We start from the raw sequence: 57,487 nt of genomic DNA on the forward strand, positions 1-57,487 counted from the left end.
ATGTTATCAATGATCACCGGGTACGCCCACTTGCCGTGATCCCATGACTTTATCGTTTGTGTCTTAGCGTTATACCTTGTCATCAGGGATTTTGCAGAAGTGATAAGGACAGGTATGTAAGATGAATCCTTTAATATTCTCAAGCCATTGCCGAAACTGCAATACATCATAAAGCCGAGATCATGGGTTCCTTTATTATCCTTTTCTTTTTCCAGGATTTTCAGCTTTCTTAATGCTTCCTGTTTGAGTGAATCATGACGGGTAAATTCAAACATCAACAGTAATGAGCCCGGATAAAATCCACTGCACCACCAGTCACTCTTACTGGTGACTGCCCGGTCAAGATCCGGAGCATAACTTCTTGGAAACAGGTTGTCCGGCGTTTTGGTTCTTAATAGCATGTACTGATCGGTGCCGGTCCTGAACTGGTATTCTATAAACTGGCGGGGGAGGCCGGGTTTACGCTGGGCTTGAACATGAATCACTATAAAGCTGAGCAAGGAGAACAAAAGCAAACGTATCATAAGTATGAATTTATCAGGTCCGGCCAGTGATGTAAGAATACCGGACCAGGATCCGCTAATGGCGCAAGCCATCTGCGACCCGGAAAATATGAAAAATATATGGGAACAATGCGTTCATTGTTTCTTCAACACCCTTGGGTGAGCCAGGCAAGGTTATCACAAGCGTATTATTGATAAAGCCGGCAACCCCGCGGCTTAGCATGGAATAAGGTGTTCGTTGCTGTCCATAATTCCGGGCAGTTTCCATGATCCCGGGAATCGACACAGTCAGTAAAGGAAGAATTGCATCAGGTGTGTTATCACGTGGGGATAAACCTGTTCCACCTGTGAAAATAACGAGATTATAATGTTCCTCCACCAGCTTTCTTGCCATTGCCTGGATACCGTCAAAATCATCGCTGATTACCTCGTACCTGGAAACATCGACTTCAAATGTTTTAAGCTTGTCGACTATTTTATGGCCACTAAGGTCTTCACTTTTGCCTGCTGACACACTATCTGAACATACGATTACGGCGCATCGCAGATCGGGGGCCATATCTCCCTTGAATGTAGTTTTCCCACCATGTTTGGAGGCAAGTTTTATTGTACCTATCTCCACTGACTTGTCAATGGGTTTAAGCATATCATACATGGTCAACGCCGTGATGGCGGCCCCGTGCATAGCTTCTACTTCAACACCTGTTTTATAAATAGTATGAACTTCTACCTCAACTTCAATTTCAAGGCCTTTTATGTTGTGCCTGATGGCGGTAAACTCAACTGGCAAGGGATGACAATCAGGAATCACATCGCTGGTTTTTTTTACAGCAAGTAATCCTGCAGCCCTGGAAAATTCAAAGAGATCACCTTTTGGAATTGTTTTTCCTATTATGCGATCGATGGTAGCCTGGGAGGATACCTTCACAACTGCCAATGCTACTGCCTTACGAAGACTCGAAACCTTTTGCGTGATATCAACCATTCTTAGTTATTTATTTTCCACTGATGCGTTTCATCTTCAAAAAGTTCCTTACCCCAGACAGGTAGTTCGGCCTTGATCAATTCAACCGTTTCCGAACATGCATCGATGGCTGATTTCCGGTGTTTTGACGAAGTAAACACAAACAGGCAAATTTCACCGGCTTCAACAGTACCGAGGCTGTGATAAACATGCATACATGTTAACGAATACTTGCCAAATACCTGCTCGCGGATCTCCTGCATCTTCGCCAGGGCCATGTCCTCATAGGTACTGTATTCAATTGCTCTCACCCTGTTTCCCCCGATTTCATCGGCCCTCACCTGGCCGAGGAAAATACTATGTGCCCCGATATCAGTTTTGGACTGATGTTTTGTAATAGAGGAAGCAATAAAATCCCCGGTGATCTTCCCTTTAACAAAAATGTTTTTTAGTTTTTCGGCCATCTCTTCCTTTTGATACAATTTTTAAAAATGAGGCACCTGCTGTCAGCCACCCGCTTAATGCCGGTTTAACCACCCGAAAACGGGGGCAAAAAAGCGACCGAACTCCCCGGCTTCAAAGCAACATCGCCGTCGATAATTACAGTGTCCACCGCGATATTGAACACAATGTCAGCAAGTCTCGGAAAGCGCTCCAACAGCATCGCTTTCAGCTCTTTTGTGCTGGTATCTCCGGGTCCGGGAAATTGTCCGTTCAGGCCACCCGTTTCCCCTACAGTCAACTCGCCGCCTCCCGCAATTTCCGCCAGTTGTCCAAAAAATAAAACAGTTATAGCCATTATCAATGTTGTATCTGCAAATGTAAATCCTTTAGGGTGGTTTTTATTTTATTCAACAGAAGCTGTATATTTGCAACATTGTAACAAAAGATGCCGGTTAAGGGATACACATATAAGTTAAGAGCGATCCTGGTTTTGGTAGTGTTCGGGCTGAGCCTCCTGCCACGGCAGGTACTTCATAATTTTGTTACCAATCACAAGCACGTCAAATGGACAAGTAACCAGGGTGAGGCACAAGTCTCAGCCGAAACATTTAGTTGTAGTGCTGACAATCTTTTTTTACAACAGACTTATAATAACAATCCCCAGCTTTTTACTGCACACTGTCCGCTACTCATCGCCCCGGATCACGGGACATATGTTTGTCTCCGGGATTCTGATGAAATGGATCTTAGTTTTCTTCGTGGTCCCCCTGCAATCGTCTGATGAAGTCACTTCCCTGATTTGGTCTCTGCATGACGCGGAAACCTGTTTCTAATTTTACATTTTACACGTGTGCGTTACTTACTAATAGTTTTTCTGCTTTGCGGCAGCTGGTCACGTATCAGTGCACAGGATTGTAATATTACCCTGAAGGGCCATGTCGAAGATTCTGATACAAAAGATCAACTTGGCGGGGCTACGGTGAACATCATGCCCCTTAACCTTGAAGTCACGACTGACGAAAACGGTGATTTCGCTTTTACGAAATTATGTCCGGGTACGTATGAACTTTATGTTACGCATGTCGGTTGCGAACCTGTCACACAAAAAGTAACAGTCGCAAAAAATACCCATGTGGACCTTTTGTTGCCGCATCTTAAGAATAACCTGCAGGAAGTAATTGTTTCCGGTACAAAACAGCTGGCTAATACAGGATTCAAACAGGAACTTTCCGGCGCGCGTCTTGACCAGGCGAGTGGATTGTCCCTGGCCGAGGCACTGGCGAAACTCAACGGGGTCACCATGCTTCAGACAGGCTCAACAATTGCGAAACCAATAATCCATGGGTTACACAGTAACCGGATTCTGACAATAAACAATGGGGTGAGACAGGAAGGGCAGCAGTGGGGTAATGAACATGCGCCGGAGATAGATCCGTTTATCGCAGACAAACTCATTGTGATCAAGGGTGTCGATGAATTGAAATACGGATCTGATGCGATAGGCGGGGTGATACTTGTCGATCCAAAATCCCGCCGGTATCTTCCCGGCCACCATGGGGAGATCAACACCGTCTATTTCACCAACAACAATGAGTATGTAGTCTCTGGTGTTTATGAACAGCAACTGAAAAAAGTGCCTGCTTTCAGTTACCGCCTGCAGGGTACTTTTAAACGGGGCGCAAATGTCCGGACACCTGATTACCGGCTAAACAATACCGCTATCCAGGAAGAGAACTTTTCAGTAACGGCCGGCTGGAAAAAAGAACACTATAACCTCGAAGCTTTTTATAGCCAGTTCCATACCAGGGTCGGGATATTCACCGGCTCTCATATTGGTAACCTGACAGATCTTATAGAAGCCATCGAGGCCCCAAAGCCCGATGATATATACCTGAATGAAAAGGGTTACTCGATCGAAAGGCCAAACCAGGAAGTTACCCATCGTTTGTTTAAACTCAAATCCAACCTGTATAAAGGAGCAAACAAGTTTCAACTTACCGTAGCTGCCCAATACAATGAAAGAAAGGAGTATGACATTGTGAGAAGCAGTACTAATGTGAGGCCCCAGCTTAATCTCGACATTCTTACGCTAACGGAAGATTTATCCTGGGAACACCCTTCTGTTTTTAATCTTAAAGGAACGGCGGGAGTTTCTTTCATGCAGCAGGATAATTCTTATACAGGGCGTTACTTTATTCCGTACTACACTTCAGCAACCTATGGTGGTTACTGGATTGAAAAATGGAAAAAAGACAACTGGGATATACAGGCAGGCATAAGATATGACTATAAGGCATTTTCTACACAGCGCCGAAGGAACAGTGTATTGACATCATACGATTTTGATTTTTCAACCCTGGGGGCATCACTCAACACGGCATATACCATAAGACCAGATATGCATGTCAATGTTAATCTTTCTCATGCGAGCCGTGCCCCTCATGTGAATGAACTGCTGAGTGACGGTATTCACCATGGTACCGCCACCTATGAAGTGGGTGATATCAACCTTTCTCCCGAGAAGTCGTATAATGTAGCAATCGGGTTTGATTATGCAAATCCTGCGCGGACATTTACTGCAGAGCTTTCATTATATAATAACTATATCAGGGATTTTATTTACCAGCAACCAAAACCGGATGACCCGGTTCTTACGATTGCAGGAGCTTTCCCTAAGATTGTGTATGAACAGACAGATGCCTTGTTAAGAGGACTTGATGCGGCACTCAGCTATCGCTTTTTAAGCAGGTTCGCGCTCAATTCTAAAACCTCAATATTGAGAGCATACAACAAACGGATCGATGACTGGCTGATATTGATGCCGGCTGACAGAATTTCGAACGAACTGGTCTACACATTCAAGGGCAACACACACATCAGTGAACCTTATATCGGCGTTGAATTTGCAAATGTTTTCAAGCAGAGCCGCGTGCCTGATGACAAAAACGGCAGGCAGGATTATAAGGAACCGCCGCCGGCATATAACCTTGTAAATCTTAATGGGGCTGTTACTATGCGGTTTGGTAAATACCCTTTTACGATTGGCGCCGGCGTTCACAATTTATTGAACACAAAATATCGCGACTATCTGAACAGTTTCCGTTATTATGTTGACGAAGCGGGAATAAACGTACAGATCAGGCTGAAGTTTACTTTCTGATTTCAGTATCCTGATCTACATTAATTAATATTCGTTTCAGGATTTAAAATTTAAAACTCAAGGCATGAAAAAGTATTTTAAGAATGTTTTTACAGCAGTCGGATTCATGTTAGTCCTAAGTGCTTGCAGCAAAGAAGTTGCTGAGGAAGAAAATGACAATGAAGTGGTGACCACCCTTGAACTTCATATTATGGATCGGGTGACCCTGAATCATATCATTTATAAATTTGATGACCCGGATGGGTTCGGCGCCGGTTCAGCTGCACCAGTGATTGATGTGATCAGGTTATTGCCAAATAAAGTGTATGATGTCGAACTGAAGTTATTAAACAAAACCGCGAATCCCATACAAGATGTGACTGCCGAAGTAGAAGAAGAGGGAACGGATCACCGTTTTTATTATCTGCCTGCTGCGGGTTCTAACATCACGGTCAACAATTTTAGTAATGATTCAAACGGAGTTCCGGTGGGAATCATGAGTACCTGGACCACAGGAGCCAAAGCTAATGGCAAGATCCGTATTTTGCTCAGACATTATCCTAATGGTTCAAAAGCTACCGAGGATCCATTTGACAGTCCAAAGTCAAGTACAGATGTCGATACAGAATTTAATACAGTGGTTGAATAAAGGAATGCCAGGAAGCAGGTTCAACAATAAAGTCCGATACATAAATGTGAGGGACCTGGTTCAATGGTTATAAATAAAAACAGCCATCCGTTCGCACGGATGGCTGTTTTACTATTCGGAGGATGTTTTAAGTTTTCCCGGATGAACGTTTATTTTACCCAATAGTCCACCACCGTTACTTTGTCGATATGCGGTCCGGCAATTTTGGTGAACTCAACATGTTTTGGATGAATGAGATAAGCGTCACGATCCTTTTCGCTCGCAAATGTAGCGAGGAAACAGTGGGTAAGCCCCTGGTTCAGATTTTCGGGGCTGTTATTCATACCCCACTCAAATGACTTGATCAAAGGAATAGTTTTGGAAAGGCCTGCGAAAGCGGTCTCAACCTTTGCAATATCTGCAGCAGATGAAGTTTCCTTGAATTTAAACATTACTACATGTCGTAATGCTTTGCCCGTGGTTGACGATGGTGTTGTTTGTGCAGCCACCTCTCCTGCATTCGTAATTGCCATAATTGTTATTGCGATTAATACTGGGAACACTTTTTTCATTTGAGAATTCTTTTAATAAATATAGGAAATATATGCCCGGCTTCAGTTAATCTTGTTCCGGATCGAATCAAATTGTTCAGGAGTATCAATATCGATTTCACCTCCCGGCAGGGGCAAGCTTGCAACCTGCTGTTCGTGCGTGATGATAATATCTTTTGCGCCTTTATCTGTTTCGAGATTGAGGAGGTCTTCGAAAAACATTTCATCAAAAAGGGCAGGGATACCTATTGCATCCTTATACGCGGATGCTACTATTGGCTTGTGGGATTCGGCTTTGTGCGTTATCATCGCATGCAGGTGCCCGCTGTTTACAAACGGTTGATCAGCTGCCATGATAATGACTGCCTTCGTGTTCGGATACAGGTCAAGGATAGACTGCAATCCTACAGCAATTGAAGTACCCATGCCTCTTTTCCAATTCTCGTTGAACACAGATATACCCGCAACATTTGGCACCTGTTCCTTTATTATATTAGCGTTTGCTCCCAGCACAACACAAAGCTTGTCGCCTGCTACGGCTGAAGCTGTCTGCACTGCGCGTTCCAGTAGTGTTGCGTTTTCATAGACCAGGAGTTGCTTCGGCTCACCCATGCGGCTCGATTGGCCGGCGGCCAGTATGATAATTGCAAAATCAGGAATGCTGTTCATCATTATCGAAGGGAATTAGTGGTACCGTGAATTGGCTCAGTTTTGTTCCGGAGTTTTGTACCATATTTATCGTTCATGACCGCGTTGATCTCAGCACAAATCGAAAGCGCGATCTCTTCCGCATTTTCAGCCCCGGTGTCCAGACCCGTTGGTCCATGTATTTTGTCAAGCTGCTCACTGGTCAGTTGCTTGTTTCCTTCTTCCTGTAACTCTTCCAGCATTTTGATCGTTTTTTTTCTTGGTCCCAATATGCCAATATATTTGGTCGGAGTTTCAAGTAATCGTTTCAACAGATCAAGATCATAGTTATAGTTATGCGTCATTAACAGGAAAACTGTCCTGTTATCGGTTACTATCTCCTCAAGAACCTTTGATGGTTTTGTGACAAGAACCCTGGTGGCAGTGGGAAAACGGGCAACAGTGGCGTAGTTGGTTCTTCCATCTGCGATGGTGGTATCCCAACCCATGGTGTTGGTTATAGAAGCCAGCGGCAAAACATCATTGCCTGCACCAATTATTACAACCGACAAAGCAGGCAAAGCAAGGAAAAACAGGCAGTCGAATTTCATTGCCAAAAACTTAGGGACGATAATAGATTCTCCTTTAGCAAGTACCTCTTGAGATCTGTCGCGTAATAATTCAAGTTCTGAATTGTCCGCCACGGAAGATAGCTCGTTGCCACTATGCTGCAGTAAATATCTTGTCCCTGCAGATTTTGATTTACGATCTTCCAGCGAAAAAAGCGTTACGATTACCGCCGGTTCTCTCGCGGTAAATATTTGTTCAATAAGCTTTATCGGGTTGAAGGGGTCACTTTCTATTATCGGTTCGATCATTATCTGGATGATGCCATTACAGCCAAGACCGATTCCTATCTTCATATCGTCTTCATCACTTGTATCGTAAGTAACTACAACCGGGTTAGCATTCGCGATAACCAGCAGGGCCTTCCGCAAGGCATCTCCCTCGAGACAACCCCCACTGATCGCGCCTGTCAGCATGCCATCCTCAGTGATCAGCATACGGGCCCCTGGCTGGCGGTATGAAGAACCGTCGATGTGAACAACTGTCGCCAGGGCGGTGCGCTTGTTGTCCTTTACCGCTTGTTTATGTGCCTTCACTATTTCTCTCAGCTCTTTCATAGTTGTTATGTGTTATCTGGTTAATCACTTCTTGATCTGTACCAACGCTAATCTTTCATCAGGTGTTTGTTGAAACCGGTCTTTATCAGTGACTCGCATGCTGCCCATACTTCGTCAGGTATTTCCTGATAGATCTGAAAACCCCTGGCAGGATACAACTTGATTCTTTGCAAATCACCAACCATTATATTGATCACTTTCTCGATTGGAATTTCTTCGTTTGGATAATCTTCAAAAGGGATCTGGGGAGAAGTAACCAGTAATTGTTTTTCGGGCCAGTTTTTTTTAAACGTGGCATAACTTCTTCTTTCCATGTAGGGTTTCTGGACCAGTAAGAAAGTCTCAGGATTCAGACCTTGTTGCTGAAGAAGCTTTTGTGTGAATTGGATATTTTCACCTGTGTTTGTGGATTTATTCTCCCGTAAAATTACATTTTCCGGTACGCCCATTTCAATGGCCCTTTCCGCGAACAGATCCGCTTCCGAGCTGGTCCAGGTTTCCTTTGTAAAATTTCCGAGACCCCCGGAAAAAATCAGCAGGGGGGCATAACCCTGCAGGTACAATTCAGCGCCGCGTTCAGCCACACGTAGATCATGACTACCAAGCACAAGTATGCAATCGGACTTTTGGGGTTGATGATTCATAAGATGATAGTCCCAGAGTAACCGGGCCTTTTCAAGAATACTGGCTGTCAGGATAGATGTGAGCATTTATTAGTTTTCTGTTTCGTGATAGAGTTAGTCCCACCCGGACTTGCATTACTCTGTTTGAATATATTTGTACACCGTTTTCTTATAAGCGGAAAGGTCCGGCAGGGTAGTAAAATGCTCAAATGGAATGAGTTTTCCCATGCTATTTTTCCGGGCAAGGTGAACAGTGACCCCGTTCACCAATGTACTTTTGGCTTTTTGAAAGATGATATCGAGCTCCTGTTTATCGTTAATCATCTGGAGCTCTTCAACCCGGCCCACATCAATGGTAAAATCCTCCATGAACGCAATTTAACTATTTTAAAAAAGAAAAGATCTGCTTTTCCTTCTGCATCTTTGTGTCTAAACCAGTGCTTTCTGTTGCAGATATGTTCAGAAATTTTTGAAATGATTTACTTTTAACAGTGCAAGGGCGCATGTCTTAAAAACTCACTAAAACCAACATAATGATAAATCAAATCGGAATTGAGGATTCGAAAGCAAAAGAACTGGCAGCGAAACTTAACCTCCTGTTATCGGACCTGCAATTATTTTATATCAACGCAAGAGGCTTTCACTGGAATATCAAAGGAGATAAATTTTTTGAATTGCATTTGAAATTTGAAGAGTTATATACAGATGCATTAACCAAAATCGATGAGGTTGCTGAACGGATACTCACCCTTGGCTATAAGCCGCTGCATTCCTTTTCTGACTATTTAAGCAATGCCAATCTCAAAGAGATCACGGATGTTTCCGATGGAAATAAGGCGGTCCAGGCTGTATTGGATGGTTTCCGTATACTGCTGGATGACGAGCGCGAATTACTTCATCTTTCATCTGAAGCAAATGACGAAGGCACTAACGCACTGATGAGTGACTATATCAGGGAACAGGAAAAGTCAGTATGGATGTATTCCGCCTACCTGAAATAGACAGACACACGTTATGCATTAGCTATATATAGACCATGTTATGCATTAGCGATATAGACCAATGCAAAATCCTGCGGGCCCTGTGGTACATTGGCAGCTATTACTTCGATTTTCCATTGACCCGTCGCCGGCTTATTGATCAACAGTGACTCTACATTGTTGTTGGCATCGAACATGACATTGCCATCTAACCCTGTATTCCCGGTAGATTTTTTCCCGTTAGGGGCAGTAACAACCAGGTTCAGATTATTCACCAGGGCACTGCCCGGATAATCGGTATATGCCAGAACAATTTTGAAGGGCACTTTCGCTGAAATTATCTTCACATTTATTGCAAATGATTCGCCGGTATTTAATGATTTTTTGGAGTCAAGAAAATAGGCTTTCGCCGGGCTCGCCGGGGCGATAATATTATCCAGGTTAATACAACCATAACCCTGGTGATTATCTGCCGGTGCTGTCGCTGCGCTGATGCCGGGCAACTTTACAGCTCCTGCTATCACAGCTGCCTTTAATAAAGCAGCTGTGGGGCTTGCGATCTTCTGAACAGTCCGGAGGTACTCACGGATAAGGGCAACCGCACCTGCAACCAAAGGGGTGGCCATGCTCGTACCTCCCATATGAAAGTATTGTTTGCTGGGCGGGAACGGTGCCCATGCCGTATTGTTAGCGGCGATCATCGAAGACCGCGTAGATAAGATGAATGTACCCGGGGCGACAACATCCGGCTTGATCCTTTTGTCGCGGGTAGGGCCCCGGCTGCTAAACGCGGCAACCTGTGTTGGCTTATCGGCCATCGGATCATTACTGATAGGAGGAACCGGGTAATCACCTGGCCACCAGGTACCATATTTTTCCGTGTTGAAGTTGATACGTTTATTCTCGCTCGCGCCAACGGTAATACAATTTTTTGCGGTGCCGGGGGAAGTAACACTCATGAGATTGATCTTTCCGTCACCATCACTATCTGTTCCATCATTGCCTGCAGCAACCAACACACAAAAATCTTTTTTGTTCCAGGTAAAAAGATCAAGCTGGCGCGATTGCTCATCATACTCACCCGGGTTCCCGCCTCCCCACGAGTTGGAATGTATTCTTGCTCCTTTCTGATACGCATAAGCGAAAAGCGTTTCGAGATTGGCAGGAATTCCCGCAAGAATATACCTGCCATATTCGGAGATATAAGAAGGATCCTTCCATTTCAACTCCTGCTCCACAGCCTGGAACACAAGTTTTGCTTTGTAAGCCAGCCCTCTCACAGGACCAACAATGCCGGTGAGCCCGGCTGAGTTTGTGCCATCGCCCAGCACTGAGCCGGCAACATGGGTGCCGTGACCGCTATCAAGATCCGCGGCGCCATCATCACCGCCGGGATTGGTGATATAATCACTGAAGTCAGCAGTTATCGGGTAGCTTTTGATAAAGGCAACCCGTTTTGCAAAGTCCTTATTTATCTTCACCGGATCTCCCGTATCAAGCCCTGTATCACAGATGGCGATCGTTTCGCCTTTTCCACTCAGGCCCAGGCTTTTTGCTCCGTTTGTTGCCATACTCAGCGCGGTTCCCATGATACCTGCTGCTACATCGTTGCTTGGTCGGTTTATGGCGCGCTCCCTGATTTTGCGTACTCCGTGTATTTTAGACAGGTCTTTTACCTGGCTCTTTTGCCCGGCGCTGCTTTCTTTCGATTCTACGATAAGCAGTTTGGATTTTGCTTCGTTTGCCAGGATTTTAAAGCCAAGTTTTTTAACTTCCTTTACAGCTTTTGCCGCATCATCTTCTCCAAAAAATTCTACCGTATATACTCCTTCGAGCAAACGGGTCCTGGGCAGCGGCTTCATACCAGGCGGGTTCATATTTTTGGTTTTTGCCTGCAATATGGTTTCTATCCGGGCCTCATAGGGAAGATGACCCGTCCATAGTACGAATGGAAGGTTAGCAATCCCCGCAATGGTTTCTTCCGTCGCCCTTACCACATAGGTAAAATCTGAATAGGGCGCCCTGGGCTCAGCGCCTGATTTTTTTAGTGTGTTAAGCCATTGTTTTTTTATCGGGCCAATAAACTGGACGAGAAAATGATGTTTTCCCGGCCCGAGGTTTTTTTCATCGGCTGCCCCATACGCAGGATGAGGTTCAGTAATACCCCGTTCAGTAATCCGTGGCCTGGAAGTATCAATATCTTTTAAACCTATGTCTATGTTGTACTGATTGCTCACGTCTTCGACAAGGTAGTCAGACTGAAGTGCTTTCAGTTGAGCAGGAGTGACCTCGGCGAGCAGGAAGCTATCATAATTTTCGAGTACCCTGTAATTCTTCCGGATCGTATTCTGGTCATCGCCGGAAACGAAGACTTTTACTTTAGTGGCCATATTCAGGTTATTTAAAGGAACAATTAAGCGATCGATTTGAAAGCGATCGGCATTCAACCAACAAACCACTCTTCACCGGTTCTCTAAATTTACGCTAACTACCGTTGAATCTGAAACAGTAATTCAAATCAACTGAAACAGTAATTGACATAGAGTGAAACAGTAATTCGAACCAACTTAATTATCAGCGCCCTCGTTCAATTGTTAATTCTGAAAAATACCGGGGGAAAAGACGTTATTTTTAGTAATTGTACTAAATTATTTAGTATTTTTATACTAAATATTTAGGTGGATGCAGGAAAGGACTCTGGAAAAATTAAATATTCTCGCAGATGCAGCAAAGTATGACGTTTCATGTTCCTCGAGTGGGAGTAAACGCTCAAATCATAACAAGGGAATCGGCGATGCGAAAGGCATGGGGATCTGCCATGCTTATACTGAAGATGGCCGCTGTGTATCATTGCTTAAAATCTTACTGACAAATTTCTGCATCTACGATTGCGCTTATTGTGTAAGCAGAAAAAGTAATGATATTAAACGTGCGGCATTTACAGTTGAAGAGGTAGTTGATCTTACCATAAATTTTTACAGGCGCAATTATATTGAAGGATTATTCCTTAGTTCAGGAATTTTCTCCAATGCAGATTATACCATGGAGAGATTGGTGAGAGTCGCTAAGAAGTTAAGGACCGAACACAAGTTCAACGGTTATATTCATCTTAAAACAATTCCGGGGGCTAGTCCGGAACTGTTGACTGAAGCTGGTTTGTATGCTGACCGGTTGAGTATAAATGTTGAGATGCCCACAGTGGAAAGTCTTAAACTAATGGCACCGGACAAAGACAGGAACGATATGATCCGGCCAATGGAATTTCTCAAAGAAGCAATCATTGAAAATAAGGAACATCAAAAAACACTAAAGAAGGCGCCGATGTTTGCGCCTGCAGGACAAAGTACCCAAATGGTTATAGGTGCCACTCCGGAAACGGATTGGCAGATCCTCATGATGTCAAAATACTTTTATCAGAAGATGCAGCTCAAGCGGGTTTATTATTCCGGTTATGTTCCCATCAGTAATGATAATCGTCTTCCTGCAATCGGCACCCCGGTACCCATGATGAGGGAAAACCGGCTTTACCAGGCCGACTGGCTCATGAGATTTTACGACTTTAAGGTGGAGGAAATTGTGACTGCGCAGGACCCCTTATTAGATGCTGAAATTGATCCTAAGCTGGCATGGGCGCTGAGAAATTTGCACCTGTTTCCGCTTGATATCAACAAAGCCGATTACAAATTACTTATGCGTGTGCCGGGGATTGGTGTCGGCTCTGCTATGAAAATCTACCAGGCAAGAAAACATAATAGTTCTCTGGATGAATTTCAACTAAAAAAGATTGGTGTTTCGTTTAACCGGGCAAAATATTTTATTTCGGGCAAATCAAACCCGCATCGGAAAGATTATACAGCAAATGAAATCAGGCAAAAGATTTTAAGCACTGCACAATCAAAATATCAAATCAATTTTTCACCCCAAATGAAATTGTTTTGATGACAAGTCTTGTTTACGACGGGAGCTTTAAAGGATGGTTAACTGCTGTATTCGAGGTATATGAATACAAGTTTTTAGATGCAGGTATTCAACCTGCACATTTATACCAGGGTGAGCTGATGTGTCAAAAGCATTGCGTCGTTACCGATGAGTCCAAATCAGCACGGGTGTGGAAAACACTTTCGGGCAAAATGACCCGCCAGACGCTGCGACGATTATATCATACATTTTTATCGGAGGAAAAACAGATTGAAAATGTTATGCTGGAATTTGTAAGGTATGTGCTTAAGACCAGGGTCAGCGTTGAAAATGATTTTGGTCATCCGGCAGTACTTAAGGTCCAGCAGATGGCTCGAAAGGTTTATCGCGAAAAACACCGCATGGAAGCGTTTGTACGTTTTCAGCTTACCAGTGATCAGACGTTTTATGCGATTGTACAGCCGGATTATAATGTGCTTCCGATAATTCAAACCCACTTTAAAGACCGGTATGCAGATCAACGGTGGTTAATTTATGACTCCTATCGCAGGTATGGCATTTATTATGATCTTAACCAGGTCACTGAGGTTAAAATTGATTTTTCTGATGATATGGCAGCCAGGCCGGATGCTGTTTACGATGAAAAAGAATCTATGTACCAGCAACTATGGCAACAATATTTTGCAAGCGTAAATATCAAAGCCAGAAAAAATACAAGGCTCCATATTCAACATATGCCAAAAAGGTACTGGAAATATCTCACAGAAAAAGCTATCTAGCCGGTTCGTAAATATTCCTGGTTCGGGTTCCCTCATGGTCCGGGAATTGCCTGAAACCTTATATTTATGAACTAAAATCACCGAACGTGAAGAAATTCATCTTGCCATGGGCCTGGTATGTTTTGGTATTTGGGTTTGTTTCTTGTCATTCACCCAAAAGATCACCATCAACAAGATTTGTGAAGGTCGACCTTACCCAGAAGGAGCGGTGGTTGACAGGTAAACTTCTTCCGTCGTTTGAGATGATGAACAATAATTCAGGTGCAGATGCTTCATTCACTAACCCTGCCCAACATCATGCTATCGTTGCAGCGATCAGTGAACGATATGATGCTGCTATTCGTGACTGCCAGGATGGCGAATGCATGGCAAAAGCATTTTCAATCACCAGTGATGAGATGAAACCGCTAAAGGAATCTGCAAAAAGATCCGGGAATGATAAAAAGATTTACAGGCAGGGAATGCAGGATGGTATCGCTGCCGTAAATTATATATTTGACGTATACCTTGCGGGTAAGAAACCACGCTATCCGAAGATTGACGCCGCTCGTTTTGCAAGTAACGATGCAGAATACCTGAACGCGGTGAAACGCGCGGTAAGTGAACTAAAGGGTAGAAGAGGTGCCAGCAATGCCTTTTATGGTCTGCCCTGGCTGACTGCCTTGAAAATTCTTGAGCTTAATGGCAGAGATGAAGCTGTCAGGTATGAGCCCCTCCCGGATCTGAACAAGGGTGCGTATAAAAAGGCCGGATCAACAGTTTGGGATAAATACGAGTACAGTGCAATACTGGTTCCGGGCCTGGGACCGCAAACATTAGATGTGCCGCTGGATCCGGGGGGAGCTAAACGCTGCGAGCTGGCGGCTTCACTATTCCGGAAGGGTAAGGCACCTTTTATCATAGTTTCAGGCGGTCATGTTCATCCTGATAGAACACCTTACAGCGAAGCGATAGAAATGAGAAAATACCTTATTGCAGAATTGAAGATACCACCTGAAGCAATTATAGCTGAACCATATGCCCGGCACACCACAACCAATATCCGGAATGCCTCCAGGCTTATATATGCATTAAATATGCCTGCCGGAAAGCCGGTGCTCGTGGCCAGTGATTTTTTTCAGACTATGTATATCCCTATGATGAAAAAACGATTCATGGATGAGCTAGGTTACCTGCCGTATAAAGACCTTTCGAAGGCCGGCGCGGGTAATATCTCGTTTGTTCCTGATATCAGTGCCCTTGAAATAAATCCCCTGGACCCACTGGATCCTTAGGCTTTCAACTGTGATAAGAAAGTTCACGAATCAGACCACACCGGTTGGCACGCAAGATCAGGCACGTCGCTTATAAACCTTTTCGACAACAGATTTCACCCGGGTTCGTTTTTCTCCCGCAATGTTCCTGGTTCTGCCAGATACAGAAGTTTTGGAACCCCTCTTTGTTGCCACTGAGCCCTTTGCACCTGAGCCTTTTGCGGCGGAAGCTTTTGCACCTGACCCTTTTGCGACGGAAAGTTTTTCGCCCGATGGTTTCCGGGCTGATGATTTGGCTGACTCTGCTCCCGGTATTTTTGATGAGCTTGATTTCCTGGTGGAAGATCTCTTTCTTGCTGCTTTTTCCCTCGCAGTCTTCTTTTTGGCTTCTCTTTCCTTGCTTGTTGCTTCTTTGGTGGCGAGGTTTCTGTTATATCGTATCACCTGCCAGTATTCAGGGCCATACGGAACCAGGAGTTCACTGCCGGCCTCGATATTTCTTTTTGCATGAATATAAACCCTTGTGCCTTCTTCAACATACTCACAGTTGTTGGTGATTCCTTTTACCCGGGTCAAACCCCTGGCGTCATTGGCATAACGCGCAATGGACTTTTTATCAGCCTTGGCATCGATGACATGACTACGTTTTACATAGTAGATATAACCATTGTCCCCATCTTCATGGTTAGCATCTTTCCACGCGGAGACCTTCCCGGTATATTCCGCGATTCGTGTGCCAGCCGGTATAAATTTTTTTGTAAAAAGTCCTTTGCCTGAACCAGGGATCGTAGAGGTTTTTACTACGAGGTAGTTTGGAGATATAGCCATGAATGATTCAATCTGATTTATGTTCCTGTCTAAAACACGAATATAAAACAAACTAATTCAGTCCCAAGATTTACCTTATTTTTTAATTCGATCATCAGGGTAGTCTTGATCTTATGGCAACACTATAAGTTTGCCGCTGCTATTCAAGGTAGAATTTATGACCGGGGTGCCCCGGTAAAAGACATCTCCTTTGTACAGAATCTTCGCTGTCAGCATTTTTGTAACATAGATAGTTGAGTTACGAATACTGCGGTAATCCATACCGATCTCTTCCGATTCAAAGTGTTCCAGGTCAACAGAACCGTAATCAGCGCAGTAAATGCTGGTGTACCGGCTCTTTCCCTTCAGCCTGATGTTTGCGTTTGCCATCCTGACAATCAGTTCTGTATTTCCCGATTCAAGCGATAAATCGATCGTTCCGATTCCGGTCCACGAATCAATAGTAAACTTCTCTGCTTTCCACGTGTTCGTTGATCTTACATCCCCCGCACCGTAGTAGGAGAGACGACTGAGACGAGACGAACGAACATACACATTGATTACATAGTCAAGATCACGTGACCACTTCAACTTGTTGTTATCGTTTATGATCAGTTTATTATCCAGGACAGCGAGCTTTATTTCTTCCATCAGATTTTCACCAGCCTCCAGGGAGACCTGTTCAACCGAATCATAGGTAAGGATCAGGTTGACTTTATCATTCAGTACAATCTCATTAAAGCTACCGACATTCACTTTTACCTTGCTCAGGTTCCCGGCGCCGTGGAACAAGCCGTTCTTTTTGCAGCCAGGCAGGATCACTGTACTAATTACTATCATCAACAGGAGAGGATAGTCGCTGATATTAGATAGCTTACTGATACTAATACCGTGTCTTTTATGGAAATTAAATGCTTTCATTTTTCTATTCCTGGTATACTTCTTTTTTCCTGGTGTACTTCTTTTTGATCCGGGTGTACTTCTTTTTATTCCTGGTGTATTTCTTTTTTATTCGTGGTGTACTTCCCGCATTTTTTTCAGGCCTTATCTTAGGGTTGTGTTCAAAAATCTTAGTCTTTTTTTCTAAAATATTTTATAGCCGACTCCATATTGAATGTAGTCCGCTTTGCCAAAATGTGCTTTTAATTGAAGGGAGGTCATCCATCGTTGCGAAAACCGGTACCTCAGTCCGATCACCTGGTAAAGCTGGTTGATCGGATAGTTGTTGTAAAAGTACAATCCGAGTTGCACGGGTATAGAGAGCCTGCCTACAAGATGCTCATACCCCGCATAAATACTGCCCTGCAATTGAAACGCAGATTTGTCGAATGTATAGGTGGGCGCTCCGTAAATTTCTTTACTCAATGAAGGATCATAACTAAAGTTTAAGCCGCCGGCCAACCGGCTTACCGGGCTAAGACTCCGTGTTAATTCGACATTCAATATCCGGACGAGCTGGACCTGGCTTTCCAGTGGATAGGTTTGTTTGAAAGCAAACGCTCCATGCAGATAAAGATTTGTGCTGCGTTTAAAATTTTTCCTACCGTATTGTGTTTCCGCTCCACTGAGTTCATCTGAGCTCAAAGCTGATCCGGATGCTTTTTCATATCGTATGCCGGCTGTTATGGCGGGTATGTTCAGACCCAGGTTAGGTAAACGCACGCTGCCATTTGAAAGATGAGTAAAGGCAAGGCCTGCATTTAAATACATATTTCGCATGATCTCCCATTCTGTTTGCAGCCTCAGGCTGATTGCAGCATTGAGATGAGTGCTTATCATCAGGTTTTTATAATTGGTCTCCTTATCATATGGTTTTTCGACCCATCCAAGACCGGCGCCAAGCCGGAAACTGGTAACTGATCGTTTTGCACGTAACAATGGAAAGTGGATAAACGGATAGAGGGCCGTGAGTTTCCCAAGATACTCCTTGCTCCCAAGATCGCCATACATCAAACCAATCCCGAGCCTCGGAAGATTACTTTCCCTTTCCCATTGGCGTCGTCCTGTTGTTTGTCTTGATATACTTAATTCCAACATCCTGGAATGATCATTCCTCAGGTATAGAGATTTTGGCTGGTTAGCAATAAAGAATCCATAAAATGCATTGAGACCCAGCGATGGGTTCGTCTTTATGGAATCATAACGGCCCTGGGATAGTAGCGCTGAGCTGTAAACAATCAGTATAAAAGAGAGACCAACAGAAACTTTCAACTTCAGCATATAACCGGTAATACTTGTCTGTTTATGAACGTTGATGTTGAATTAACGTCAAAAGAATTATTTATTGTTTTAACTATTGAATGTTTCAATCAACGATCTGATTGTGCGCTCCGACAGGGTTGATGAGATCAGCTGCATTTCATCAACCCGAAAAGCCGGATCAGTTTGCCTTCTGAAAGACAATAGCGAGAATACGGGGAATTTCATTTCTATCCGGAGTGTCAAAATATTCATTCATATCCAGGATTTTAAGCCCGGCCTTGCCCGCTGCCCGTGTAAAATCACTGATATGATGATTGAAGCAATCCACGATTTGCAGGCCGGCGCCGGTATCAAACCTCGCCTTTGTGCCTGTATATTGTTTAAAGGGATGAAGTTCTCCGAGATACAAATACCCACCTGGCTTAAGCACTTTCGAAGCTTTTTGAAATACAGGCTCAAGCAGCTCAATATGTTCAAGGACAAGGCTGAAACTAATAAGATCATACTGTGTTGATGCAAATGTCCAGTCTTTTGTTATGTCAGCACTTACGAAAGTGACTTTCGATGAGGTTATTTTTTCCCTGGCTTTGGCGAGCATTTCTATTGAAAGATCGACACCGGTGAGCGAATAGGACCTGTCCGCGAGCCACTGTGTATTTTTCCCGGTGCCACAACCTATTTCCAGGCAGGATTCAAAGCTGATATCATCAAGCATATTACGTAAAGCAATAGCCTCCAGGTCCCTGGTGTTATTTTTGTTGGAGTCGTACAGAGAGGCCCAAAAATCATAAGCTTGTTTGGCGTCCATGGTCGCTAGTTTTAGATTACCGCACAAATATACGCATTCGCGCAAATTCGGCGGGAATCCCGGCTGCGCCTGACATCAAAGCAGACTGCACCTACGTCAAAGCCGGCTGCTTTGATGATCCCCCAGCGCCTGACATCAAAGCCGGCTGCTATGATGATCCCACAGTGCTGCATACATGCCGTCTGCAGATAAAAGTTCCTCGTGTTTACCGCATTCAGCCAGTCTTCCATTTTTCAGGACCATGATCTGCCCGCAGTGTTTGATGGTGCTAAGCCGGTGAGCGATGATGATCAATGTTTTTCCCTTTGATGAAAACCAGGACAATGCTTCCTTCACCTGCTTTTCTGCAAGGGGATCAAGGCTTGAAGTAGCTTCATCAAGAATCAGTATCTCGGGATCGCGGTACAATGCCCTCGCTAAAGCAATCCTCTGTCGTTGCCCACCTGAAAAGTTCACCCCTTGCTCATTGATCATCGTGTAGTATTGGCGGGGAAGTGATTCGATAAACCCTTTCATGCCAAGTAATTCGCAGATGAAAACCAGGTGGTACATGTCGGGCTCAGCGTCCCCGATCGCAATATTTTCAATTATCGTTCCTGCGAAAAGATCTATATCCTGTGGTACCACTCCAACCAGTTTCCGGAGACTGGCGTTACTAACATGCCGCAGATCAATGCCGCCAATCGTAATTGATCCGTCTTGTAACGGATAAAGATTCTGAAGCAGGGCCATCAAGGTAGATTTCCCGCTACCGCTCTCACCGACAATCGCAGTACTTTCTCCAGCATGGATTACCAGGCTTAAACCATCAAATACAATTCCTCTTGTTCCATATCTGAAACGGATCCTGTCAAAAATGATATTTCCATTGTTTTCCTTTGTGAGTTCAATTTTTGGATCGGAGTTAGTTTCAGTTTCAAGATCAATGATCTCATACAGGCGATCAGCCGCTATCAGCGCATCCTGTATTTTTCTGTTAGCTCCTATAAGTGAGGTAGCGGGTGTTGTGAGATATCCGATCAGCGCATAAAATGATAATAATTCCCCCGGTGAGAGTTCGTTTTGTAAAACAAAATAACTGCCCGACCACAAAATTATTATCGTGAAAACCCTGGTGATGAGTTCGGAAAAATTACCGATTGCCAGCGCACTTGTTCCGGCGCTATAAATTGTTCTCAATAACCTGAGGAAGCTTGTTTGTGTTTTATTATTTGCTGAGTTTTCCAAACCGAACATTTTTATCGTTCCGGCGGAATTTAGGCTTTCCACCAGTTGAGATTCAAGTTCAGCGCTGTTTTCCATCAGCATTCGTTGTTGCTGCTTACTGAGTTTTTTACTGATGATGAATAAGATGATATAAAAGGGAATGATCGTCAACATCACCAGGGCAAGCTTCCAGTAATAAAGAAACATCAATCCCAGTGAGAAAAAGATGATCAGGATATTTACGACAATATCAAGGGCCACCTCGTTAACGAATGTCCTGATCTTAACCGCATCGTTGATCCTGCTCATAATTTCGCCCACCCGCATAGTATCAAAGAAACGCTGCGGTAAAGCGAGAATATGTTTGTAATAACCAAGTATCAGCCTTGAGTCTATATGCTGACCCGTTTGTAGCGCAAAAACAGACTTCAGGGTACCAATCGTAATCTGGAACAATAGCAGAACGATCATCACCACACTCAAAAGGTTTAACAATCTCAGGTTGCCTTCAACCAATACATGATCTATGATCTTCTGGACATAAATTGATGATGCCAGGCCAAGCACTGTAAAAACCAACGCACCAACCAGGGCCTGAAGCATCATCATTTTATGCGGCCGGATCAACTGCCAGAACCGGCTTAGATTTGAAACGCTGTGTTTACCGGTTGTAAATGTTTCAGCTGGCATCAACACCACCAGCACCCGGGTCCATTCCTGCATGAAGTGAAGCCTCGGGCGTTTCACTATCCTGCCTTCTGCAGGGTCCATGTAATACACATAGCGTCTGTTTACTTTGTACAAGACTACAAAATGCTGAAGCTGGTCCTTGATCAACAGGTGCATAATGGAAGGCAATGGAATCTTTAAAAGGCTGTCTTCATTACCTCTTGCACCCGTTGCCTGTAGCCCTATTTTTTCTGCAGCTTCAATCAGACCCAGAACATTCGTTCCCCTTTTATCGGTACCTGCCAGTTGCCTTACCCTGCTAACAGGTAACTCCAACTTGTAATGAGCGGCAACTGAACAAAGGCAGGCTGCTCCGCAATCCGTAAGGTCGCGTTGCTTTATCAGGATCTTCCTGTTCATGATTATTCTTGTATAAAAGGAAATAGTCTACCGACAATGACCTGCTGGCAATTACACGTCAAGGCGTCAATTCAGCAACACTATTGTGGATTCTAATTGGCCAGGTCATCTGGCAGGTTTGCCATTTCAGAAAGCTACCGGGTTCAGCTGATCCTCAACTTTGCCAATTTGCCCTTTCAGAAAGCTACAGGGTTCAGCCAACCTCAGGTTTGTCAAATTTGTCACTTCAGAAAGCTACAGGGTTCAGCCAATCCTCAACTTTGTCAAATAGCAACTGGGCTATGGTTCTCCGGGCAATGATAAACCTTGCCTGAAGCCTGAGACCTTTCTTCAGATGGCCACTATAACCATTTTTAAGCTTCATTGATTGTTGATTGAGTTTGCATCGCACCCTGAACACCGGGATGTTTTCAAGTATCGTATAGTCATTATCGATACTTATCACCTGGCCCCGGATGATGCCAAAATAATTATGATCAAAAGCCTCCACCTGGAAATGTACGGGCTGGTTAGGTCTTAAAAAACCGGCGTCTTTTGTGGGCACCATGCATTCAGCTATTAGTTTGGTTTCGGGCGACAATTCACACAACGATTCGCCTGCCACTACATCGCCGCCCACATACTTTGAGGCGAGGCCCATGATGATGCCTGAAACCGGGGCACGGATCTCAAAACATTCCTTTTCCCCGAGTGCCTGTTTTTTCCTCGCCCGGAGCTGAGAGACTTCCGATTTGAATTGTGAAAGTTGTTGTTGCCAGATACCGATTTGTTCATCCCTGAATGCTTCAAATGCAGCCAGCATTTTTTGGGATTCAATATCTTTATTAAAGTATTCGTTTTTGGAAATTACTTTGTCGGCCAGCAACAAACTATCAGATCGCAATTCCTTTTTAACTTTATTAATCGATGCTGCCTGGTCCTTTATTTGAAAAACGTAACGGCCCAACTGTGTTTGGTATAAGGGTGTGGAAAGGCTGAGCATGCTTATCCTTTCTGTTTTTCCGAAACCCGTAAGCAATTCGAGGTCTTCTATGAATTTGGTTTTTTGCCCCAGTTCGTATTCAATACTCTGTAGCTTAGTTTGCGTAATGTTGTCTTTCAGTGTCAGGATCACGCTGTCTTTTTCGACAAACTGACCTTCAGTTCGGTATAACCTTTCGATGATCCCGGGTATCCTTGAGCGAATAAATGTTCTTTCAGATTCGGGACGAATAATGCCGGGAGCCTTCACTGAAACGTCTACACTTATAATTGGCAACAGCAGTATGACAAGAGCTACCATGATGATAATGGCCCAATATATAGCGTTCGCATTTTTGTACGATAAATGATTTATTAAATCGACCTGGGGTAATGAAGATGAAGGCATGCAGGTTTGTTATAGTTGTTACCTCGATGCTGGGTTGTTGTCCGACCGGATTGTATCATTTCCATTTTTGCCTGTTCAGGGAGAAGAGGTCAGGATAAAATTGTTTACTAACATGGCAACAAGATTGAAGCCACCGTGGAATAATGACAGGTAAATAAAGGGCGACATTTCCTTTCGCCTGAATACAAAATACAATGTTCCTAAGGTGAGTCCTGATATAAAACCCGCTGCCATAAAGGTTATATTGGTGCTGTGCCATAATCCAAACAGGATGGCGGAAAATAAGACTGCAAGTATCTCGATCACAGTTAATTTTTTAAGAATTACACGAATAAGAAACAATTGAAAAATAAGCGTCTCAATGATGGGCCCGGCTATGATCGTAATCAATAGTTGTTTCCAAACGGGATCTCCCGCTGCGGCATGTTCAGTGTCCGTAGGCAAAAAATATAAAATAGATAACTGGCCCGTTATATTCACCGCAAGAAAAAATATAAACAACATCACCGGTCTTTGCAGGGATAATCTTTTTACCAGGTGCATGAAGCGGATATTAACTCCTTGTAACTTTCGCACCATGATCAATGCTGGTTTGGACTTAAGCTGTTCAATACAAATGCACATAGATTATACATGGAATGTGTTAATGTAACCCACCAGAAGGCCTCCACATTCTTTTCCACGAAAACCAGGTATAGAGTTGCATAGAGAAAGCCGATAAAAAATGTGACTACTATATAAGGTAGAGAGTAAATGTGCGTCAGCGCGAATCCGGTAGCGGATAATAAAACCGCGATCAACCTGTCTGATCTGATTGTACGCAATGTCAGGTTAATAATTCCGTGCTGAAAAATATAAGTTTCAATAACGGGGGCCACAATCACAACTGTGACAAAATGTTCCGCAACCGACCTGTATTCAAAACCACCCGGATGATCCCGAACAATGAAAACCGAAATAATAAACATGATAGCAAGCTGGAAGATCAGGGCAAACAGGAGGATAATGATCAACCGGTATGTTGCCAGCTTATTTATAAGAAAACTGAAGTGTTGGCTAACCCTTATCATAAAACAACCTTTCTTCAATGTAGCCAGTTATAAATAGGCTGAGCTGTGTATTACACCTTGGTGATTACAGGGATTTTAAGTATAGGCTGCCGGAGCAGCCTATATATTACTACTTCTTCAGGTTTGCAGGTAACGAAGCCTGGTACTCGGCTGCAGTCCTCGTAACTTCCTCAAAACACCTTACGGTTTGCCCGGCGACCCATCCCGCCCATTCCCAGAATGTGGCACCACCATTGATTTCCTCCATTTCTGAAACCTCCAGGGGCATGAGCCCTTCACTTAATCCACGATGATGTTTGTTCATAAAAACAGATTTAAAGATTTTCGTTATTGTATCCTTTTTTAAAACCACTGATTATTTCATCAGCATGCCTGATAGCTTCTGTGAAGATAATTTTCCAGATACTACCTCCATCCACCTGCTCGCACTCATCGTATCCGAGCTCCATCAATCCCATTTTTTGCAGTTCAACATGTTGCATGTTTTCAGATTTAATAAATTTCCAAATTACTCGTCTTGAGTATGAAGCGCAAACTTCACACAGGGCATACAGTATTCATCCCTCCTGGCTCTACCGATCCTTTGCCCGTTTGCAGTTGGTTGCTGCTGGCCTGGCAAGCCATTGCGGTTACCAGCCGCAGTATTTTTACACGCTTCGCTTCGATCAGCTAAACTTAAACAGCTATGCTATTCGATCGCCCAATAAAATTACTTTGGGAGTCAGCTTATCCAACCGTGTTTAGAGGAGATCTGAGGTGTATTTTCACTACCATAAGGCAATGAAAAACCCGGATCATGATCTGATCCGGGTCAAGCAATTAGCGCCGGCCTTTAAGCAACGCTTAAAAGCACAAGCCGTTATTATTATATTTAAAGATTGACTTTCTTCTTAAGATTTTCGTCGATCGCTTCGAGGAACTCTTCTGTGTAGAGGAAGTGTTCTCCGTGTTTCACCTTATTTCCATGAATACATACGGCCAGATCCTTTGTCATCTTTCCGCTCTCAACAGTTTCAATACAAACTGCCTCAAGTGCGTTACAAAAGTCGATCAACTCCTGGTTGCCATCCAGTTTACCGCGGAAGGCAAGACCACGGGTCCATGCGAAAATTGACGCGATCGGATTTGTAGAAGTTGGTTTTCCAGCCTGGTGATCCCTGAAGTGCCTGGTGACAGTACCATGCGCAGCTTCTGCCTCCATTGTTTTACCATCGGGTGTAACCAGTACAGAGGTCATAAGTCCTAAAGATCCGAAACCCTGGGCCACTGTATCGCTCTGAACGTCGCCGTCATAATTTTTACATGCCCAGACAAAGTTGCCATTCCATTTGAGGGCACTCGCCACCATGTCATCAATCAGACGATGCTCGTATACGATCCCTGCTTCATCAAATCTGGTCTTAAATTCCGACTGGAATATATCTTCAAAAATATCTTTGAATCTTCCATCATATTTCTTGAGGATGGTATTTTTTGTCGAGAGATACAAGGGCCATTTTTTTGCAAGCGCAATATTAAAGCAACTGCGTGCAAATCCGATGATGCTTTCATCCGTATTATACATACTCATCGCCACTCCATCTCCCTTGAAATTATAAACTTCAAAAGTCTGTGGTTCGCCCCCGCCTTCAGGGGTGAATGTCATTGTGAGTTTACCCTTGCCTTTAATTACGGTATCTGTTGCCCTGTACTGATCGCCGAAGGCATGACGTCCGACAATGATCGGTGCCGTCCAGTTGGTAACCAGCCTTGGAATATTGTTAATGACGATAGGCTCACGAAATACTGTGCCGTCAAGAATATTCCGGATAGTACCGTTGGGTGATTTCCACATTTGCTTAAGGCTGAATTCTTCCACCCGGGCCTCATCCGGGGTGATGGTGGCACATTTGATACCAACACCATACTGCCTGATTGCATTCGCGGAGTCAATGGTAACCTGGTCATTGGTCTGATCCCGGTATTCAATACCCAGGTCGTAGTATTTGATATCTACCTCGATGTAAGGCAAAATCAGCTTGTCCTTGATAAATTTCCAGATTATTCTTGTCATTTCATCGCCATCCAGTTCCACTACCGGATTTGCTACTGTAATTTTTTTTGGCATCGGTCTTCGATTTTTAATAAAAATAAAGTCTGCAAACCTACGTTAATTTTACTTTTTGCCAGCTGTTTTTCAATGGCCTGGGACATCCGGCATCCAAAGGTTAGGTATATTGCAGGATACACCGTAATATCACCTCCCGGATAGATTACAAAAATTTGCCATGGAGTCGGGGAACTGGATAAGAGTTTACCCCGATATTGTTTTTATGAATACTTTTATATTAGTTTGTTGAAAACATGGATACAATCGAATAATTAAATATATTCATGGGTGATTTAAAATATTCCTAATCGGTGCCCCGACGAATCCTTTGCGTAAAAACCCCAGTAAAAATCCGATTATCTGCAAGAAACGATAAATTGCAAACATGGTTTCAAGGATCAAGGAATATATTGGGAGGTTTTTGACCTTAACGCCTGAAGAATGGAATGCTTTGGCGGAGACCTTTGAGGTAAGGACCTGTGATAAAAAAGTAAAGCTGCTCGAAATCGGTGAGGTCGAAAACTACATACACTTCGTGGTAAAAGGCCTTGCGCGAAAGTATTTTTATAAAGAAGGCGAAGAAATCATTACTCAACTGGCCAAAGAGGGCGAACTGATCAATTCTTCCGTATCCTTCCTGTCTCAGCAAGAATCCATCTATGTAGTGGAAACTATTGAACCAACCACATTTATATCCATATCAAAGGCACAGATAGAAGCATTTTATAAACTGGACCAGCGATGGGAGAAGCTTGGACGGTTAATTATCACTGAACTATTTCTTGACAAGGAAAGATGGGAACTTGAACGGATCTGCTTTTCAACCCGCGAGCGATTTGTAAGATTTGTATCGGGCAATTATGATCTTTTCCAGCGTGTGCCTCAAAAATACCTTGCTTCTTACCTGAATATCAAACCAGAAACCTTCAGCAGATTAAAACATCTGCTCCAAAAGAAAACATCCAGCAACATTGCCTAAAATACTCTTTATGCGGGGCCCGGAAAATGAGCAGAAATACCTGGAATTTATATTCCAATATATTCATACCCGTATAGGCTCGCTCTCCAGGGAAGAATTTGATCTTTTCAGACCATATTTTAAGTTCCGGAGATTTGCAAAAAAAGAACTCATCCTCGACGAGGGCGAAGTTGAAGATCATCTTAATGTAGTAGTAGAAGGCCTGGTAAGAAAGTTCGTGTTATCTGGTAAAAATGATGTCACCTTGCAACTGGCCACAGAGGGTCATATTATTCAGTCTGAAATCTCCTTCCATACCCGTTCTCCCTCCCCCGTAAAACTTGAAACTATTGAGCCAACTATACTTGTCTCCATGACCTATGATAGTGTACAGACAATACTCAACGACATACCCATAGCAGAAAGCCTGGGCCGGGCTATGATCACCCAGATGTTTATCAAAAAGGATTCAAGGTATTTTAACCAGATTGGCAAAACTACCAGGGAAAAATTCCTTGACTACGTGAACAATCACCCGCATATGCTTCAAAGGGTGCCCCAGAAAATCCTCGCTTCCTATCTTAACATCAAGCCGGAAACATTCAGCCGGCTGAAGCACCTGATCCGCAACCAGAAATAGATTTATAACCTTACTACAAGTACGGGTATTGTGAGGCCGTGCCTCACCGCATTGATCGTTTCACCATAGATAAAGTCTTTGATCCCGCTGTGGCCATGTGCCCCGATCACCAGCATGTCTGCTTTCTCTTCTTTCACGATCCTTACAATCTCCTTAGTACGATGCCTGAAGCCGATCCTGCTATAAACATTATAACCCTTCTCCTTAAGTTCCCGCACATACAACTCCATATTGACAATATCCTGTCTTGATTCAAAATCATCGCTCTCCGAACCAAGTAATTTTGCGGAAGCGCTTTCCACTACATGGATCAGCAGGATTTCAGCATCTTTCATATTCTGACCGATCGCGGCCGCCATAATGCCGGCATCATTTTCACTGAAGTCAAGCGCAACCGCTATTTTATGGTAGGTGGGGATAACCAGGTTCTTAAGGCCGGTGATCTCCGCGTGTACCTGTATGGAAGCTGGCGGTCTTTTGTAAAAAAGAGGATAAATAATGGTGTACATCAGTAACACAAGAAATCCAAGACCGCCTGCGATGATCACCGCCTTCCAGATAATACTATCAGAAGAACTGAAAAATGATGCGGCTTCATTTCCAACCATCCGCACGTTGAGATAGATCAGGATGGCGGCAATCAGCCACGCAGCAATTTTAACGACTGGCTTGATGGTGAATTCACCCATGGTCTTCCTGTCACTCACAAAATGGATCAATGGAATTATGGCAAAGCCAAGTTGCATGCTCAGGATAACCTGGCTCAGGATAAGCAGGTTGTCGACTTCATTTTCCCCGAAAATATATATAACGATGATTGCGGGGACAATGGCGAGCAACCTTGTCAGTAATCTCCTGACCCATGGATTTATCCGAAGCCGCAGGTAGCCTTCCATAACGATCTGGCCCGCCAGGGTTCCGGTAACGGTGGAACTCTGACCTGCCGCAATGAGTGCAATGGCAAATAATTTGGGGGCAAGGTCCGAACCCAGAAATCCTTTTAACAGCCGGTGGGCTTCCTTTATCTCTGCAACATCCGTTTGCCCATTTTTATAAAATGTTGTTGCCGCCAGCACGAGGATAGCTGCATTAACAAGGAATGCAAGATTAAGCGCAACGGTGAGGTCTATAAAATTCCATTTAAGGGCCTGCCTTATACCCTTGCTGGTTTTATTGATCTTTCTCGTTTGAACAAGCGCGGAATGAAGATATAAGTTATGTGGCATCACGGTTGCCCCGATAATACCAATGGCAATGTATAAAGCTTCTTCATTTGGAATCTTCGGGATAAAGCCGGTGACAACTTCGCTGAGGTCCGGCTTAGCCAGCAAAATCTCAACAAGAAAAGATAAGCCAACCACGGCCACAAGGCCAATAATAAATACTTCCATCTTTCGCATTCCCAGCCGTTGCAGAAACAAAAGCAGGAACGTATCAAGCACTGTTATGGCAACGCCCCAGATCAGGGGAAGATCAGTGAGGAGATATATACCTATTGCCATGCCGAGCACCTCAGCCATATCTGTAGCTGCAATTGCGACCTCCGCCAGTATGTATAAAAAAAAGTTTACACCTTTCGGGTATGCTTCCCTGTTAGCCTGGGCAAGGTCGCGCCCTCTCACGATACCAAGCCTGGCGGATAAACTCTGAAGCAACAAAGCCATCAGGTTACTCATCAGGAGTACCCACAGTAATGTGTAACCGAATTTACTTCCACCTGCCAGGTCGGTGGCCCAGTTGCCCGGGTCCATATAACCAACACTGATCAGATAGGCGGGCCCAAAAAAAGAAAGGATCTTTTTGAACCGGCTACCATGTTTTTCAACATCAACGGAACCATGAACCTCACTGAGTGAGTTGTCATGATTTAAATTATTCCTCATAGGTTACAAATACATTTTTAGCCACGTGCTCACTGATAGTAACGAGGGGCCGGTTATTTATTTGTTTTTTACTTGTTTTGCCACCATCAGGCTCTGAACTTAAGGCTTTCATTTCTTTCGCACTAAGTTCCAGTCTTACTTCAATTGAATTATCAAACACAAATTTTTTCTGGACCTCCAGCTTTGTACCGATGCCAATGTTTTTATGGGTAAGCAGATCGAGCATCTCCGGTGACTGGTCACCTATACTGCTGACGCGCGCAGACTTTTTTACAGGCAATTGAAGCAGATCGACCTGGACCCTCGCGATCAGCCTTCCCTGGCTGTCAGGGATCGGATCTCCATGAGGATCCGACTTGGGGAAGCCCAGAAATTCATCCAGCCTGTCTACCAGCGCAACGCTGCTGATATGTTCCAGTTCTTCAGCAATTTCATGTACTTCGTCCCAGCCAAAATGTAGTTTCTCCACCAGGAAATATTCCCACAACCGGTGTTTTCTGACGATCTGAAGCGCAATTTTCCGGCCCTCCTGGGTCAATTTGAACCCTTTATATTTCTCGTAAATCAGCAGCTTCTGATTTTTAAGTTTTTTAAGCATATCCGTCACAGAAGCCGCCCGGGTGAGCAATTCATTCGCAAGGGCATTAGTGGTTACAAGTCCATGAACCTCCTGGAGATGAAAAATCGCCTTTACATAATTTTCTTTGGAACTGGAGTATTTCAAATCAACTAAAATTTATTTTAGACAAATCTAAATATTTTTTTCGGATTTCATATTCCCCGTTTTGGGGTTTTGTGATACCTCGTCTTTTTCAGCGATCAATGGGAGAGATCAATCCCCGCGCTATTGGACACTTTCAGGAACAGGATGTATATTGCCTGGTCAACCCGGCACCGGATTTGCATAATCAATAACTGATCGACCGGGTGGTAGATTTCACGTTGATCTTAATCAAGTATGAAAAAATACATTGTTCTGCTGCCGTTTTTGTTTTTGCTGATTGCCTGCAAACAGAAAAAGACTTCACTTAAAGATGGCGAGGAGCTTGAAGTATCCGATTTCATCGAATTCTTTCCGCCAGCCCAGTTACCATATACGGTGGCCGATACCAGCCTCTTAAAGAAAGAAAACGATAGTATGCGCATTGGCAATACTATCTTCTCCCAGTTTGTGCCCGACTCCATTCTTGCGAATGATTTTGGCAAAACCGCCAAACCCCTCTTATACCCACTGGCGAGAATAACCGAGAAAAACAAAGAGACCTATCTTTTTATTAAAGCGGTCCAGGGCAAAAAGAGAGTTGCCTACCTGGCAACTTTCGACCGTGATAGCAGGTTCCTCGCAGCCATGCCAATTTTAAAGAGCGGGTTTGATAATTATAAAAACGCTTACGGCTCCCTCGATAAAAAATTTCAGATCACCACTTACCGGGAGATTACAAAATCCAATAAGGAAACGGGCTACAAGAAAAACATCTATATCTACAATAACAGCGCGAATTCATTTATGCTGATACTGACGGAGCCCAACGAAGACATTATTGAAAATGTTATCAACCCGATCGATACATTACCGAAAAGCAATAAAGTTTCGGGTGACTATGTAATGAATAAAACCAATTTCATTTCCATCCGTGACGGCAAAGATCCTTCGCACATTGCTTTTTTCGTCCACTTTGAAAAGGATAACGGTACATGTAATGGCGAGCTGAAGGGGGAGGCACGATTTATAGCACCAACTGTGGCCCAGTTTAAGGAAAGTGGTAATCCATGCACGATCCAGTTTGATTTCAAAGGCAATATCGTTACGATGAAAGAAATGGAGGGATGCGGATCTTACCGCGATATCAAATGCTTCTTCGATGGCAAATATCCGAAGAAGAAAGAACCGAAGGCAACAGACAAGGCAACAGACAAGAAGAAATCCGCCCGATAGTGCCTATACGCCTGCCTGTTTCAGGCAATCCAAATGGAATTTTACCGTTATATTGCAGCCCTGCAGAAAAACCTTAGATGGCAGGGCAGTCATAAATTCAATGTTATATTATTATTATGAGTTTCAGAAACTTTAAAGTGCCTTACCAGGCAGATCCGCGTTATGCAAAAAGGGTTGCCTATTTCTCAATGGAATTCGCCATTCACCAACCCTTAAAAATTTATAGCGGAGGTCTTGGTTTTTTATCGGGATCACACCTTAGGAGTGCATACGAATTGAAGCAGAACCTGGTGGGCATCGGTATCCTGTGGAAATATGGATACTACGACCAGGCCCGGAACCAGGACCAGACATTACAGGTGACCTGGATGGAAAAAGCTCATAGCTATCTTGAAGATACAGGCATCAAGTTCCAGATCAGCATACACGATCACCCGGTTTGGGTAAAAGTGTTTTATCTTAATCCTGACACTTTTCGCAGCGCTCCATTATTCCTGCTGAGTACAGATCTTCCGGAAAACGATTACGTATCTCAGACTATCACTCACCGCCTTTACGATGCTAACGTGGCAACCAAAGTTGCACAGTTTATCCTGCTGGGAGTTGGTGGTGCGAAATTAATGGATGAAATAGGGTTCAGTCCGGAATTATATCATCTGAACGAAGCCCATGGCGTTTCTGCGGTGTTTTATCTTTATAAGAAGTTTGGCACTGTCGAAGACGTGAAAAAGAGATTGGTATTCACTACTCATACCCCGGAAGAAGCCGGCAATGAAAAACACGATATACATCTTTGTGAAAAGATGAGTTACTTCTGCGGTATAGGCCTTGATGAAGTAAGAAAGATCACGGGCTTGCAGGATGATCAGTTCAATCATTCATTGGTTGCGCTGAGATTTGCACATCTTGCTAACGGTGTTTCAAAACTTCATGGTGAAGTATCGAGAGCGATGTGGAGCAAGTATAAGGATATTTGTCCCATCATATCTATTACAAATAGTCAGAACTGGAATTATTGGGCAGACAAACAATTATATCGTGCGTCTGATGAGAGCAATGATCATTGGTGGGATGACCGTAAGAAATACCTGAAGAGAAGGGCCTTCGAAATTGTCGCTGATCAGACAGGAAAGTTGATGAACCCAAATGTTTTTACCATCGTTTGGGCAAGAAGGTTTGCGGGATACAAACGTGCAGAACTGATCACCCGCGATAAGCAGCGTTTTGAAAAGCTCCTGAACAATCCAAAGTACCCGGTGCAGATCATCTGGGCAGGAAAGCCATATCCAATGGACTATCCGGCCATCAATGATTTTAACCACCTCGTGCACCTCAGCAAAAATGATAAAAATGTTGCTGTTCTGATCGGTTATGAACTTACGCTGTCGAAGCGTCTTAAACAGGCCTCTGATCTCTGGTTAAACAATCCCCGTGTGCCACGCGAAGCATCAGGAACAAGTGGAATGACCGCTGCGATGAATGGCAGTGTAAATTTCTCAACTGACGATGGTTGGATACCGGAATTCGTTCATCATGGAAATAATGGTTTCGTAGTGCCCCAGGCTAATTATGCAGCAATGAGCGTTCATGAGCAGGATCAATATGATCTCGATGAAATTTACAATATTCTCGAAAAGGAAATATTGCCGCTTTATTATGATAATTATGAAACCTGGAGACAGGTTGCCAAAAACGGTATGCGTGATGTCAGGCTTGAATTTGAGTCTGGCAGGATGGCGGCTGAGTATTATGATCAGTTGTACAAATGAGCAGAAAGTTATGACTTAAGTCACCGTAGTAATACAAGGGGGCTAACGAGAACAAAATAACAGGCGGGGAGCGTTAAAGCTTCCCGCTTTTTTTTGGGTCCGCCCCTGATCACGGCAATTAAGCATTAGCTCAATACTCTCCCGATGGTACCCTTATTGCTGTAGTATTTCAAACTACCAGTTATGGAACATACAAAACTATCACTCGGTTCGGATTGGGATGATGTGAAATCCAAAATCAAGGAAGCAGATATTTCCATTACGGATGAAGACCTCGAGTACGAGGAGGGAAAAGAAGATGAACTATTGGAAAGGCTGTCAAAAAAAATGAACAGGACAAAAGAAGAAGTCCGCATGTTCATCGAAAGTATATCAGTAAATGAGGACCTGGCAGGGTAGATGCAAAAATGGAAATCATGGAAACAAAAACAGGAACAACCAGGGTGATGAACCCTTGATTATTCCTGTTTTCGTTGCTTTGCACCTTTAATGGTGGAGCTGATTAAACTATTTGACTATCTCAAGTAATTCAACTTCGAATACCAGTGTTGCGCCGGGTTTGATTACCGGTCCCGATCCCATATCACCGTAAGCAAGATCAGAAGGCAAGTACAATTTCCATTTGCTTCCGACAGGCATAAGCTGCAAAGCTTCCGTCCATCCCGCTATCACATTGCGAAGTCCGAGTACGATCGGTTCACCACGCTGCACGGAGCTATCGAAAATAGTCCCGTCAAGTAAGGTCCCGTGATAATGTACTTTAACCTGGTCATCGGCTGTCGGCTTAGGCCCTGTGCCTTCAGTGATAATGCTATATTGAAGTCCGCTGGCAGTAGTGGTAACACCTTGCTTTTTCTTGTTCTCGCTTAAAAAGACTTCACCTTCTTTTTTATTGCCTGAGGCTTTAGCTGATTTTGCTACCTGCATATACCCCATGATGCAATTGTTGACCTGCTCTTCACTTATCAGCTGCTTTCCTGCCTTAACATCATTTATTGCTTTGACAACGAGTGAACTGTTGATATTTTCCACTCCCTGTTCTTTATAAAAACTGGCAAGGCTCAATCCAACTGCATAACTGAATGAATCTATCGAATTCCTGAGCACTGAAGTGGTAGTCGCCACCTTTTTAACCGGGGCTTTTTGTGCAGGTTTGGCAGCAGGCGGTTTTGTACTTGTCACGGGTTTCTTCGTGGCCTGGGCTGAAAGTTGCATGGTAATAAAACAACAGAGACCGATAGACATCAACAATTTCATACAGATATTTTTTGAAACGCAAAATTAGGTGAACCGGTACTATTTCAGTGCCGAATGTCCAAATAACGCAAAACATAAACATTAATTATAGATTAATTTAGAACTTTTACCCCGATGTTTGTCTATACAAACGTTATTACATACCCAATTACGTTAATTACTATGGAGTTATATAGTCAGCCCTTAGATGTAAGGTGGTCAGACCTCGATCCGAACCTGCATCTTCGACATTCCGTTTATTATGATTACGGCGCATTTTGCAGGATCTCCTTTCTCAACTCCCAGGGTCTCACGCCTACGTTCATGGCAGAGCACAGTATAGGCCCCATTTTGTTCCGGGAAGAGTGCATATTCAGGAAAGAGGTAAGACTCGGCGATAAATTACAAATAGACCTGCGCCTTGCCAGTGCCGGGACAAATTTCGCCAGGTGGACGATCAAACATAACATCATCAAAAATGACAACATCCTTGCGGCTGTAATTACCGTTGATGGAGCGTGGATAGACCTGAATCGCCGGAGGCTTGCAACACCGCCCGAAGCCGTTTTCAAAACTTTCAATGAAATGCCGAGAACCGATGATTTCGCCTGGCAAAATAATCCAATACAGAAATAACAAGCATTAACAAATTTTTTGAGCATTCGTGCGTTATCCTTACCACTAAGCTGCCCGATTAATCGTCTGGCTCAGGATCCGGTTCCCGAATGAAAACATTCTGAAGAACTGGTCCGTTATTTATTAATATAAAATTCATCTATGAAACGTTTGTTTTTACCTCTTCTCTTACTTACCTCAGTATTAACATTTGGACAGGAAAGTGGCGGATTGCTCAAAAAGGCCGGTGGGCTGCTTGGAAAAGGAAAGTCTGGTTCTGGGCTCAGTAATGAAGATATCGTTCGCGGTTTAAAGGAAGCTCTTTCTGTAGGTGCCCAAAATAGCGCAAGCAAGCTTTCTGCATTAAATGGTTTTATGGGAAATGCTGCCATCAAAGTACTGATGCCTGATGAAGCAAAGAAAGTGGAAGCAACCCTGCGTAGTGCGGGACTGGGTAAACTGGTCGATGATGCAATCCTCTCAATGAACCGCGCAGCAGAAGAAGCCTCTAAATCTGCAGCACCTATCTTTGTCGATGCCATTAAGGGCATGAATGTACAGGATGCACTGGGTATACTGAAGGGAAATGATTCTGCCGCTACTACTTATCTGAAAAGTAAAACATGGGCTCCATTAACAAATGCCTTCAAACCTGTAATTGACGGCGCGCTTGAGAAAACAGGCGCAACTAAATACTGGGCTGCCGTTTTTGAAGCATACAATAAAATACCCCTTACCAAAAAGGTTAACACTGATCTGTCAAATTACGTAACCGGCCGTGCATTGGGCGGAATGTTTTACCAGGTTGCTCTTGAGGAACAAAGCATAAGGAAAAATCCAGCTGCAAGAGTTAATGATATTCTGAAAAAGGTGTTCGGCAGTTAAACCATTACCGCCAGCAATAAAAAAAGCGTGGTTGTTCTCAGTTGAACAACCACGCTTTTTTTATTTACTGGTTAGTTTCTGCCAGGCATGTTCAGCTTCAGATCACGCTTCAACATATCATTCCGATTTGCCATATCCCAAGCAGTATGAAAAATAAATCTTGCGCGTTTGGTCATTAACGTATAATTTATTTTATCCGGTGTATCACTTGGCTTGTGGTAATCAGCATGTATCCCATCAAAGTAAAATATGATCGGAACACCTTTCCTTGCAAAGTTATAATGGTCGCTGCGATAGTAGATCTGCTGACGATCATTGGGATCATTGAATTTGTAATCGAGTTCCATTTTCGCGTACTTCTTATTCATCCCTTCACTGATTGGTCTCAGATCAGTACTTAACTTATCATCGCCAACTACATAAACATAGTTTGATGAATCTCCTTTGCGCTCCGGATCTGTTCTTCCTATCATGTCTATGTTAAGGTCAACTGTAGTTTTCTCCAATGGGAAGGTTGGGTTATCTCCGTAAAACGCCGATCCCCAAAGCCCTCTCTCTTCGCCGGAGACGGTCATAAATACAACACTTCTCCTGGGACCTTTTCCTTCTGCTTTCGCTTTTGCAAAAGCTTCGGCAAGTTCAAGTACACTGACAGTGCCGGAGCCATCATCATCAGCTCCATAATAAATCACTGAGTCTCTTTTGCCCAGGTGATCATAATGCGAAGTAATGAATACAAACTCATCACGTTTATCGCTTCCTTCAACATATCCGATCACATTGCTGCTCTGGACACTCGAGGTTTTTTTTGCAAAGTCAAGTGTAACGTTTGCAGTATAGGTTTTTGCAGGGGCATTCCCAGCCTTGATAGTTTCTTTCACAGTTTTATAATCTGCTCCCATGATCGCTTCAGCTATGCCTTCTGAAATAGTAAATGTATTGGGATAGATGGTTTTCCTGAATCCATTTGTATATTGCTGACCAAGCTTTGAACCTGCGGGCCTTGGAAAATTCGTTTGCACCAGCAACACTGCTGCTGCACCGTTTTTGGATGCAGCCTCCTGTATAAAAAACGCAGCTGGTCTGCGGGCGGAAGTGCCGGAAGGGGTTCCACCTGGTAATACCAGCACGATCTTACCTTTTACATCTACCCCTTTATAGTCGTCTTTGGTTGAGTCAGACAAACCATAACCAACAAAAACAACCTCAGATGATGACATCGTTGCAGAATAGGCCATGTTTGGATTAACCGTGAAATCTTTGTCTGCCGCGAAAGTCTTTCCATTCACTTCAAGGCTGCTGCTGATGATTGAATCCTGGAATACCGGCCAGTACAACTGGTAACCATCCTTATTGCCGGGAAGCAAACCAAGCGCTTTAAAATGGCTTTCGATGTAAGCAGCTGCTTTTCTTTCACCTGCTGTTGCGGTTCCTCTTCCTTCCATTTCTTTGCCGGCAACTATGTAAAGATGCTTTTTAAGATCCTCTGGCGTGATACTGTTTGCATAGGGCACAGGGTTGGCTACTTTTACAGCCTTAGCAGTGCTTTGAGCCAACAGTGTCAATGGCACAAATGCACAACAGAGCAGGATAATTTTTCTCATTGTTTAGTTTAGATTATTTGATTGATTGATATGGAATGTTTGATTTTACATGTCACTCAACTCGAGCCAACGCAGTTCTTTTTCATCAATCAGTGCAGTGATCTCTGCAACTTTCTGTGAGAGTGATTGCAACTCCGCGAATGGAAGGTTCCCGCTGTTCATCTTATCTGTTGCATCAGCCTTTTCCTTTTCGAGGGCCGATATTTCGTTCTGCAACATTTCAAATTCTCTCTTTTCCTTATAGCTGAGTTTTTTCTTTTCCTCTGTTGGCTTCTCTGGTTTAGCTTCTTCGGCAGGGCTGTTTACGAGGTATTGATTCTTCGGTGTTGATGCTTCCTGGTCCTTTAATGATAAACGATACTGTGTATAGTTACCGGGGAAATCCCTGATTACGCCATCGCCTTCAAACACTAAAAGGTGATCAACAAGCCTGTCCATAAAATACCGGTCATGTGACACGATCATGAGGCAACCCTGGAACTCGGTCAGAAAGTTTTCGAGAACACCGAGCGTTGGTAGATCGAGATCATTGGTCGGCTCATCAAGTATAAGAAAGTTAGGATTTCTGAATAAAACGGATAACAGGTGCAGCCTCCGTTTTTCACCACCACTCAACTTCGAGATATAAGTATACTGTTGCTCGGGCGGGAAAAGAAATAAATTAAGAAACTGGGCAGCACTCAGCGTTCCCCCGTTAGCCAAAGGAAAGTGTTCGGCAATGTCTTTTACATATTCAATCACCCTGACATCTTCTTTCACCACCAGGCCCGTTTGCGAATAGTTTCCGAATACAATGGTATCACCAATGTTTACCTTGCCGCTATCGGGTTGTTCAATACCCTGCAGGATATTGGTAAATGTACTTTTACCCACACCATTTTTACCCACTATACCTACACGTTCACCCCTTTTGAATGTGTAGTCCATGCCTTTCAGAATGGTCTTTTCACCATAGCTCTTATATAGCTTTTTCAGCTCCGCTACTTTACCGCCGAGCCGGGTCATCTTCAGCTGAAGTTCAACCTGGTTGTTTTCAATTTTTTGTTTGGCCTGCTTTTCAACCTCGTAAAAATTATCCTGCCGGCTTTTTGATTTTGTGGTCCTTGCTTTCGGCTGTTTGCGCATCCATTCAAGCTCTTTCCGGTATAGATTTTTGGCCTTATCTATACTGGACGACTCACTGTCAATCCGTGCTGATTTTTTTTCCAGGTAATTTTCATAGTCTCCCTTATAAACATAAAGGTTACCGTTATCAATTTCCAGGATCTCATTACACACCGCGTCAAGGAAATAACGATCATGGGTCACCAGCAGCAACGTTACCTTTTCCTGGTTCAGATAATGCTCGAGCCACTCCACCATTTCCACGTCAAGATGGTTGGTTGGCTCATCCATAATCAGTAAGACATGTTTATGTTCGAAACCAATATCAATGAGTGTTTTTGCGAGGGCAACGCGTTTTCGCTGACCACCTGACAAACTCCCGACCATCTGGTGCAGGTGATGAATATTCAGTTTGCCGAGGATCTGTTTTACCTTGGTGTCAAAATCCCAGGCGTTAAGTTCATCCATCTTTACAATGGCATCACCCAACTTGTCTACATCCTCCTCTTCACTATACAGTTCAAACTCTTTAATAGCGTTGATAACCGGGTGATTATGACTGAAAATATTATCAAGGATCGTCCAGTCTTCCCGGAAGGATGGTTCCTGCTCGAAAAGAGCAACCGTTACATCTTTATGGATCCAGACAGTACCTTTTTCGGCAGTTTCTTTCCCCGCCATTATCTTCATCAGGGTAGACTTGCCACTACCATTTCTTGCGACCAATGCGATCTTGTCGCCCTCCTCGATGTGAAATGAAATATTATCAAAAAGTGGTTTGACTCCAAACGATTTGCTCAAACCTTCAATAGAAACATAATGCATGTTGCAAAGATATGATATCACGATTCGAAACAACCGCCAATGGAATTTTATCGCGAATTTTGCCTTATATCTTAAATTTTACAGATATTAGACAATTAACCGTTAACACTATGAGGTTCAGACTATCGTCTTCTTTAATTCTGGCTTTGGTTTTTTTACTTTTTGGAATAATCTGGATTTTCTTCTCCGATGCTTTGCTCATGAGTTTTACACGTGGGGATATTGAACTGAATTCAAGAATGCAAAGCCTCAAAGGGGTGATTTTTGTGCTTGCTTCCGCCATTTTTATCTACCTGGTAAGTAACAAGTTAAATTCAAGAATATTAAAAGCAAATAAGTATAAAGATGAGGCGCTGACCAGGTTCAACATGCTGGGCATGGCAACTAATGATGCGGTCTGGGATATTGATCTCCTCACACACGAATCGTACACAAACCGCACCTTACAGGAAATGTTTGGATACAGTTCTGAGGAATTGAAGGATAACTATACCTGGTGGCGCACAAACCTTCACCCTGAAGACGAGGCAAGGGTGCTTGAAACCATCGATAACATATTGGAAACCAGCGGCACATTCTGGAAGGACGAATATCGTTTTAAATGCAAGAACGGAAAGTACAAAACCATTTTCGATCGCGGGGTGATCATACGTGATCAGAAAAACAAACCCGTGCGCCTGATCGGTGCCATGCAGGACGTTACCACCCAGAGAGCCCTTCAGCAACAACTGATTTCAGAGAAACTGCTGCACAAAAATGAAATGGCCAAAGGTATACTGCAGGCGGCTGAAGCTGAAAGAAAAAAGCTGGGGGAGGAGTTGCATGATAATATAAATCAGCTGCTCGGAGTCGTGAGACTGTATATTGAACATGCCCTGAATAATAAGTCGGAACAGGAGGCCTTATTAAAGAAAAGTTCGATTCACCTGAAGACTGTTATAGAAGAGATCCGTGCACTTTCCAGATCCCTGATTCCTCCTACGCTGAGTGACCTCGGACTGGTGGAGTCCATCCGTGATCTTGCCGAAACCATTACGGTTGCAAAAAACATTAAGTTCACGTTTCAGAATGACCCCATTGATGAAGCGGAAATAACTTCCAGCAAGCAGCTGGTGTTATACAGGATACTCCAGGAACAGCTGACAAACATTATCAAACATTCGCAGGCGGACCATGTTCTGATAGAATTGAAACAACTGCCACATGCCATTCAGCTGATCATTACCGATAATGGAGTTGGCTTTGACCCTGCCACCAACAAGTTCGGAATGGGACTTACCAATATCCGCAACCGGCTTGAGATCTTCAATGGAAAAATGAAACTCACCTCGGCACCGGGGGAAGGCTGCAAACTTTTTGTTGAATTTGCCGACTGATATGCCGGCGGCAGATTTTATTTAAGAAGGCCGAGGAATACCGGTTCGGGTCCGGAATAAGGTTTGCCGATCATGGTTAATAAGCCCGTCTGGCGGTTGATGGAAAACACCACGATGTTATTGGAGTCACGATTGGCAACCAATAAAAATTTCCCCGAGGGGTCTATAGTAAAATTTCTGGGATGTTTTCCTTCAGTACTCTGAACGCCTTTTAAAGTCAATTTTCCAGTCTTGCTGTCGATAGCAAAAACTGCAATGCTATTTGCATCTCCGCGGTTGGTGGCGTATAAGAACCTGCCATCCGGACTGGTATGTATATCCGCCGATCCCTTACTTCCCTGGAAACCTGCAGGATGGCTGCTGATATTTTGGATCGGGCTGTATTTAGTGCCTTTATATGACCACGCTGAAACGGTTCCGGATAACTCTTCTATTACATATACCCATGGTTTGGATGGATGGAATGACAAATGTCTCGGCCCGCTGCCGGGTTTGGTGCTGAAAAAAGAATCTGCACCGTGGCTCAGGGGCTGCGTTGCGGATGGCGTGAATTTGTAGATCATAACCTTGTCGAGACCAAGATCAGGTGCCAGTATGTACTTCTGATCAGGCGTGAAGTTGGCTGAGTGGACATGCGGTTTTTCCTGCCTTGGCTCAGTTCCTTTCCCGGTATGCTGGATCAACTGTGCCATTGGCCCGATAGAGCCATCAGCCTGGATTGGAAAAGCAGCAAGACTACCTCCTGAATAATTTGCGGCGAACAGCCATTTATTGTTGCGGTCGACCGCTACATAACAAGGATGGTCACCCGAAGATTTCTGCTTGTTAAGTAAGGTCAGTTCGCCTTTTGTTCTGTCAAAGGAAAATGCGCTCACTTCCCCTGGTTTATCGCCACCATTTTCAACTACAGCATAAACAAATTTGCCATTGTTCGAAATGGCCAGGTAAGATGGATTTTCAATGCCTGGTGTAATTGACACAGGTGTTATCGCACCTGTATTACCATTAAACTTATTAAGATAAATTCCTTTGGATTGCCCTTTTGTATAAGTGCCCGTAAAGAGGAAATAATCCTGTGCGATGAGATCCAGGTTTGCCATGATAAATATTGTAAAGGAAATAAGCAATTTCATATGAGCTCGAATTTAGAAGCTTTACCGTTAAAATATTAATTGCGATCAAATTACAGTTTTATCAGGAATGATAACAGGCGGACACAAAAAAAGGCCGCAATCAAATTGCGGCCCGGTGAATTTTGTGCAAAAAGATCAGATATATCAGATCAGTTTTACATTAACAGCATTCAAACCTTTTTTGCCATTCTGTACGTCAAACTCAACTTTGTCACCTTCTTTGATTTGATCAATCAAACCACTTGCGTGTACAAATGTTTCCTGGTTAGAATCGTCATGCTTAATAAAACCGAAGCCTTTTTCAGTATTGAAAAACTTAACGGTGCCTTGTTTTTTGTCCATTGTAAAAATAATTGGTATTAAAATAAGGTGCAAATATACGGCTAATATTTGAATTAGGCTCATCTTATTCAAGCCATTATTATACAAGCAGTTGTCATATATTTTGCCCTGGGGACCCAAAGTTCAGGGCGCCAGATTCTTATGATCCGGCATGGCTGGTAACAAGTTAGAAATAGGGTACCCGGAGCCGCGTGATAAATCACTAAGAGGCATACACATACATCAGCCAGCATATGATCAGGGTACAAAGGAGAACCAGCCATCCTTTACGCTTTTGCCAGTATTCACGGGCAAGCCTGGCCTCGCTGTAATCTTTGATCTCACTGATCAGCGAATTGTCCGAACCCGATATTTTGACCATCAATAAACATATCGGTTCAACGTACCGGGCAGGCAGTGGATCGCAGCATTGCAACAGCAAACGAATGATCTTTTCGTTAATGCCGGTTTCATTGAAATGCAGGAGAATATCAATTTTTTCTATGGAAAGTATATTGCGTATCCTTTTGCTCAGCAGATCATAATCTATATGATGGTGATTAATTGTTGACACATAATTTGCCAGCTTTCCTGCCTCGGCCTGTATTTGCAGGGGTGTAATAGCTTCCTCACTGAAGTTTCTTCCGAGGCTTCTTGTATACCACCGTTTATAATTATATTCTTCCCGGCTTTTTTTGTCTGATAAAGTTTCGTAAGCTTCCTGTACTTCCCTGAACATTGCTTCCTTGTACCGGTCGCCATTATTCCTGTCGGGGTGGTATTTTAATGCGAGATTCCGGAAGGCTTTCCGGATTTCATCAGTTCCGGCAGTAGGGGGGACGTTCAGTATTTTGTAATAATCTTTCGGCTGCATACTAACTTAATCATACCATTCACAAAAATAATTAATATACAATCGGCCAGCAAAGCAAATTTGCACTTGTCACCACTTAACCCAACCATTTAATACAACCAACCCCGATTATGTCAACCCGGCGTACATTTTTAAAACAGGCAGGGCTTGCAGGAGCGTCACTGCTACTGACCACTCAAAGCAAGGCTATATTCTCCCTGATCCGGCAAAAAAAAGTAATTATTATAGGAGCCGGCCTTGCCGGTCTTTCTGCCGCAAAAAAACTGAAAGAAAAAAACATCGGTTATGTCATCCTGGAAGCCAGGAAAAGAGTTGGCGGAAGAGTGTATTCATACCAGATGGATGCGATGGATGATCTAAACATCGAACTGGGTGCTGAATGGATCGGATCCTCACACCAGCGCTTACTCGCGCTCTGTGATGAGTACAAGCTCGGATTGATCAACAACCAGTTTGATACACATCTTATCTATCGCGGAAGGTATTTTAAGAAAAATGAATGGGAATATTCTGAAGGGTGGAGAAAGCAGTTTAGCCAGATGCTTACTAATTATGGCCAGATGAGTGACGCAGATAAGCTGGTACTTGACGGCATGGACTGGTGGCGATATCTGGTACAGAACGGATGCGAGGGGCGCGATCTCGACTTAAGAGAATTGTTTGATAGTACCGATTTCGGTGAAAGCATCAGGCATGTTTCGGCCTATGCCGCAATGGCTGAATACGCTGAAAGCAGTGAGAAAAATGAAATGGATTTCAAAATCAAAGGTGGTAATAGCCGGCTTCCGCTGAAAATGGCTGAAGAGCTGGGTGCCGATAAAATTCTCTATAACCATACGGTCGACAAGGTTATCCAGGCAGAAGGAAAAGCAGGGGTGGAAGTGATTTGTAAAAATGGCGAAGTTTTTAAAGCGGATAAGATCATTTGCACAGTACCAACTTTTGCTGCTCAGAAAATTAACTGGCAACCGGGCCTTCCGGCGATGAAAGTAGCTGCCATGAATGAACTGCAATATGCCCGGATCAATAAGAATCCTTTACTATTCAGCAGGCGCTTCTGGCAGGACGAAGATTTCGATATGATCACTGATAGCTCGGCCCATTATTTTTATCATGCCACGAAAAACCAGAAAGCTGAAAAAGGAGTGTTGATTTCCTATACCGTGGGCGATAAGGCAGATGTTGTTTCGAGGCAGGCTGATTCGTGGCGAACGGATACCGTTCAGCTTTCCCTGCAACCAGCTTTCGGAAACGTAAAACCACTACTCGAAAAACAGTTGAATTATTATTGGGGAGAAGATGAATATTCCCGTGGCAGTTATGCCCTTTACGCGCCGGGCCAGTGGTTTCGCCTGATGCCTGTTTTGAAAGAGCCTTTTTTACACACCTTGTTTGCGGGTGAACATCTCGCAGACTGGCAGGGCTTTATGGAGGGCGCGATCAATAGTGGTGAAGCTGCGGCTTCGATGATCTGATGTGCTTGTTCCCTGCGCCCGTTATTTGCCCTGGATAGCTATAAATCCCTGCAATATCCAAAAGCATTTCCCGTTCTACTGAAGTAACCAATTCATATACCCTACACCAAACATTTCTTCGGATTATTCTATGAAAACTGCCGTGTCGTTACGTGTATTACCCTACATCGTGGTAATCAATGCTGCTATTTTTACCATCGGATGCGATGTAAAACCTGATCTTAACGCTTCAAGCGCCGTCCCCTCATCACTGAAAGTAAAAAGTGGTGAAACAGGTGATGGCGAAAGCAATAAGGACTCAAAAAAGGTAGCCGATGGCAATAGCACTACGGCAGCCGATTCCGGGATTGTTACCGTAAATGCAAATTCGATAGCCGATGCGGCAACAATCATCGCAAGGAAGCAGGTACCTGTACTGTGTTATCATCATATAAAAGACTGGACAGCAAAAACATCAGCCCGGGCCAAAGATTATATAGTGCCGGTTGAAGCATTCAGGCAACAGTTGAAGATGCTTGCTGACAGCGGTTATCAAACCATTCTCCCTGACCAGTTATTTAATTACCTCGCAACCAATACTCCTCTGCCTGCCAAACCAGTCATGCTGACTTTCGATGATACTGATCTGGAACAATACACCGTGGCTTTACCCGAGATGAAAAAATACGGCTTTAAAGGTGTATTCTTCATCATGACAGTATCACTGAACCGTCCCAACTATATGACTAAGGAACAGGTTAAGGCGCTGGCCGACGAAGGTCATGAAATCGGGTCGCATACCTGGGATCATCGCAATGTGAAACTTTACGAGGAAGCAGATTGGGCCACACAGATAGACAAACCGACCAGGCAACTTTCTGCCATAACCGGTAAACCGGTTAAGTATTTCGCATATCCATTTGGGTTATGGAACCAAAAAGCTATTCCTGAGCTCCGGAAGCGCGGTTTTATCGCGGCTTTTCAACTGGCTACTCCCCGTGATTCGGAGGATCCGCTTTATACCATCCGCCGGATCATCGTGCCGGGTTATTGGGGGCCCAATGCGCTGAATAAAAGCATGATTAACAGTTTCCGGTAACAGACTTCGTCATTAAAGCTTAATTTTGCCGTCTCAAACAGCAATTGTTAAATTTTAAAAACGAAAATTATGTCTTTATCAGATAAACTGCGCCAGGCAAAGGATTCGAAAGCTGATGCAAATGCTGCAGCCGGAGAGGCTTTTCTTAAGGCTAATGCCGGCAAACCAGGAATAGTTGAATTACCGGGTGGTATACAGTATGAAGTGCTCAAAGAGGGTAGTGGGGCAAAACCGGGTCCTACTTCGGAAGTTACCTGTCATTACCATGGCACCCTGATCGATGGCACCGTGTTCGATAGTTCTGTGCAGCGCGGATCTCCTGCGTCTTTTCCTTTGAACAGGGTGATTAAAGGTTGGACCGAAGCACTCCAGTTAATGCCTCTTGGCAGCAAGTGGAGACTATTCCTGCCTCCCGCGATGGCTTATGGTGATCGCCAGGTCGGAGCCGTAATCGGGCCAAACAGCACCTTAATTTTTGAGGTGGAACTGCTTGGAATCAAATAATCATATCGTTTCATAAATGATAATACAGGTTGCTGAAAGGCAGCCTGTTTTTTTGCATAGATATTAGCTTATTTTTTACTTTTCACTGCCTATTTTCACAGTTTGCAATATTCGTGTTATGCAACGGATTACCTCCTGAAATTGTCAGTGTAGCAAAGATTCAGGGATATCGCCGGTTACTGGCTTTTAAAAGAAACAGCATTGTTATGAAAGTGAAGATTTTTTTGTGTTTAGTGTTTGTAGTAGGATTATCTGTAGCCTTTAGTGGATGTATGAAGGACACACCGATAGAACCCCCTAAGCCTGTCGCGTTTGTATCCGTTATGAATATTTCCCTCAAAGCACCCGCGGTGGAAATGCTATTTAATAATGTAAAGGTGACTCCGCCGATGAGCCCGGGCGCATATTTTTCACGCTACTCCCCGATGGACCCGGGCCCACAGAACGTAGTTTTCAAAAAAGCTGCTTCAGATAGCTTAATTGCTGAATTGACGCCAGGTCAATACTATGATTCAAGTGAATTCTACACTATTCTTTTGTATGATTATCCGGGTGGTGGCTCGCGCGGTGCAAGGATCAATGATAAGTTCCCAATCATCGAAAATACCAAGACCTATATCCGTTTCTTTCAACTCAGTGCAGATGTTCCGAATGTGGACGTAACCCTGGAGAACACCAAGGTGTTTTCAGGAAGAACACCGGCAGACAATATCTCGAATCCATCGTACAACCAATTCCAGGCTTATACACCCGGAATATATAGTATCAAGGCAAAACTTGCCGGTACTGATTCTGTGGTAGCGAATACTAATTACAGCGATCTGTTGGCAGGAGGAGTTTATACCATATTCCTTAAAGGGGTTAAGGGTGGTACCGGCAACAATGCATTTAGTGTTGAGGTACTTCGTGCCGCAAATTAATTTGGTTCAATGTAAAATTCCGGACAGGTAATAATGCCTGTCTGGTATCATTAATTGCTGTTAATCACTCCGCTACTGCCAGGTGTGCCCGTGTTTCCATCAGCTTTTCCTGGAATCTTAGTTTCGCATCCTCGAAACCATGTGCCTGCGTCCAGGTATTTACCATGATCTTGTATTTGTCCGCTTCGAGGGTGCTGATGCCTATCCGGGGTGTGGGATCTTTCAGAATATCTTCATCCTTGTCTATAACTTCAAGGATCTTTCGTTTAACTTCTTCGAATGATAATGTGTTGGGAGCTACCAGTTCAATATCCAGTCTGCGTTTTCCTTCCCGGCTGAGATTAATGATTACTTCGTTTGATAACTTACTGTTTGGAAATATCACTGTTCTGTTGTCAAAGGTGACCACCACAGTATAAAACAATTGAATCGAGCTTACTATACCTTGATGGCCCTGGGCCATGATTGTATCGCCAACCCTGTAAGGTTTTAAAAGCAGGATAAGAATGCCACTGGCGAAGTTTTGCATGGTCCCCGAGAGTGCGAGTCCGATTGCGACACTGAATGCAGCTGCGATAGAAACAAACAGGGTCATTTCTATGCCAATGAGCTGCATACAGACTATGACCAGCAAAACGCGTAATCCGATTACGAACAGGTTCAGAAAAAATGTTCGCAGCGAGGGATCCACTTCTTTGTTATGTAAAACTCTTTTCAGCCAGTTGTTTAACACCTTAATGAGCCATAAGCCTATCAGAAGTATAAGGATGGCGACCGCGACCCTCGGACCAACCGTCAGGATCCATTCAAATGCCCTGTCATAAAATCTTTCCAGATAATTCATGCGATAGCTTTATTTGAAACACCGGTAGTTGAAAAAACTATGCCACCATGAGTAATATCCCGGGAAAAAATCACATTAAAGAAGGGATACAAAAATCAACGACGTAAAAATCAGTCATTACTGAGAGCCGGATACAGGAGCTTAGAAGATCCTGCCTCTTTCATCTGAATCTATCAGGTTGCGGGTTATGGTATGGTCGAATGCGTCTTCCTTGTTCGCCAGCACCTGCCTGAGCAGATCATGAATGGTAATAACGCCTGCGAATTTTTTGTTATCGTAGGCAAGTATATACCTCGTACGGTGGGTATTCATCCGGTTCATGCAATGTTCGAGTGTATCGGTGAGAGAGACAACCGGCAGATCCACAGTCATCACCTCCTTGATCATCGTATCCTTACTTGAATGCCCTTTCAGGACCACGTTACGTGCATAATCCTTTTCACTGAAGATGCCTTTGTATTCATCGCCTTCCATCACTATCAGGTAGCTTAAATTGACTGTATTTAACAGCTGCAGACCTTCTATAATAAGTTTCGTTGGTTCAATAACGTTAGTCATCGGACCTTTGCTCGAAAGAATTTCTTTAACAGTGCGCATGATAACTTCAATTTTTCTTTGATCAGGAAATTTGTGCTACGGAAAGTTACTGGTTTCCGTCCGTATCTGCGCACGTAATCAATTCCCGGGCCGGCCAGAAATGTATGGTTCCCTCTGCCTGCAATCCGATCAGGAAAGATAGGCTTCGGTAGGTTCGCAGCTGCATATCAGGTTCCGGTCGCCGTAGGTGTTGTTGACGCGGCTAACCGAAGGCCAGAATTTATTTCTCGCCACATATGCCAGCGGAAATGCAGCCTGTTTCCTGGTATATGGCCGGTTCCATTCGTCTTCGCAAACAACCTTCTGTGTGTGGGGTGCATTCTTCAATGCATTATTTACTTTATCAGCGTTGCCAGACTCTATCTCTTTGATCTCCTCGTAGATACTGATCATCGCATCACAGAAACGATCAAGTTCTGCTTTGTCCTCGCTTTCCGTTGGTTCAATCATGATCGTGCCCGGTACCGGGAAGCTCATGGTAGGAGCGTGGAAACCATAATCGATCAGGCGCTTGGCCACATCTTCCGCTTCGATGCCGGACGTCATTTTGAACGGACGCAGATCAACAATAAATTCGTGCGCACAGGTACCGTTTTTTCCCAGGTATAGAATCTTATAAAATTTCTCGAGCCTGGACTTCATATAATTTGCGTTGAGTATGGCGTACTCAGTGGAAAGCTTCATCCCTTCTGCTCCAAGCATTTTGATATATGCATAACTGATAAGCAGAATGCTCGCAGATCCATAAGGCGCAGCGCTCACCGCGTTGATATTTGATGGTGCCCTGCTAACGGTAAAGGCTGTATGATTTTCCGGGGTCTCGTTAAAAACGTGCCCTGGTAAATATGGTTTCAACTTATCATTCACGCAGATTGGACCCATACCCGGACCGCCACCGCCATGCGGGATAGCAAATGTTTTATGTAGATTAAGATGGCAGACATCAGCGCCGATCATCCCTGGCGATGTAAGACCAACCTGCGCGTTCATGTTTGCGCCATCCATATATACAAGACCACCATGTTCATGAATGATAGCACAGATATCACGGATGCTTTCTTCAAACACGCCATGCGTTGAAGGATAGGTAACCATCAATGAAGACAGGGTGTCTTTATATTGAATGGCTTTCAGCCTCAGGTCATCCACATCAATGTGACCTTCATTATCGCTTTTTACGACCACTACCTTCATGCCCGCCAAAACTGCACTTGCCGGGTTTGTACCATGGGCAGATATCGGGATGAGTACCACATTACGGTGCGCATCGCCCCTCGCCAGGTGATACGCCCTGATAGTTAAGAGTCCTGCATATTCGCCCTGCGCGCCACTGTTTGGTTGCAACGAACAGGCAGTAAATCCGGTGATCTCACAAAGAAAATTGCTGAGTTCCTCAACGATCTGCAGGTAACCTGCAGCCTGGTTGGAAGGAACAAAAGGATGTAATCCCCCGAACTCGGGCCAGGTTACGGGTATCAGCTCAGTAGCTGCATTTAATTTCATGGTACAGCTACCCAGGGATATCATGGATGTATTAAGCGAAAGGTCTTTGTTTTCAAGCGACTTTATATAACGCATCATCTGGCTTTCACTATGATGGGTGTTAAACACAGAATGGGTCAGGTATGATGATTTCCTGACCAGGGGTTGCGGAATATGTTCAAGCCCGGTCTCACTGTCAAAGGTAACCGAAGCTACATTCGTGTCAGCTGCCTCCTCAAAGATGGCTACAATATCAAGGATATCACTTTGCGATGTGGTTTCATCGATAGTAATACCAATATAGTTACCCCCGAAATACCTGAAATTAACCTCACGGGCCTCTGCGACTTTGCGGATGAGCGCAGCATTTTCAACCCGGATCTTCAACGTGTCAAAATAAGCATTATTCTGATTGCTGTATCCAAGCTCATCCAGTTCGGTGGCAAGGGTATGTGTCAGCAATGAAATGCGCAACGCGATATTTTTGAGTCCCTGTGGTCCATGGAACACGGCATACATAGCCGCCATATTTGCAAGCAGCGCCTGGGCGGTACAGATATTCGAAGTTGCCTTCTCTCTTTTAATATGCTGCTCCCTGGTTTGCAGGGCCATTCTTAATGCGCGGTTGTTCTGGCTATCGATGCTGACACCGATAATCCGACCGGGTATACCTCTTTTGAATTCGTCTTTAGTAGCAAAAAATGCAGCATGGGGACCGCCGAAACCCATTGGTACTCCGAAACGCTGAGCGGAACCGACTGCAATATCAGCACCCAGTTCTCCCGGTGGTGTAAGTAAAGTAAGCGCCAACAGGTCAGTGGCCATAACCACCAGTCCACCGGCCTGGTGAATCTTGTCGATGAACGAACGGTAATCCTCAACCGATCCGTCATTGTTCGGGTACTGGAGGATGGCCCCGCAATATTTCGTATTATCTATACTGTAATGATCGCCAAAAACCAGTTCAATGCCAATCGGCGCAGCCCTGGTGATCAACACATCTTTGGTTTGCGGAAATATGTGGTTGTCAACAAAAAACTTTGGCTGGGTAATTTCTTCCGTGCGGTTTACATGATGAAAAATCATTGACATCGCCTCAGCTGCAGCGGTCCCCTCATCTAACAGTGAAGCATTTGCCAGCGGCAAACCTGTAAGATCGCCGACCATAGTCTGGAAATTCAGGAGGCTTTCCAGCCGGCCTTGTGAAATCTCGGCCTGGTAAGGGGTATATTGGGTATACCAGCCGGGGTTTTCAAAGATATTCCGGAGAATAACGCTTGGAGTTATGGTTCCATAATAGCCCTGCCCGATATAGGTTTTATAGACTTTATTTTTAGCAGCAACTTTTTTTAACTCCTGCAGATATTCGTATTCGCTTTGAGGTTCCGGATGCTTTAATGGCGTCTTTAGCCTGATTGCCGCAGGTATGGTTTTTCCGATTAGCTGATCCAGTGATTCATTGCCTGTTTCTCTCAACATCTGGCTGGTTTCCAATTCATTCGGCCCTATATGTCTCGTACGGAACTCCTGTTGTTGCTGTGTGAATAAATCCATATTTTCTGTGAGGTTGACCTTATTTTAAAATGATGTGCAAAGTTAAGGGTTATTTATTTTTTTTATTGCCTATTTTAGATACTAGGAACCAACATATAAGAACTAACCAGCATGAGTTCATCCCATTGCCTCAACTGTGAGGCAACACTTGATGCTCCGTCCAGATTTTGTCCGCGGTGTGGACAGACTACTAACACTCACAGGCTAACGCTGGGTCATTTTTTTCATGAATTTTTTCACGCCCTTACACATGCAGACAAGGGCATCTTCCATCTATTAAAAGAACTGGCGCTGCGCCCCGGGATAGTTGCAACGGAATACATTGCCGGCAAGCGGAAAAAATATTTTAACCCCTTTTCATTTTTCCTGATCCTGATGGGGGTGTATGTGATTTCTAACAACTATTTCACAACACCCGCAAATCCGCGGCAGCCCGACACTACCGTATTGGCAGGGATCCCGACAGCCGAGGGCAAAACAGCATACCTGACAATGATGCGCCGGAGCAGTGAGATAAGCGGCTTCATGAAAAAGCACAGCAATATCCTCGCTATGTTCGCTGTGCCTCTCTTTTCTTTGTTATCATGGTTTTTCTACCGCAAGGCAGCTTATAATTATGCCGAACACCTGACTGCAAACCTGCTATTTGTCACTTTCAGCAACCTGGTTTTTACCTTGCTGATCTTTCCCCTGCACGGGCTGTTTGGAGATGGCCGTGAAACCTACAACATGTTTATTTCCCTGGGCCTGCTGCTGCAAGTGGTTTATATAACCTGGTGCTATTACCAGTTTCTGCCTGCAAAAAAAGGTTTTTCGAAATTATCCCGGGCATTTGGATTGAGCCTGCTTGGCGTAGTGCTCTGGAGCCTGGTAACCATGACTGCGATAGCGCTCTACATTTATCGCAGTCCTGCATTTGTTAAATTTTTTACCCGTATGGCTGCATAGCGCCTGGCCCTGGTTTACACGGCCGGAATCTGCCTATCTTGCACTAAATTTTGATTATTGGGTCAGGACATACTTATAAATTGGGAGAAAAAATCGGGGGAGAGAAAAAAGCTTTACAAGCAGTTTCTTGAAAGAGCCGAAAAAAACAAAGTTCTCAAACTGCTACCCGTGTTCCATGAGGAAGCATTTGAGAAAATTGATTGCCTTAAGTGTGCAAACTGCTGTAAGAACTATTCTCCCAGATTCAAGACTCCGGATATAAAAAGAATTTCCAGGCACCTGAAGCTGAAGGAAGGCGACTTCATCGAAACTTATCTGAAACTTGATGAAGATGGAGACTATGTTGCTAAAACTGCACCCTGTCCTTTCCTTGGTGATGACAATCTTTGTGGTATATACGATCAGCGTCCTTCTGACTGTGTCCGTTTCCCTTACACTGATGAAGATGTTATCCTGAAACGCCCGGCATTAACCAATAAAAATCTGACTTTCTGCCCGATCACTTATTATGTTGTTGAAAAGCTCATGGCCAGCCTGAAGTAGGGCACGATCATAAGCGGCATGGTCCAACCATGGAAGAAATCAAAGCTATACGAAATCAGAGCCATGGGAAATCAAAGCTATGCGAAATCAGAGCTGTGGGATAAAAGCTATACGAAATCAAAGCAATGGGAAATCAAAGCTACAGGAAATGACTTGCTATAAGCCCGGTAACGATGGCAAGTATGAAGCTTAGCAATGTTCCGATCAACACATACTCAGTCAGTTTTGTGTCTTTAGCCTCGGTAAGGTCACCAAAGCGGAAGATTGATTTTGCACCGAGGAGGAACCCGATACCTTCCCACCTGTTTAGCAAAATAAAGATAACTATCAGGAAGCGCTCCATGATGCCGATAAGCTGACCGGCATTTTCAAGTGATTCAACTTCCGTCATGATCTTTCCGGGTGATGACCTGGGAGACCATCTTGATATAACTACTTTGATCAGGAAGGATGCCGGGCTCATGATGAATAACATGGCAAACACAACAGCAAGTACACGCTTATCTGACAGTAGCGAAATGTCAAACTTCACACCCTGGTATAGTCCGCAGCACACAAATAATACCAGCACATGAAGCAGCTGGTCGGCAATGAACCAGGTCCGTTTCGTTTCCTCTTTCTGAAACTGCAGTTTACATCCGTCAATCAACAGGTGGAGCAAGGTTATAACCAGTGCATATTTCCAGAAAGCGGGATCTGCCGTAAGCAGCATCATCAATACGAAATGTATCAGGGAGTGTACATATAAAAAAGGCGAGCGCCACTTTTGCAGTTCTTTCTGATAAACCAGGGCCCTGGTCTGCGTAAAAAAATCTCCGATAAGATGTGCGATAAGTAGTTGAAGTAACAATACCATTTCAGCCTGATTGTTCGGTTAAATGTTCCCTGAAATATTTCTCCAGTTCCAGAATTTCTTCAAGATGAGCCCTGGTTTGTCTTTCGCTTACTGATGACTGTGTCCGTTTGATTTTCTTGCCCAATTCTTTCTGGGAAAGATCACGAAAACGTAAGGAAAGGTCTGTCAGCTGGGCTGACCCGGGGCTCCAGGTATCCATAGCTATCGAAGCAAGACTGATCATCAGGTTTAGTTGCCGGTCGGTGCGGGGCCACGGGCTTCGGATTGCTAAACGTTGTTTGATCTTCTTCAATTCTTCAAACTTCTCGCCTGAATTCACAAAAGCTTCGCCATTCGATTCACTGATGCGGGCTGCAACATAGGTTTTTTTTCCGATGCCGATCGCCATTCTCACGTCAAGGCCTTTGACCGATTTTATAGCAGCTTTAATTTTCAGGGCCACCATGAACGATTCTGACGGCTTTTCCAGTTCCAACTGAAAACTATCTCCCCTGAAAATCTCCCACGATTTGGGTGACTTCCCATATTGTGACAGGATCTTTTTCAAAGGCACCAGCCATGTTTTCTGGTCCGTAACCTTGCGGGAATTAATAATATCGCCTGTAATGACACTGATCATAATCTGTTCAAATATCGGCTAATTAGTCGATATATCCAAAAATCGGCTGTTTCGCCGATAATATAGAATATCGGCTTTTTTGCCGATATTTTAATATTCCATTTTTCGCAGCGAGGGCGCAAGCAACCAGGTAATCAGCACAACGATGAGCGTCATACAGCCTCCGAATACAATAGAGGGGGCGGCACCCATTATCCTGGAAGTGAAACCACTTTCGAACATCCCAAGTTCATTGCTTGAGTTGATAAACATCGAGTTTACAGAGGAAACCCTGCCCCTCATATTGTCGGGCGTAGTCAACTGAAATATTGTGCCCCGGATAATCATACTGACGCCATCCAGCATACCAGCTACCATCAGCACAGCAAAGGAAATCCAGTATACATCGGAAAGTCCGAAACCAATGATACAGATCCCGAAACCGCCGACAGCGATCAATAATCGTTTTCCCTGTTTTTTTCGCATCGGGAAAAATGTCATCAGCATGATACTTATTACCGCACCAAGGTCAGTCGCCGCATTCAGCCATCCAAAACCAACGGGCCCCACTTTAAGTATACTATGTGCAACTTCCGGTATCAATGCAACTGCACCGCCAAAAAGGACGGCAAAAAGATCAAGTGAAATGGCTCCCAGCAATATTTTATGATTCAGGACATATAAGAGTCCTTCTTTCACGCTTGCCAGTGCTTTTGCATTGGGATCTTTGTTGACCACCGGTAGCTTTTCAACCAGAGAAATGCTGCAAGCCGCAATGATCACATAAGCGAGTATGATATAAAAAGTCTGATGTACACCAAACCAGGCAATAAAAAATCCACCTGAAGCGTGGCCAAGTATAGATGCAGAAAGCCAGCTGGATGAAGTAATATTGGCCGCAAACTGCAGGCGTTCCCTCGGTATCAGCTGGGCCACTATCGCCGAAGACGTAGGCCCTACAAACGCCCTGATGATACCCGTGCAAAAGATAACGGCATAATAGAGGTATTGCAAATCCGGCCCGTCGATGCGATCTTCCACCCAGCTTGTGGTGAGCATGATCATTGCCAATACACAAACAGCATATGACGATATTCCTTTCAATAGCAACGATCGTTTATCGGATCTGTCGATCTGGTGACCGGCATAAAGCGAAAGCGCAAACGCGGGAATAAATTCTGACAGCCCTACAAGGCCAATTGCAAATGAGCTCTGTGTTAACTGGAACAGCTTATAGCCGACAACAGTCGAAACCATGCGCAAAGCCATAATCAGGAAAAAGCGGCAGATAATAAATTTTCTGAAGGCCGGTGACTCCAGTGGTGAAAGACTCCTTGGAAACGACATGTTATCCGCAAAAATAAGGTACAATCACTTAACAGCACTTCTGTCATTAAAACCAGTAAGGATATTTATAGTTTGATTAACCGCCGGTGACGCATGTTCGAATCATGGGAGGGTGAAATAATGCTGTCCGGGTTCGTAGTCATGTTCAAGTGCCTCTGTAATAACCTTCAGATGATTCGGATTGCCGAGAAAGTCGGCATTGGAAGCATCGATGATCAACGTTTTCATATTATGTTGCCGGATATACTGGAGATAGGTTTCCTGTATGTCCGAAAGGTAGCTGTCTGGTATAGCCTGTTCATACACCCGGTTACGCTTCCTGATGTTTTGTTGCAGTTTGCTTACGGGTGCATGGAGGTAAATAAGTATATCTGGCTGCGTCAATTGCTGATGGATGATCTCGAATAACTTTTGATAGAGTCTGAATTCTTCGTCCGGTAAAGTGACCTTTGCGAACAGTAAACACTTTGTGAACAGGTAGTCTGTGATGGTGATGTTTTGGAAAAGATCTTTTGTGTGAATAAGATCTTTTAATTGTTTATAGCGTTCGGCCATAAAAAACAGCTCAACCGGGAAGGCATATTGTTTTGGATTTTCATAAAACTTGGCCAGGAAAGGGTTATCCGCAAATTCCTCCACAATAAGCCTTGCATCATAATGTTTCGCGAGCATATGTGCCAGTGTTGTTTTGCCCGCCCCGATATTGCCTTCAATAGTAATAAAGTGATAATTCATCAGCCGTCAAAATAACATAAAGGCCTTCAGATAAAACTTGAATAGTACTTAATGTGGATAAAAACAACCCGCGGTATCACGATGATAATTCTATTTTCATTCACCGACTGCAGCCGTATATATAGTTGCCTGTAAAGGATCCCTGCATTCTTCCAGCAACTGTCTGATGGTTTTATTAAACACAGGATGGATGAAGCCGGGATTAATGTTATCCATTGGCGCAAGTGCAAATCGTCTTTCCTGTAAAAGGGGATGCGGAACTTTAAGACGTGGATCAGAAATAATCTCGTTACCGTAGAACAGAATATCAATATCGATCAGGCGCGGCCCGTTTTTTTCAAGCCGGATCCTGCCAAGTTCAAGCTCAATGTCCAGGATCAGATCCAAAAGTCTGGTTGCGGGGTAAGCAGTGTCAATTTCCACGGCCTGGTTCAGGAATGAGTCCTGTTCGGTGATTCCCCAGGCAGCGGTTTCATAAATGGCAGAACAACGCCTGATTCTCCCGGTACGGCTGGCAATCAGGCCTAAAGCATTGCCAAGATTTTCCACCCGATTTCCCAGGTTACCGCCCATCAAGAGGTACACATTGTCCATAATCCCTATATTGTAATGAT

57 protein-coding genes and 1 pseudogene are annotated in these 57,487 nt (G+C 44.0%); 21 read left to right on the plus strand and 37 right to left on the minus strand.

Annotated elements, in window-relative coordinates; translation table 11 throughout:
* From ACX0G7_RS21990 to ACX0G7_RS22005, 4 genes and pseudogenes are all read right to left on the minus strand, one after another.
* Window positions 1-524, minus strand: a pseudogene (locus tag ACX0G7_RS21990) (glucuronyl hydrolase); the annotation flags it as partial.
* A 55-nt stretch (window positions 525-579) separates the two neighbouring features.
* Window positions 580-1,488, minus strand: a complete 909-nt coding sequence (gene moaCB, locus ACX0G7_RS21995) for a bifunctional molybdenum cofactor biosynthesis protein MoaC/MoaB (protein WP_458925681.1) — start codon at window positions 1,486-1,488, stop codon at window positions 580-582.
* A 2-nt stretch (window positions 1,489-1,490) separates the two neighbouring features.
* Window positions 1,491-1,931: a molybdenum cofactor biosynthesis protein MoaE gene (locus ACX0G7_RS22000; RefSeq protein WP_458925682.1), complete on the minus strand. Its 441-nt coding sequence runs from the start codon at window positions 1,929-1,931 to the stop codon at window positions 1,491-1,493.
* A 65-nt stretch (window positions 1,932-1,996) separates the two neighbouring features.
* Window positions 1,997-2,266 carry a MoaD/ThiS family protein gene (locus ACX0G7_RS22005; RefSeq protein ID WP_458925683.1) on the minus strand — a complete coding sequence of 90 codons (270 nt, stop codon included), beginning with the start codon at window positions 2,264-2,266 and terminating at the stop codon, window positions 1,997-1,999.
* 90 nt (window positions 2,267-2,356) lie between these two features.
* Between ACX0G7_RS22005 and ACX0G7_RS22010 the strand changes: the two genes are divergently transcribed.
* From ACX0G7_RS22010 to ACX0G7_RS22020, 3 genes are all read left to right on the plus strand, one after another.
* Entirely contained in the window at window positions 2,357-2,692 is a 336-nt protein-coding gene (locus ACX0G7_RS22010) for a hypothetical protein (protein ID WP_458925684.1), read from the plus strand.
* 69 nt (window positions 2,693-2,761) lie between these two features.
* Window positions 2,762-5,071 (plus strand): TonB-dependent receptor, encoded by a 2,310-nt coding sequence (locus tag ACX0G7_RS22015; RefSeq protein ID WP_458925685.1) that lies wholly within the window; start codon window positions 2,762-2,764, stop codon window positions 5,069-5,071.
* Between the two features lie 64 nt (window positions 5,072-5,135).
* Window positions 5,136-5,699 (plus strand): hypothetical protein, encoded by a 564-nt coding sequence (locus ACX0G7_RS22020; RefSeq protein ID WP_458925686.1) that lies wholly within the window; start codon window positions 5,136-5,138, stop codon window positions 5,697-5,699.
* Between the two features lie 149 nt (window positions 5,700-5,848).
* Here the strand turns inward: ACX0G7_RS22020 and ACX0G7_RS22025 are convergent, their stop codons facing one another.
* From ACX0G7_RS22025 to ACX0G7_RS22045, 5 genes are read right to left on the minus strand one after another with little or no spacing between them, the layout of a single operon-like run.
* Complete coding sequence (locus ACX0G7_RS22025) at window positions 5,849-6,250, minus strand: Dabb family protein (RefSeq protein ID WP_458925687.1); 402 nt, start codon at window positions 6,248-6,250, stop codon at window positions 5,849-5,851.
* A 42-nt stretch (window positions 6,251-6,292) separates the two neighbouring features.
* A complete protein-coding gene (locus ACX0G7_RS22030; protein WP_458925688.1) occupies window positions 6,293-6,901 on the minus strand; it encodes a nucleotidyltransferase family protein in 609 nt (202 codons plus the stop codon).
* The gene (locus ACX0G7_RS22035) at window positions 6,901-8,040 is read right to left on the minus strand and encodes an XdhC family protein (protein WP_458925689.1); all 1,140 of its coding nucleotides are present in this window, start codon (window positions 8,038-8,040) and stop codon (window positions 6,901-6,903) included. The genes ACX0G7_RS22030 and ACX0G7_RS22035 overlap by 1 nt, the downstream gene beginning before the upstream one ends.
* Window positions 8,041-8,087: 47 nt before the next feature.
* Window positions 8,088-8,750 carry a YdcF family protein gene (locus ACX0G7_RS22040; RefSeq protein WP_458925690.1) on the minus strand — a complete coding sequence of 221 codons (663 nt, stop codon included), beginning with the start codon at window positions 8,748-8,750 and terminating at the stop codon, window positions 8,088-8,090.
* Between the two features lie 48 nt (window positions 8,751-8,798).
* The gene (locus tag ACX0G7_RS22045) at window positions 8,799-9,032 is read right to left on the minus strand and encodes a hypothetical protein (RefSeq protein ID WP_458925691.1); all 234 of its coding nucleotides are present in this window, start codon (window positions 9,030-9,032) and stop codon (window positions 8,799-8,801) included.
* Between the two features lie 164 nt (window positions 9,033-9,196).
* On the opposite strand from ACX0G7_RS22045, the gene ACX0G7_RS22050 reads away from it, so the two are divergent.
* Window positions 9,197-9,664 (plus strand): Dps family protein, encoded by a 468-nt coding sequence (locus tag ACX0G7_RS22050; protein ID WP_458925692.1) that lies wholly within the window; start codon window positions 9,197-9,199, stop codon window positions 9,662-9,664.
* A gap of 38 nt (window positions 9,665-9,702) precedes the next feature.
* Here the strand turns inward: ACX0G7_RS22050 and ACX0G7_RS22055 are convergent, their stop codons facing one another.
* Window positions 9,703-12,033, minus strand: coding sequence for a S8 family serine peptidase (locus ACX0G7_RS22055; RefSeq protein WP_458925693.1), 2,331 nt, complete (start codon window positions 12,031-12,033; stop codon window positions 9,703-9,705).
* A 292-nt stretch (window positions 12,034-12,325) separates the two neighbouring features.
* Between ACX0G7_RS22055 and ACX0G7_RS22060 the strand changes: the two genes are divergently transcribed.
* The 3 genes from ACX0G7_RS22060 to ACX0G7_RS22070 all read left to right on the plus strand — a co-directional run bounded on the left by ACX0G7_RS22060 (window position 12,326) and on the right by ACX0G7_RS22070 (window position 15,614).
* A complete protein-coding gene (locus ACX0G7_RS22060) occupies window positions 12,326-13,582 on the plus strand; it encodes a putative DNA modification/repair radical SAM protein (protein WP_458925694.1) in 1,257 nt (418 codons plus the stop codon).
* Window positions 13,582-14,340 (plus strand): TIGR03915 family putative DNA repair protein, encoded by a 759-nt coding sequence (locus ACX0G7_RS22065; protein ID WP_458925695.1) that lies wholly within the window; start codon window positions 13,582-13,584, stop codon window positions 14,338-14,340. The genes ACX0G7_RS22060 and ACX0G7_RS22065 overlap by 1 nt, the downstream gene beginning before the upstream one ends.
* Window positions 14,341-14,426: 86 nt before the next feature.
* A complete protein-coding gene (locus tag ACX0G7_RS22070) occupies window positions 14,427-15,614 on the plus strand; it encodes a YdcF family protein (RefSeq protein WP_458925696.1) in 1,188 nt (395 codons plus the stop codon).
* A gap of 57 nt (window positions 15,615-15,671) precedes the next feature.
* Here ACX0G7_RS22070 and ACX0G7_RS22075 read toward each other — a convergent pair whose 3' ends face one another.
* The 11 genes from ACX0G7_RS22075 to ACX0G7_RS22125 all read right to left on the minus strand — a co-directional run bounded on the left by ACX0G7_RS22075 (window position 15,672) and on the right by ACX0G7_RS22125 (window position 26,251).
* Window positions 15,672-16,421, minus strand: a complete 750-nt coding sequence (locus ACX0G7_RS22075) for an SET domain-containing protein (RefSeq protein ID WP_458925697.1) — start codon at window positions 16,419-16,421, stop codon at window positions 15,672-15,674.
* A 111-nt stretch (window positions 16,422-16,532) separates the two neighbouring features.
* Window positions 16,533-17,321 (minus strand): GIN domain-containing protein, encoded by a 789-nt coding sequence (locus tag ACX0G7_RS22080; RefSeq protein ID WP_458925698.1) that lies wholly within the window; start codon window positions 17,319-17,321, stop codon window positions 16,533-16,535.
* Window positions 17,322-17,483: 162 nt separating this feature from the next.
* A complete protein-coding gene (locus ACX0G7_RS22085; protein WP_458925699.1) occupies window positions 17,484-18,620 on the minus strand; it encodes an acyloxyacyl hydrolase in 1,137 nt (378 codons plus the stop codon).
* A gap of 160 nt (window positions 18,621-18,780) precedes the next feature.
* Window positions 18,781-19,410: a class I SAM-dependent methyltransferase gene (locus tag ACX0G7_RS22090; protein WP_458925700.1), complete on the minus strand. Its 630-nt coding sequence runs from the start codon at window positions 19,408-19,410 to the stop codon at window positions 18,781-18,783.
* Between the two features lie 135 nt (window positions 19,411-19,545).
* On the minus strand, window positions 19,546-21,705 hold the full coding sequence (locus ACX0G7_RS22095; protein WP_458925701.1) for a peptidase domain-containing ABC transporter: 2,160 nt from the start codon (window positions 21,703-21,705) through the stop codon (window positions 19,546-19,548).
* A gap of 226 nt (window positions 21,706-21,931) precedes the next feature.
* On the minus strand, window positions 21,932-23,074 hold the full coding sequence (locus tag ACX0G7_RS22100) for an HlyD family secretion protein (protein ID WP_458925702.1): 1,143 nt from the start codon (window positions 23,072-23,074) through the stop codon (window positions 21,932-21,934).
* Between the two features lie 75 nt (window positions 23,075-23,149).
* Window positions 23,150-23,653: a CPBP family intramembrane glutamic endopeptidase gene (locus ACX0G7_RS22105; protein ID WP_458925703.1), complete on the minus strand. Its 504-nt coding sequence runs from the start codon at window positions 23,651-23,653 to the stop codon at window positions 23,150-23,152.
* Between the two features lie 2 nt (window positions 23,654-23,655).
* A complete protein-coding gene (locus ACX0G7_RS22110) occupies window positions 23,656-24,144 on the minus strand; it encodes a CPBP family intramembrane glutamic endopeptidase (RefSeq protein ID WP_458925704.1) in 489 nt (162 codons plus the stop codon).
* 109 nt (window positions 24,145-24,253) lie between these two features.
* On the minus strand, window positions 24,254-24,448 hold the full coding sequence (locus tag ACX0G7_RS22115) for a hypothetical protein (protein ID WP_458925705.1): 195 nt from the start codon (window positions 24,446-24,448) through the stop codon (window positions 24,254-24,256).
* 10 nt (window positions 24,449-24,458) lie between these two features.
* Window positions 24,459-24,626: a hypothetical protein gene (locus tag ACX0G7_RS22120; RefSeq protein ID WP_458925706.1), complete on the minus strand. Its 168-nt coding sequence runs from the start codon at window positions 24,624-24,626 to the stop codon at window positions 24,459-24,461.
* Between the two features lie 389 nt (window positions 24,627-25,015).
* Window positions 25,016-26,251, minus strand: coding sequence for an isocitrate dehydrogenase (NADP(+)) (locus ACX0G7_RS22125; protein ID WP_458925707.1), 1,236 nt, complete (start codon window positions 26,249-26,251; stop codon window positions 25,016-25,018).
* 367 nt (window positions 26,252-26,618) lie between these two features.
* Between ACX0G7_RS22125 and ACX0G7_RS22130 the strand changes: the two genes are divergently transcribed.
* Both ACX0G7_RS22130 and ACX0G7_RS22135 read left to right on the plus strand, forming a co-directional pair.
* On the plus strand, window positions 26,619-27,212 hold the full coding sequence (locus ACX0G7_RS22130; RefSeq protein ID WP_458925708.1) for a Crp/Fnr family transcriptional regulator: 594 nt from the start codon (window positions 26,619-26,621) through the stop codon (window positions 27,210-27,212).
* 10 nt (window positions 27,213-27,222) lie between these two features.
* A complete protein-coding gene (locus tag ACX0G7_RS22135; protein WP_458925709.1) occupies window positions 27,223-27,831 on the plus strand; it encodes a Crp/Fnr family transcriptional regulator in 609 nt (202 codons plus the stop codon).
* A gap of 2 nt (window positions 27,832-27,833) precedes the next feature.
* Here ACX0G7_RS22135 and ACX0G7_RS22140 read toward each other — a convergent pair whose 3' ends face one another.
* Window positions 27,834-29,714, minus strand: coding sequence for an Nramp family divalent metal transporter (locus tag ACX0G7_RS22140; RefSeq protein ID WP_458925710.1), 1,881 nt, complete (start codon window positions 29,712-29,714; stop codon window positions 27,834-27,836).
* On the minus strand, window positions 29,704-30,438 hold the full coding sequence (locus ACX0G7_RS22145; RefSeq protein ID WP_458925711.1) for a metal-dependent transcriptional regulator: 735 nt from the start codon (window positions 30,436-30,438) through the stop codon (window positions 29,704-29,706). The genes ACX0G7_RS22140 and ACX0G7_RS22145 overlap by 11 nt, the downstream gene beginning before the upstream one ends.
* A gap of 234 nt (window positions 30,439-30,672) precedes the next feature.
* On the opposite strand from ACX0G7_RS22145, the gene ACX0G7_RS22150 reads away from it, so the two are divergent.
* The 3 genes from ACX0G7_RS22150 (at window position 30,673) to ACX0G7_RS22160 (ending at window position 33,818) form a co-directional block, all read left to right on the plus strand.
* A complete protein-coding gene (locus ACX0G7_RS22150) occupies window positions 30,673-31,650 on the plus strand; it encodes a hypothetical protein (RefSeq protein ID WP_458925712.1) in 978 nt (325 codons plus the stop codon).
* A 116-nt stretch (window positions 31,651-31,766) separates the two neighbouring features.
* Window positions 31,767-33,419, plus strand: a complete 1,653-nt coding sequence (glgP, locus tag ACX0G7_RS22155) for an alpha-glucan family phosphorylase (RefSeq protein ID WP_458925713.1) — start codon at window positions 31,767-31,769, stop codon at window positions 33,417-33,419.
* A 183-nt stretch (window positions 33,420-33,602) separates the two neighbouring features.
* The gene (locus tag ACX0G7_RS22160) at window positions 33,603-33,818 is read left to right on the plus strand and encodes a CsbD family protein (protein ID WP_458925714.1); all 216 of its coding nucleotides are present in this window, start codon (window positions 33,603-33,605) and stop codon (window positions 33,816-33,818) included.
* A 108-nt stretch (window positions 33,819-33,926) separates the two neighbouring features.
* Here ACX0G7_RS22160 and ACX0G7_RS22165 read toward each other — a convergent pair whose 3' ends face one another.
* On the minus strand, window positions 33,927-34,676 hold the full coding sequence (locus ACX0G7_RS22165) for an FKBP-type peptidyl-prolyl cis-trans isomerase (protein WP_458925715.1): 750 nt from the start codon (window positions 34,674-34,676) through the stop codon (window positions 33,927-33,929).
* 162 nt (window positions 34,677-34,838) lie between these two features.
* On the opposite strand from ACX0G7_RS22165, the gene ACX0G7_RS22170 reads away from it, so the two are divergent.
* Both ACX0G7_RS22170 and ACX0G7_RS22175 read left to right on the plus strand, forming a co-directional pair.
* Window positions 34,839-35,291 (plus strand): acyl-CoA thioesterase, encoded by a 453-nt coding sequence (locus tag ACX0G7_RS22170; protein WP_458925716.1) that lies wholly within the window; start codon window positions 34,839-34,841, stop codon window positions 35,289-35,291.
* Between the two features lie 141 nt (window positions 35,292-35,432).
* On the plus strand, window positions 35,433-36,155 hold the full coding sequence (locus ACX0G7_RS22175; RefSeq protein ID WP_458925717.1) for a DUF4197 domain-containing protein: 723 nt from the start codon (window positions 35,433-35,435) through the stop codon (window positions 36,153-36,155).
* Between the two features lie 71 nt (window positions 36,156-36,226).
* Here ACX0G7_RS22175 and ACX0G7_RS22180 read toward each other — a convergent pair whose 3' ends face one another.
* Window positions 36,227-37,759, minus strand: a complete 1,533-nt coding sequence (locus ACX0G7_RS22180) for a M28 family peptidase (protein ID WP_458925718.1) — start codon at window positions 37,757-37,759, stop codon at window positions 36,227-36,229.
* Between the two features lie 45 nt (window positions 37,760-37,804).
* A complete protein-coding gene (locus ACX0G7_RS22185; RefSeq protein WP_458925719.1) occupies window positions 37,805-39,688 on the minus strand; it encodes an ABC-F family ATP-binding cassette domain-containing protein in 1,884 nt (627 codons plus the stop codon).
* Between the two features lie 110 nt (window positions 39,689-39,798).
* Here ACX0G7_RS22185 and ACX0G7_RS22190 point away from each other — a divergent pair, with 110 nt between their 5' ends.
* Window positions 39,799-41,064, plus strand: coding sequence for a sensor histidine kinase (locus ACX0G7_RS22190; protein ID WP_458925720.1), 1,266 nt, complete (start codon window positions 39,799-39,801; stop codon window positions 41,062-41,064).
* A gap of 17 nt (window positions 41,065-41,081) precedes the next feature.
* Here the strand turns inward: ACX0G7_RS22190 and ACX0G7_RS22195 are convergent, their stop codons facing one another.
* The 3 genes from ACX0G7_RS22195 to ACX0G7_RS22205 all read right to left on the minus strand — a co-directional run bounded on the left by ACX0G7_RS22195 (window position 41,082) and on the right by ACX0G7_RS22205 (window position 43,392).
* Window positions 41,082-42,197, minus strand: a complete 1,116-nt coding sequence (locus ACX0G7_RS22195; protein WP_458925721.1) for a lactonase family protein — start codon at window positions 42,195-42,197, stop codon at window positions 41,082-41,084.
* A 144-nt stretch (window positions 42,198-42,341) separates the two neighbouring features.
* The gene (locus ACX0G7_RS22200) at window positions 42,342-42,539 is read right to left on the minus strand and encodes a cold-shock protein (RefSeq protein ID WP_458925722.1); all 198 of its coding nucleotides are present in this window, start codon (window positions 42,537-42,539) and stop codon (window positions 42,342-42,344) included.
* Between the two features lie 202 nt (window positions 42,540-42,741).
* On the minus strand, window positions 42,742-43,392 hold the full coding sequence (locus ACX0G7_RS22205) for a J domain-containing protein (RefSeq protein ID WP_458925723.1): 651 nt from the start codon (window positions 43,390-43,392) through the stop codon (window positions 42,742-42,744).
* Between the two features lie 110 nt (window positions 43,393-43,502).
* On the opposite strand from ACX0G7_RS22205, the gene ACX0G7_RS22210 reads away from it, so the two are divergent.
* From ACX0G7_RS22210 to ACX0G7_RS22225, 4 genes are all read left to right on the plus strand, one after another.
* The gene (locus tag ACX0G7_RS22210) at window positions 43,503-44,867 is read left to right on the plus strand and encodes a flavin monoamine oxidase family protein (RefSeq protein WP_458925724.1); all 1,365 of its coding nucleotides are present in this window, start codon (window positions 43,503-43,505) and stop codon (window positions 44,865-44,867) included.
* A gap of 130 nt (window positions 44,868-44,997) precedes the next feature.
* On the plus strand, window positions 44,998-45,945 hold the full coding sequence (locus ACX0G7_RS22215) for a polysaccharide deacetylase family protein (protein ID WP_458925725.1): 948 nt from the start codon (window positions 44,998-45,000) through the stop codon (window positions 45,943-45,945).
* A gap of 69 nt (window positions 45,946-46,014) precedes the next feature.
* On the plus strand, window positions 46,015-46,449 hold the full coding sequence (locus ACX0G7_RS22220) for an FKBP-type peptidyl-prolyl cis-trans isomerase (RefSeq protein ID WP_458925726.1): 435 nt from the start codon (window positions 46,015-46,017) through the stop codon (window positions 46,447-46,449).
* Between the two features lie 206 nt (window positions 46,450-46,655).
* Entirely contained in the window at window positions 46,656-47,369 is a 714-nt protein-coding gene (locus ACX0G7_RS22225; protein WP_458925727.1) for a DUF4397 domain-containing protein, read from the plus strand.
* 64 nt (window positions 47,370-47,433) lie between these two features.
* On the opposite strand, the gene ACX0G7_RS22230 is transcribed toward ACX0G7_RS22225, so the two are convergent.
* The 3 genes from ACX0G7_RS22230 to gcvP all read right to left on the minus strand — a co-directional run bounded on the left by ACX0G7_RS22230 (window position 47,434) and on the right by gcvP (window position 51,846).
* Window positions 47,434-48,213: a mechanosensitive ion channel family protein gene (locus ACX0G7_RS22230; protein WP_458925728.1), complete on the minus strand. Its 780-nt coding sequence runs from the start codon at window positions 48,211-48,213 to the stop codon at window positions 47,434-47,436.
* Window positions 48,214-48,354: 141 nt separating this feature from the next.
* A complete protein-coding gene (locus ACX0G7_RS22235) occupies window positions 48,355-48,810 on the minus strand; it encodes a CBS domain-containing protein (RefSeq protein ID WP_458925729.1) in 456 nt (151 codons plus the stop codon).
* Between the two features lie 129 nt (window positions 48,811-48,939).
* On the minus strand, window positions 48,940-51,846 hold the full coding sequence (gene gcvP, locus ACX0G7_RS22240; protein ID WP_458925730.1) for an aminomethyl-transferring glycine dehydrogenase: 2,907 nt from the start codon (window positions 51,844-51,846) through the stop codon (window positions 48,940-48,942).
* Between the two features lie 111 nt (window positions 51,847-51,957).
* On the opposite strand from gcvP, the gene ACX0G7_RS22245 reads away from it, so the two are divergent.
* Both ACX0G7_RS22245 and ACX0G7_RS22250 read left to right on the plus strand, forming a co-directional pair.
* Window positions 51,958-52,794: a DUF3667 domain-containing protein gene (locus tag ACX0G7_RS22245; protein WP_458925731.1), complete on the plus strand. Its 837-nt coding sequence runs from the start codon at window positions 51,958-51,960 to the stop codon at window positions 52,792-52,794.
* Window positions 52,795-52,851: 57 nt separating this feature from the next.
* Window positions 52,852-53,337, plus strand: coding sequence for a YkgJ family cysteine cluster protein (locus ACX0G7_RS22250; RefSeq protein ID WP_458925732.1), 486 nt, complete (start codon window positions 52,852-52,854; stop codon window positions 53,335-53,337).
* A 139-nt stretch (window positions 53,338-53,476) separates the two neighbouring features.
* On the opposite strand, the gene ACX0G7_RS22255 is transcribed toward ACX0G7_RS22250, so the two are convergent.
* The 5 genes from ACX0G7_RS22255 to folK form a co-directional block, all read right to left on the minus strand.
* The gene (locus ACX0G7_RS22255) at window positions 53,477-54,193 is read right to left on the minus strand and encodes a DUF3307 domain-containing protein (protein ID WP_458925733.1); all 717 of its coding nucleotides are present in this window, start codon (window positions 54,191-54,193) and stop codon (window positions 53,477-53,479) included.
* Window position 54,194: 1 nt separating this feature from the next.
* Complete coding sequence (locus ACX0G7_RS22260; RefSeq protein ID WP_458925734.1) at window positions 54,195-54,812, minus strand: SatD family protein; 618 nt, start codon at window positions 54,810-54,812, stop codon at window positions 54,195-54,197.
* Window positions 54,813-54,902: 90 nt separating this feature from the next.
* Complete coding sequence (locus ACX0G7_RS22265) at window positions 54,903-56,138, minus strand: MFS transporter (RefSeq protein WP_458925735.1); 1,236 nt, start codon at window positions 56,136-56,138, stop codon at window positions 54,903-54,905.
* 102 nt (window positions 56,139-56,240) lie between these two features.
* Window positions 56,241-56,873 (minus strand): deoxynucleoside kinase, encoded by a 633-nt coding sequence (locus ACX0G7_RS22270; RefSeq protein WP_458925736.1) that lies wholly within the window; start codon window positions 56,871-56,873, stop codon window positions 56,241-56,243.
* Window positions 56,874-56,969: 96 nt separating this feature from the next.
* The gene (folK, locus tag ACX0G7_RS22275; protein ID WP_458925737.1) at window positions 56,970-57,467 is read right to left on the minus strand and encodes a 2-amino-4-hydroxy-6-hydroxymethyldihydropteridine diphosphokinase; all 498 of its coding nucleotides are present in this window, start codon (window positions 57,465-57,467) and stop codon (window positions 56,970-56,972) included.
* Window positions 57,468-57,487: the final 20 nt, after the last annotated feature.

The sequence above is a fragment of the Flavitalea antarctica genome, from assembly GCF_054461535.1.

Coding starts and splice junctions, on each gene's coding strand:
- ACX0G7_RS22130 (WP_458925708.1), top strand. CDS start 26,619: ATGGTTTCAAGGATCAAGGAATATATTGGGAGGTTTTTGACCTTAACG.
- ACX0G7_RS22035 (WP_458925689.1), bottom strand. CDS start 8,040: ATGAAAGAGCTGAGAGAAATAGTGAAGGCACATAAACAAGCGGTAAAG.
- ACX0G7_RS22085 (WP_458925699.1), bottom strand. CDS start 18,620: ATGCTGAAGTTGAAAGTTTCTGTTGGTCTCTCTTTTATACTGATTGTT.
- ACX0G7_RS22230 (WP_458925728.1), bottom strand. CDS start 48,213: ATGAATTATCTGGAAAGATTTTATGACAGGGCATTTGAATGGATCCTG.
- ACX0G7_RS22020 (WP_458925686.1), top strand. CDS start 5,136: ATGAAAAAGTATTTTAAGAATGTTTTTACAGCAGTCGGATTCATGTTA.
- ACX0G7_RS22235 (WP_458925729.1), bottom strand. CDS start 48,810: ATGCGCACTGTTAAAGAAATTCTTTCGAGCAAAGGTCCGATGACTAAC.
- ACX0G7_RS22065 (WP_458925695.1), top strand. CDS start 13,582: ATGACAAGTCTTGTTTACGACGGGAGCTTTAAAGGATGGTTAACTGCT.
- ACX0G7_RS22215 (WP_458925725.1), top strand. CDS start 44,998: ATGAAAACTGCCGTGTCGTTACGTGTATTACCCTACATCGTGGTAATC.
- ACX0G7_RS22150 (WP_458925712.1), top strand. CDS start 30,673: ATGAAAAAATACATTGTTCTGCTGCCGTTTTTGTTTTTGCTGATTGCC.
- ACX0G7_RS22190 (WP_458925720.1), top strand. CDS start 39,799: ATGAGGTTCAGACTATCGTCTTCTTTAATTCTGGCTTTGGTTTTTTTA.
- ACX0G7_RS22050 (WP_458925692.1), top strand. CDS start 9,197: ATGATAAATCAAATCGGAATTGAGGATTCGAAAGCAAAAGAACTGGCA.
- ACX0G7_RS22045 (WP_458925691.1), bottom strand. CDS start 9,032: ATGGAGGATTTTACCATTGATGTGGGCCGGGTTGAAGAGCTCCAGATG.
- ACX0G7_RS22160 (WP_458925714.1), top strand. CDS start 33,603: ATGGAACATACAAAACTATCACTCGGTTCGGATTGGGATGATGTGAAA.
- ACX0G7_RS22000 (WP_458925682.1), bottom strand. CDS start 1,931: ATGGCCGAAAAACTAAAAAACATTTTTGTTAAAGGGAAGATCACCGGG.
- ACX0G7_RS22195 (WP_458925721.1), bottom strand. CDS start 42,197: ATGAAATTGCTTATTTCCTTTACAATATTTATCATGGCAAACCTGGAT.
- ACX0G7_RS22245 (WP_458925731.1), top strand. CDS start 51,958: ATGAGTTCATCCCATTGCCTCAACTGTGAGGCAACACTTGATGCTCCG.
- ACX0G7_RS22115 (WP_458925705.1), bottom strand. CDS start 24,448: ATGAACAAACATCATCGTGGATTAAGTGAAGGGCTCATGCCCCTGGAG.
- ACX0G7_RS22225 (WP_458925727.1), top strand. CDS start 46,656: ATGAAAGTGAAGATTTTTTTGTGTTTAGTGTTTGTAGTAGGATTATCT.
- ACX0G7_RS22080 (WP_458925698.1), bottom strand. CDS start 17,321: ATGAAAGCATTTAATTTCCATAAAAGACACGGTATTAGTATCAGTAAG.
- ACX0G7_RS22095 (WP_458925701.1), bottom strand. CDS start 21,705: ATGAACAGGAAGATCCTGATAAAGCAACGCGACCTTACGGATTGCGGA.
- ACX0G7_RS22025 (WP_458925687.1), bottom strand. CDS start 6,250: ATGAAAAAAGTGTTCCCAGTATTAATCGCAATAACAATTATGGCAATT.
- ACX0G7_RS22185 (WP_458925719.1), bottom strand. CDS start 39,688: ATGCATTATGTTTCTATTGAAGGTTTGAGCAAATCGTTTGGAGTCAAA.
- ACX0G7_RS22260 (WP_458925734.1), bottom strand. CDS start 54,812: ATGATCAGTGTCATTACAGGCGATATTATTAATTCCCGCAAGGTTACG.
- ACX0G7_RS22110 (WP_458925704.1), bottom strand. CDS start 24,144: ATGATAAGGGTTAGCCAACACTTCAGTTTTCTTATAAATAAGCTGGCA.
- ACX0G7_RS22200 (WP_458925722.1), bottom strand. CDS start 42,539: ATGGACAAAAAACAAGGCACCGTTAAGTTTTTCAATACTGAAAAAGGC.
- ACX0G7_RS22120 (WP_458925706.1), bottom strand. CDS start 24,626: ATGCAACATGTTGAACTGCAAAAAATGGGATTGATGGAGCTCGGATAC.
- ACX0G7_RS22040 (WP_458925690.1), bottom strand. CDS start 8,750: ATGCTCACATCTATCCTGACAGCCAGTATTCTTGAAAAGGCCCGGTTA.
- ACX0G7_RS22205 (WP_458925723.1), bottom strand. CDS start 43,392: ATGCAGCCGAAAGATTATTACAAAATACTGAACGTCCCCCCTACTGCC.
- ACX0G7_RS22220 (WP_458925726.1), top strand. CDS start 46,015: ATGTCTTTATCAGATAAACTGCGCCAGGCAAAGGATTCGAAAGCTGAT.
- ACX0G7_RS22135 (WP_458925709.1), top strand. CDS start 27,223: ATGCGGGGCCCGGAAAATGAGCAGAAATACCTGGAATTTATATTCCAA.
- ACX0G7_RS22090 (WP_458925700.1), bottom strand. CDS start 19,410: ATGGACGCCAAACAAGCTTATGATTTTTGGGCCTCTCTGTACGACTCC.
- folK (WP_458925737.1), bottom strand. CDS start 57,467: ATGGACAATGTGTACCTCTTGATGGGCGGTAACCTGGGAAATCGGGTG.
- glgP (WP_458925713.1), top strand. CDS start 31,767: ATGAGTTTCAGAAACTTTAAAGTGCCTTACCAGGCAGATCCGCGTTAT.
- ACX0G7_RS22180 (WP_458925718.1), bottom strand. CDS start 37,759: ATGAGAAAAATTATCCTGCTCTGTTGTGCATTTGTGCCATTGACACTG.
- ACX0G7_RS22030 (WP_458925688.1), bottom strand. CDS start 6,901: ATGATGAACAGCATTCCTGATTTTGCAATTATCATACTGGCCGCCGGC.
- ACX0G7_RS22100 (WP_458925702.1), bottom strand. CDS start 23,074: ATGCCTTCATCTTCATTACCCCAGGTCGATTTAATAAATCATTTATCG.
- ACX0G7_RS22255 (WP_458925733.1), bottom strand. CDS start 54,193: ATGGTATTGTTACTTCAACTACTTATCGCACATCTTATCGGAGATTTT.
- ACX0G7_RS22210 (WP_458925724.1), top strand. CDS start 43,503: ATGTCAACCCGGCGTACATTTTTAAAACAGGCAGGGCTTGCAGGAGCG.
- gcvP (WP_458925730.1), bottom strand. CDS start 51,846: ATGGATTTATTCACACAGCAACAACAGGAGTTCCGTACGAGACATATA.
- ACX0G7_RS22140 (WP_458925710.1), bottom strand. CDS start 29,714: ATGAGGAATAATTTAAATCATGACAACTCACTCAGTGAGGTTCATGGT.
- ACX0G7_RS22170 (WP_458925716.1), top strand. CDS start 34,839: ATGGAGTTATATAGTCAGCCCTTAGATGTAAGGTGGTCAGACCTCGAT.
- moaCB (WP_458925681.1), bottom strand. CDS start 1,488: ATGGTTGATATCACGCAAAAGGTTTCGAGTCTTCGTAAGGCAGTAGCA.
- ACX0G7_RS22125 (WP_458925707.1), bottom strand. CDS start 26,251: ATGCCAAAAAAAATTACAGTAGCAAATCCGGTAGTGGAACTGGATGGC.
- ACX0G7_RS22165 (WP_458925715.1), bottom strand. CDS start 34,676: ATGAAATTGTTGATGTCTATCGGTCTCTGTTGTTTTATTACCATGCAA.
- ACX0G7_RS22060 (WP_458925694.1), top strand. CDS start 12,326: ATGCAGGAAAGGACTCTGGAAAAATTAAATATTCTCGCAGATGCAGCA.
- ACX0G7_RS22005 (WP_458925683.1), bottom strand. CDS start 2,266: ATGGCTATAACTGTTTTATTTTTTGGACAACTGGCGGAAATTGCGGGA.
- ACX0G7_RS22175 (WP_458925717.1), top strand. CDS start 35,433: ATGAAACGTTTGTTTTTACCTCTTCTCTTACTTACCTCAGTATTAACA.
- ACX0G7_RS22270 (WP_458925736.1), bottom strand. CDS start 56,873: ATGAATTATCACTTTATTACTATTGAAGGCAATATCGGGGCGGGCAAA.
- ACX0G7_RS22055 (WP_458925693.1), bottom strand. CDS start 12,033: ATGGCCACTAAAGTAAAAGTCTTCGTTTCCGGCGATGACCAGAATACG.
- ACX0G7_RS22105 (WP_458925703.1), bottom strand. CDS start 23,653: ATGGTGCGAAAGTTACAAGGAGTTAATATCCGCTTCATGCACCTGGTA.
- ACX0G7_RS22010 (WP_458925684.1), top strand. CDS start 2,357: ATGCCGGTTAAGGGATACACATATAAGTTAAGAGCGATCCTGGTTTTG.
- ACX0G7_RS22075 (WP_458925697.1), bottom strand. CDS start 16,421: ATGGCTATATCTCCAAACTACCTCGTAGTAAAAACCTCTACGATCCCT.
- ACX0G7_RS22265 (WP_458925735.1), bottom strand. CDS start 56,138: ATGTCGTTTCCAAGGAGTCTTTCACCACTGGAGTCACCGGCCTTCAGA.